The following is a 56,644-nucleotide window of genomic DNA, read 5'->3' as shown; positions in this document are numbered from 1 at the left end:
ACGCCGACGACATCGTCCTCGCCGTCCCGGTCCTCGCCGTGATCGCCATCGCGCTGGCCGCCTGGGACCTGATCGGGCGCGACGCCCGGATCGGCGCGCTCGCCGCGGTCCCCGGCATGCTCGCCCTGCTGGTGTGCGGGATCTTCGTGCTGCGGCTCGGCCACGTCCGCGACGACCTGCCCCGGACCGGCCTGGACCTCGGCTACCAGATCACCGTCCGGTTCGGCTGGTACCTCGCGGTCGTCGCGGCCCTGCTCGTGGTCGGCTTCAGCCTCGCCCGCCCGGTCAGCGACAAGGTCGCCAAGTCGCAGCGGCGCCCGGACGGGGACTACCCGCGGCACCCCTACACGGACCCGCAGTACACCGACCCGCAGTACACCGGCCAGCAGTACCCGGAGCAGGCACCGACCGGCGAGTACGCCGCCTGGCCGTCGGAGGACCAGGCGTGGGGCCGCCAGGACCCCCCGCACGAGGACGCCCCGCCCCCGGAGGACGCCCCGAAGAAGGAGCCCGGTGGAAAGCCCCGGACCTCCGAGCAGGACCCGGAGGACGCCGGTCAGTCGTAGAAGCCGAGCCTGCGGAGCTGCTTGGGGTCGCGCTGCCAGTCCTTGAGGACGCTGACGCGCAGGTCGAGGAACACCTTCGTGCCGAGCAGCGCCTCGATCTGCCGGCGGGCCGCCGCGCCGACCTCCCGCAGCCGCGAGCCCTTGTGCCCGATGATGATCCCCTTCTGGCTGGACCGCTCGACGAACAGGTGCGCGTAGACGTCGACGAGGTCCTCGCGTCCCTCGCGGGGCGCCATCTCGTCCACGACGACGGCGATCGAGTGGGGCAGCTCGTCCCGGACGCCCTCCAGCGCCGCCTCGCGGATCAGCTCGCCGACGAGGACCTGCTCGGGCTCGTCGGTGAGATCGCCCTCGGGGTAGAGCGGCATCCCCTCCGGCAGATGGGAGATCAGCAGGTCGCCGACGAGGTCGACCTGGAAGCCGCTCTCGGCGGAGCACGGCACGATGTCGGCGAACTCCCCGAGCCGCCCGACCGCGAGGAGCTGCTCGGCCACCTGCTCGGGCGCGGCGAGGTCGGTCTTGGTGACGATCGCGACCACGGGCGTCTTCTTCACCCCCGCCAGCTCCCTGGCGATGTACTTGTCGCCGGGCCCGACCGGCTGGTCGGCGGGCACGCAGAACCCGATCACGTCCACCTCGGTCAGCGTGGACCGCACGAGGCTGTCGAGCCGCTCCCCGAGAAGCGTCCGGGGCTTGTGCAGACCGGGGGTGTCGACCACCACGAGCTGCGCGTCGGGACGGTGCACGATCCCCCGGATGGCCCGCCGCGTCGTCTGCGGACGGCTGCTGGTGATCGCCACCTTCGTCCCCACCAGCGCGTTCATCAACGTCGACTTGCCCACGTTGGGCCGCCCGATGAAGCAAGCGAAACCGCTGTTCATGGCCTTTCTCTCCTCCTTCGGGCCTTGCGGCCCTCCATCGTCGAGAAAAGCGAGCGATCGCCGGCATCGCTCCGTCTCGCTGTGCTCATTGCAGCGCCCTCCTCCTTCGGGCCTTGCGGCCCTCCATCGTCGAGCACCGCTGGCGATCGCTGGCATCGCTCCGACTCGCCTTGGCGGCTCGCTGCGCGATCAGATTCTCGCACCGCTCGAACCTGCCTTCGGACGCGATCGCAGCCATAAAGGTCGTTGGGGGTGGCGACAGTGGCCGGGGTCGGTGCGTCCATCAGAACGGGTGCGCTTATGGCCTTTTCTCCTTGTTCGGGCCTTGCGACCCTCCATCGCCGGCATCGGCGACCTTGCCTTCCGCGGCCGTAGATGCGCCCGCCAGTTTAGTCGGGTTGGAGGGGGCGCGGTCATGCCGCTGTGCCCAGGGCGGTGAGGGAGGCGGTGGCCTTCTCTGCCCAGAAGGGGGCTTCGAGGCGGTTCGCGACCTCGACCGCCGTGCGGTAGTGGGCGGCGGCGGTCTCGGCGGGGCGGTCCAGGAAACGGGCGAGGTCGCCGAGGACCTGCGCGACCGGGCCGACCGTCGCGACGGCGGTGGCGCCGCCGGAGAAGTGGTCCTCGTAGGGCAGCAGCGCCGCGTAGGCCTCCTCGGCCAGGGGCCGGTCGTCCAGGGCGACGGCGCGCAGGCCGCGGACCGCCATGGTCAGGTCGAAGAAGTAGTCGAGCCGCACGGGCCCGGCGCCCGCCACCACCCGGCGGGCCTCGGCGGTGCGGCCCGCGGAGGCCAGGGTGAGCGCGTAGATGTCGGCGGTCGCGGCGACGTGCCTCCACTGCTCGTGCAGCCAGGCGGCCTCCTCCATCGCCTCCTCGGCCCGCCCCTGGACGAGCCGCAGGCAGAAGGGGCCGAGGAGCGCCATGCCGCGCTCGCTGAACCAGATCCGGGTCCGGCCGATGGAGCCGCCGACCTCGGCGAACGCGCGTTCCGCCTCGTCCGGGCGGGCGGCGAAGGCGCGCACCAGGGCCGTGTACCAGTCCGCGATGCGGGCCAGCAGCGGCAGCCCGTACTGCTCGGCGAGCCGGCGCCCCTCCGCGCGGTGCCGGTGCGCGGCGGGCAGGTCGAGCGCGGCGACGCTCGTCTGCTGGAGTTGCAGGTGCGCGAGGACGCGGTAGGTGCCGAGGTCGTGCTCGACGGCGAGGTCGAGCAGCTCGGACGCGAACCGGCGCCGCTCGGTGAGCCCCTCCGCGCTCCGGTAGGCGTTGATGTAGGCGCCGTTGAGGGCGAGGGCGATCAGCTCGGGCGAGCCCAGCGCGCGGGCCAGGCGCAGCGCCGCGGCGGCGGCCGCGGCGCCCCGGTCGTGCTGCTCGCCCTCCGACTCGATCGCCAGCGTGGTCAGCAGCCTGACCCGCGACTCCGGCTCGGTCTCGGGGAGGCTCGCCAGCGCCTCGTCGGTGGCCTCCACGACGGTGAGGTCGAGGGTCCCGTACTCGCGGCTCGTCCACAGCGTGGGGACGTCGAAGGCGACGATGATCCGGGCGAGCAGGCGGACGTCGCCGAACGCGCGGGCGTCGGCGATGGCGGCGATGCGCCGGGCCCGGGCGTCGACGATCTGCCCGGCGAGGGCGCTCGCCCGGATCGCGGCGGCCTCCGCCTCCAGCCGGTCGCGGGTCGCCTCCGGGCCCTGCGCGCGGAGCGTCTCGACGGCGCGCCCCCACAGGTCGGCCGCGGCGCCGTGCGCGAACCGCGCCTCGGCGGCCGCGGCGGCGCGCCGCGCGTACCGGACGGCCTTGTCCGGGTCGGCGCCGGATTCGAGGTAGTGGTGCGCGAGCGCGGCGGCCTCCCCCGGGAGGTGGCGCTCCAGCGCGGCGGCGACGCGGCCGTGCACGCGGGTGAGGCGGGCCCTGGACACGCCCGCGTAGAGGGTGTCGCGGACGAGGGCGTGCGCGAACCGGATCCGGCCGGGCGCGGGCTCGGTGACCAGGCCCGCGGCCAGCCCGGCCTCCACGGCCTCGATCACCGTCTCCTCGTCCCCCGCCAGGTCGGTCAGGACGCGCAGGTCGGCGTCCCGGCCGATGACGGCGGCGTCGCGCAGCACGGTCTGGACCGGTCCCGGCAGCCGCGCGACACGGCGGCGCAGCACGTCGCCGACGCCGGCGGGGACCCGGCGGGTGGCGGCGGGCAGCCCCTCCGCGTCCAGGAGGCGGGCCGTCTCCCGGGTGAAGAACGGGTTACCGCCCGTGCGCTCGGCGATCGCGGACAGCTCCGCGTCGTCCAGGCCGGTGGCGCAGGTGTCGCGGACGAGGGCCGCGACCTCCGCCGGCGACAGCCCGGCCAGCTCGATCCGCGCGGGCTCGTGCCGGGCGAGCGCGGCCAGCGCGGCGGCGAGGCCGTCCGGCACCTCGGTCTGGCGGAACGTGGCCAGCAGCAGGACGCGGCGGTCCCGCAGCCCCCCGGCGAGCCGGATCAGCAGGGCGAGGGTCTCCTCGTCGGCCCAGTGCAGGTCGTCCAGGATGAGCAGGAGCGGCGCCGTGTCCGCGAGCTCGGCGAGGTAGTCGCCGACGGCCAGGTGGAGCCGGAACCGCCCCGTGACGACGTCGGCGTCGCCGCGCCCGATGACGGAGTCGTCCAGGAGGGCCCCGAGCCGTCCGGCGAGGCCCTCGGCGGGCGGGGCGGCGGACGCCAGGTCGCGCAGCAGTTCGGCCCAGGGCCAGGCGGCGGGCGCACCGGCGGTCTCCGGCGCCGTCCCCCATGCGCACGTCCAGCCCCGGCCGGCCAGGTCGCGCGCGAGCCTCTCGGCGAGCGCGGTCTTGCCCATCCCAGCGTCGCCGCAGACGATGACGACGCCGCCGCGGCCCGCGGCGGCGTTCCCGGCGGCCTCCTCCAGCCGCGCCAGTTCCTGGACGCGGCCGACGAAGGCCGGGCCCTCGCCGGGACGGGGCGCGGGCGCGAGCCGCAGGGCGGGACGCGCCGGCGCCGGCCGCTCCGGCTCGCCCAGCGCGGGCTCCTGCGCCAGGATGTCGCTCTCCAGGCGGCGCAGCGCCGGGCCGGGATCGACGCCGAGCTGCTCGGTGAGGGCCGCGCGGGCGCGGCGCAGCGCGGCGAGGGCGTCGCCCTGGCGCCCGGCGCGGTAGAGGGCGAGGGACAGCAGCCGCCACGCCTCCTCGCGCAGCGGGTTGGCGGCGGCGTGGGTCTCCAGGTCGGGGACGGCCTCGGCGGCCGATCCGAGCCTCAGCATGGCCGCGGCGCGGTGCTCGACCGCCAGCCGGCGCCGCTCGTCCAGGCGGGCGGTCTCGGCCGCGGCCCACGGAAGGCCGCCGAACTCGGCGTAGGCGGGCCCGCGCCACTCGGCGAGCGCCGCCTCCGCGCGGCGGCGCGCCTCCCGCGGGTCGGCCGCCGCCAGCTCGGCGGCCTCGTCGATCAGCGCGTCGAACCGCCACGCGTCGACGGCGCCGTCCGGCAGCCGGAGCGCGTACCCCGGCGGCTCGGTGACCAGGATCCGCGCGGGCGTGCGGGGCGGGCGGTCCGGTTCGAGCGCGCGGCGCAGGTGGGACACGAAGGACTGGAGGCCGGCGGCGGCGCGCGGCGGGGGCGTGCCCGCCCACAGCTCGTCGACGAGCCGGTCGGCGGGCACCATGCGGCCCCGCGCGGCGACGAGGCGGGCGAGCACGGAGCGCTGCCGGTGACCGCCGAGGTCGGCGGCGGTTCCGGCCACCTCGGCCCCGAAGGCCCCGAGAACGCGTACGACTGGCGACATGTCCCGATCAGCCTAACCGGGACATGCCGCCCTTCTGTGGTGACTCCCCCGGCTACGCGCGGCTGGGCTCGGGGCGCCGCTCGGCGGGCCGCGCGGGCGCCGCGCCGCCGTGCAGGTCGATCGCCGGCAGCACGCGGGCGAGCGGCTTCGGCAGCCACCAGTTCGCCCGTCCGAGCAGCGACATCGTGGCCGGCACCAGCACGAGGCGCACGACCGTCGCGTCCAGCGCCACCGCGACCGCGAGCCCGACCCCCATCTGCTTGATCACCAGGCCGGGGTCGGCGGCGAAGCCGAGGAACACCGCCACCATGATCAGTGCCGCGCTGCTGATCACCCGGCCGGTCGCGGCGAGCCCGGTGGACACCGAGCCGCGCGCGTCGCCGTGCAGCAGCCATTCCTCCCGGACCCGCGAGAGCAGGAAGACCTCGTAGTCCATGGAGACGCCGAACAGGACGGCGAACATCAGCAGCAGGATGAACGACGACACCGGGACGCTGTGCGGCAGGCCGAGCAGTTCCGCGCCCCACCCCCACTGGAACACGGCCGTGAGCACCCCGTACGCGGCGCCGATCGACAGCAGGTTCATCGCCGCGGCCTTCAGCGGCGCCAGCAGCGACCGGAACACGATCATCAGCATCACGAACGACGTCGCGACCACCACGCCGATCACCGGCCACAGCCGGTCCGACAGCACCCGGGACAGGTCCACGTAGATGGCGGTCAGCCCGGTGACCTCGGTGTCGGGCGGCAGCACGTCGGCCCGGATCCGGTCGACGAGACCGGTCACCCGCGCGTCCTGCGGCCCGTAGTCCGGCGTCACCATGATCACCGCGGCGTCGCCGCGCGGGGAGGCCTGCGGCGGCGCCACGGACGCGACGCCCTCGGTGGCCTCCAGCCGGTCCCGCAGCCCCGGCAGGGACGCCTCGTCGGTCCGGGTGAGGTCGACGGCGACGACGAGCGGCCCGTTGGCGCCCGCGCCGAAGCCCTCGGCGACCAGGTCGTAGGCCTGGCGGACGGTGTTGGACGTGGGCTCGCTGCTGGCGTCGCTCGGCCACGTCCGCATGCCGAGCGCCGGGGCGGCGAGCGTGAGCATCAGCACGCCGGCGGCGAGCAGCCACGGCCAGGGGTGCCGGCCGACGTGCACGGCCCACCGCCGCACCCGCGGCGACTCCACGGCGATCGCCGCGCCGGCGGCGCGGTCGCGGCGGCGCAGCACCCGGCGGCCGGCGAGGCCCAGTACGGCCGGCAGCAGCGTGACCGCGCTCAGCACGGTCGCCGCGACGACGATCCCGGTGGTGAACCCCATCGTCATGAACACCGGGATCCGCGACAGCACCAGCCCGCACAGCGCCAGGAGCACCGTGAACCCCGCGAAGATCACCGACAGGCCCGCGGTCGCGATGGCGCGTCCCACCGCCTCCGGGACGTCGAGGCCCTCCGCGAGCCCCTCCCGGTGGCGGGTCAGGACGAACAGCGCGTAGTCGATGCCGACCCCGAGACCGACCATGGTGGCGAGCGTCGGCGCGGTGGTCGCGACGTCGGTGAACGCGGCGACCAGCGTGATTCCGGACACGCCGACGCCGAGACCGGCCAGCGCGACGGCGAGCGGCAGCCCGGCCGCCACCACGGACCCGAACGCCAGCAGCAGGATGACCAGGGCCGCCACGATCCCGATCGCCTCGGCGACGCCGCCGGGCGCGGTCACGTTCTCGGGGACCTGGCCGCCGAACTCCACCTGGTAGCCGGCGGCGTCCAGGCTCCGCGTCGCCGACCGCAGCAGGTCGAGGGTCTCCTTGGGCCCGAGGTCGGTGACCGGCACCGAGTACCGGACCGTCATCAGCGCGGTCGCGCCTCCCTTGCCGATCTGCGCCGGGTCGACGCCGCTGACGTGCGGCAGCCCGCGCAGCTCCGTCGCCGCCGCCGCCAGCTTCGCCTGGTCGACCCGGCCCGTCTCCGCGTGCACCACGACCCGCGCGTCGGCCCCCGCCAGCGCGGGGAACCGCTCCTTCAGCAGGTCGGTGGCCTGCTGCGAGCCCGTCCCGGTCAGCGTGTAGTTGTCGTGCAGGGCGCCCCCGGCGACACCGGACAGTCCGGCCATCGCGGCGACGAGCACCAGCCAGACGACGATGAACCGCCAGGGCCGCAGAGCGGCGGCCCTTCCCAGGCGGTAGAGCAGACGGGACATCACTTCTCCCCCAGAACGGCGTTGTTCGACGCTCCCCAGGCTCGCGTGCGCCCCTTGCCGTCCACTTGGCGCCGACTTGCGGTCCGCCGATCCGGCCGGGCGGACCGCCGAGCCGCCCGTCCCGCCCGCCCGCGTTGCCCGTACGCTGGGGGGCGTGAGCGAGCTGAACGCCGAGGACGCGAAGATCATCACCCTGGCCCGGTCGGCGCGGGCCCGCACGGGCGCCGCCGAGGGCGCCGCCGTGCGCGACGAGACGGGCCGCACCTACTCCGCCACGAGCGTGGACCTGCCGTCCCTGAAGCTCTCGGCGCTCAAGGTCGCCGTCGCGATGGCCGTATCCAGCGGCGCCGAGGACCTGGAGGCCGCCGCCGTCGTCACCGCCGCCGAGGCCGCCGACCCCGCCGACGTCGCCGCCGTCAGGGACCTCGGCCCCAAGGCCCCGGTCCTGCTCGCCGCCCCCGACGGCAGCGTCCGCGACATCGTCCGCGGCTGAACCGGCCCGCGGCCGGGACCGTCAGCGGGAGTGGTCCGAGGCCTCCCGGCTCCTGGCGTCCGCCGGCGGGGCGCCGAGCCGCCGCACCAGGACGGTCCCGACCCGGTTGCGGCGCCCGGCGATCGTCTCGGCCTTGAGGGACAGCACGGGGCCGGGCTCGCCGGTGGAGGCCTCGTTCGTGGCGACCTCGGCGGTGGACCCCTCGATCGGGACGCGGCCGAGCGCGTGCGCGAGCAGGCCGCCGACCGTCTCGACGTCCTCGGCGTCGATCTCCACGTCGAACAGCTCGGCGAGGTCCTCCACGGGCAGGCGGGCGGTGACGCGGGCCGCGTCGTCGGAGAGCCAGGTCACCGGCGGGGTCTCCACGTCGTACTCGTCGGTGATCTCACCGACGATCTCCTCCAGGATGTCCTCGATGGTGACCAGGCCCGCGGTGCCGCCGTACTCGTCGATGACGATCGCCACGTGGATCTGCCGGGCCTGCATCTCGCGCAGCAGCTCGTCGATCGGCTTGCTGTCGGGGACGTAGGTGGCGGGCCGCATGACCGAGTCGACCGTCTCGACCGACTCGCCCTCCCGGTGCTCCTGGCTGCGCCGGACAATGTCCTTGAGGTAGGCGATGCCGACGACGTCGTCCTCGTTCTCGCCGACTACGGGGATGCGGGAGAAGCCGCTGCGCAGCGCCAGCGACATCGCCTGCCGCAGGGTCTTCGTGCGCTCGACGAACACGATGTCGGTGCGCGGCACCATCACCTCGCGGACGAGGGTGTCGCCCAGCTCGAACACCGAGTGGATCATCTCCCGCTCGACCGGCTCGATCAGGCTGCGCTGCTCGGCGAGGTCGACCAGGTCGCGCAGCTCCGCCTCGGAGGCGAACGGGCCCTCCCGGAACCCCTTGCCGGGCGTGAGGGCGTTGCCGAGCAGGATCAGCAGCCGGGGCAGCGGCCCGAACACCCGGGTCACCGGGTGGATCACGGCGGCGCCCGCCAGCGCGATCCGGTCGGCGTGCTGGATGCCGAGGGTGCGCGGCCCCACCCCGATCACCACGTAGCTGACGACGATCATCACGGCGGCGGCCGTGACGTAGGCGCGCCACGTCTCGTCCAGCCAGGAGATGCACAGATTCGCGACGATCACGGTGGCGACCAGCTCGCAGCCGATCCGCAGCAGCAGGACCATGTTGACGTAGCGGGCCGGGTCGGCGACGACCTCCGCCAGCCGCCTGGCGCCGCGCCGCCCCTCCCGGAGCGCCTCCTCGACCGTGACGCGCGAGACCCGGGCGAGCGCCGTCTCGGTGCCGGCCAGCAGGCCCGCCAAGAACACCAGGCCCACCGCCAGGGCGGACAGCCACGCCTGCGCGGTGCTCATCAACCGCCGCGTTTCTCCCGCCAGGAGGTGAGGAGCTCGGCCTGAAGGCCGAACATCTCCCGGTGCTCCTCCGGCTCGGCGTGGTCGTAGCCCAGAAGGTGCAGGATGCCGTGCGTGCACAGCAGCTCCAGCTCCTCCGCGGTGCTGTGCCCGGCCTCCCTCGCCTGCTTCTCGGCGACGGCGGGGCACAGCACGACGTCGCCGAGCAGCCCCGGGTCGGCCTCGCCGTCCTCGTCGGCGCCGCCGGACATGTGCCCGGGTCGCAGCTCGTCCATGGGGAACGACAGGACGTCGGTCGGGCCCGGCTCGTCCATCCACTTCACGTGCAGCTCGGTCATCGCGTCCTCGTCGACCAGCAGCACCGACAGCTCGGCCAGCGGGTGGACGCGCATCCCGTCCAGGACGTGCCGGCACAGGTCGGCGATGGCCTTCTCGTCGACCTCGGCGTCCGACTCGTTCAGCACCTCGATGCTCACTGCCGCCCCCGCTTGCGGGGGCCGCCGCGCGCCGCGCCCTGCTTGATCTGCGGGACCTGCTTCTCGTCAAACCGGTTGTAGGCGTCGACGATCTCGGTGACGAGCTTGTGGCGCACGACGTCGCGGCTGTCCAGCCGGGAGAAGTGGATGTCCTGGACGCCGTCCAGGATCTCCTGGACGACGCGCAGCCCGCTCAGCTGCCCGTTCGGCAGGTCGACCTGGGTGACGTCGCCGGTCACCACGACCTTCGACCCGAACCCGAGCCGGGTGAGGAACATCTTCATCTGCTCGGGCGAGGTGTTCTGCGCCTCGTCCAGGATGATGAACGAGTCGTTGAGGGTGCGGCCGCGCATGTACGCCAGGGGGGCGACCTCGATGGTGCCCGCGGCCATCAGGCGCGGGATCGAGTCGGGGTCGACCATGTCGTGGAGCGCGTCGTACAGGGGGCGCAGGTACGGGTCGATCTTCTCGTAGAGCGTTCCCGGCAGGAAGCCGAGCCGCTCGCCCGCCTCGACGGCGGGCCGCGTCAGGATGATCCGGTTGACCTGCTTGTCCTGCAGGGCGCGGACGGCCTTGGCCATGGCGAGGTACGTCTTGCCGGTGCCGGCCGGGCCGATGCCGAAGACGATCGTGTGCTTGTCGATCGCGTCGACGTACCGCCGCTGGTTCAGCGTCTTCGGGCGGATGGTCCGGCCCCGGCTGGACAGCACGTCCAGGGTGAGGACCTCCGCGGGACGCGCGCCGCTCTCGCCGCGCAGCATCGCCAGGCTGCGCTCGACGGCGTCCGGGGTGAGCTGGGTGCCGCCCTTCAGCAGTTCGAGCATCTCGGTGAACAGCCGCGAGACGAGGTCGGTCTCGTCCTCCGGGCCGGTCACGGTGATCTCGTTGCCGCGGACGTGGATGTCGATGCCGGCGCCGAACGCGTGCTCGATCGCGTGGAGCAACTCATCCCGGGAGCCCAGCAGGCTCACCATCGAGTGGTCGTCCGGCACCACGATCTTGATCTGCGAGCGCGAGCCTGTCCGGTCGTCGCGCCCCGTGCGGGTTGCCCTCGCGTGAGTTGATTCGACCATCAGCCGGGCCTTGCGGCCTATCGGACCTGCCTTCTGTCTGCTCCGGGTGTCCTGGTGTACCGGTTCCATCGTACTGGCGACCCCCGACACACCGCCGCAGCATTTTTCCGCGCGCGGCGGGCGGCTCAGCCGGGCGGCCAGTTCAGGCCACGTCCGCCCAGCACGTGGGCATGCACGTGGAACACCGTCTGGCCCGCCTGGGAGCCGGTGTTGAACACGATCCGGTAGCCGGTCTCGGCGACGCCCTCGTCGGCGGCGACCTCGTGGGCCTCGCGCACCATCTCGGCGAGCAGCTCGGCGTCCGAGGCGGCCAGCTCACCGACCGTCGGGTGGTGGTCACGCGGGATGACCAGCACGTGCGTCGGCGCCTGGGGGTTGATGTCGCGGAACGCCACCGTCCCCGCCGACTCGCGGACGATCGTGGCGGGCACGTCCCCAGAAACGATCTTGCAGAACAGGCAGTCGGTCATCTGTCTCCCCTCGCGGCGGTCCGCGACCGCGCGGAAATCCTATCGGGACCGGCGCGGGCACGGATCGCGGCCGTCCCGGCCGGACAGGATTCCCGTCGATCGAATCGCCGTAGCGGTCGGCATTTCGACCGGCCACTGGCTAAGGTTGTCAGCTCAGGCGTAACCCCCCGGTTCGCAAGGCGTTGCGGCACATCTCGCCCCCGGCGGGAACGCCCGGATCACGTCGGTTCGGACGCGCCCGTCCGAATGGACGGCGGGGGGCCGGCAAAGGCGGCGGATAGGTGACCGAGGCAAACCAGGACATGCCCTTTCGTAAACCGAGCGACGAGGGTGCGCGTCCCACTGACGTGACCGAGACCCTCGTGGCCAGGGGCACGGCGGGCGCGGTGGCCGTCGCCTGGGACGCCGATCAGGCGGTGACCGCCCTCTACAGCGCCAACTACCGTTCGCTGGTGCGCCTGGCGGCCATGCTCGTCCGGGACGCGGGGACGGCCGAGGAGGTCGTGCAGGACGCGTTCGTCGCGATGCACGGCGGCTGGCGCCGGCTGCGCGACCCGGACAAGGCCCTGTCGTACCTGCGCCAGTCGGTGGTCAACCGGTCGCGATCGGTGCTCCGGCACCGCGCCGTCGTCGAGAAGTACGCCCCCAAGGGCCTGCCCGACGCGCCGAGCGCGGAAGCCGGCGCCATCGGAGAGCTGGAGCGCTCGGCGGTGATCGACGCGCTCTCCCGGCTCCCCGCCCGCCAGCGGGAGGCGCTCGTCCTTCGCTACTACGCCGATCTGTCCGAAGCGGAGATCGCCAACGCGATGGGCATCTCCCGCGGCGCCGTGAAGAGTCATACGGCGCGCGGCATGACCGCGCTACGCAACGTCCTGGAGCAGTTCTCATGACCACCGACCCCCACGACGAGCACGGCGAGATCCTCCGCCGCGCCCTGCACGCGGAGGCGGACTCGGTCAACCCCGCGGGCGACGGCCTGGAGCGCATCCAGGCCCGTATCGCCGACGGCCGGCGCCGCCGGACCGGCCTCGGACGGTTCGGCCCGGCGCGCTTCGGGTTCGACCGGTTCACCGTGAACTGGGCGCGCCCCCTCCTCGCCGTGGCCGCGGCCGTGCTGATCGCCGCGCTGGGCGTGACGGCGCCGCAGACGATCGACATGATCCAGCAGTCGGTCGGCAGCAACAGCCCGTCCGGCGACGGGGGCGACGACACCGCCGGGGACCGCACCGGCCCGGGGATCGACCCCGAGTTCCCCGTCCCGTCCTCGCCGGGCGCCAGCACGTCGGGAGAGCCGAGCACCCCGCAGACGCCGAGCACCAGTTCCTCGCCGGGGCTGTCGTCGTGCCGCATCCCCTCGCCGGGCGCCTCGGCCGGCTCGACCGCCACGCCGACGCCGGCGACCACGCCGTGCCCGAGCGAGACCCCGACGCAGGCGCCCCCCACTACGCCGGCCCCGCCCACGTCCACGACGCCCCCGCCGCCGAGCAAGCCCACCGAGCAGCCGACGCCGTCCGAGACGAGCGAGCCCGCGGTGACGACCGAGCAGAACCCCGCCACCACCCCGTGACGGCGCCCGCCGGCGCTACCAGCGGCCGGTGGCGGCCAGCAGCACGCTGGCCGCCGCGACTCCCGCGGTCGAGGTGCGCAGGACGGTCGGGCCGAGCCGAGCCGGACGCCCGCCCGCCGCGGCGAAGCGCTCCAGCTCGTCCTCGCTGATCCCGCCCTCGGGGCCGACCACGAGGACGATGTCGCCCCGCTCGGGCGGCTCCACGGCGCTCAGCGGCGCCTCGGCCTCCTCGTGCAGGACCAGGGCGAGGGACGCGCCGGCGATCCGCTCGGCGACGTCCTCGGTGGACTCCAGCTCCGCCACCTCGGGCAGGCGGCCGCGCCGCGCCTGCTTGCCGGCCTCGCGGGCGGTCGCGCGCCAGCGTCCGAGGGCCTTGTCGCGCCGCTCCGGGCGCCAGCGGGTGACGCACCGGGACGCCGACCACGGGACGATCTCGTCGACGCCGACCTCGGTCATGGTCTCGACCGCGAGCTCGCCCCGGTCGCCCTTCGGGAGGGCCTGGACGACCACGAGGCGGGGCGCGGGCGGGGGCTCCCGGTGCCGGGCCAGCACGTCCAGCGTGAGGGACGCCCGGTCGGCCGCGGTGACGACGCATTCGGCCAGCAGGCCCTCGCCGTCGGTCAGGTCGACCCGCTCCCCCGGCCGCAGCCGCCGCACGGCCGCCGCGTGCCGGCCCTCGGGCCCGTCGAGCAGGACGCGGTCGCGTTCCAGCTCGGCGGTTCCGGCGAGAAAGACCGGCGGGCTCATCCGAGCCGTCCGGGAGAACCGGGGCTCCGGCGGGCGTCGCTCATCGCTGCCACCCTGCTCCTCAATCGCCGCGGCGGCCTTCCTCGTAGGCCGCCGCCACCGCGCTTCAGTGCTGGTTGAAGACGTCCTTGAGACGGGAGAACACGCCGCGCTGCCCGGGGGCGAACCTGCCGGGCGGGCGCTCCTCGCCGCGCAGCACCGCGAGCCGCCGCAGCAGCTCCTCCTGCTCCTCGTCGAGCCTGTTCGGCGTCTCCACGTTGACGTGGATCATCAGATCGCCGCGGCCGCTCTCGTTGAGGTGCCGGACGCCACGGTTGTAGAGCGTGATGACCTGGCCCGACTGCGTTCCGGGCTTGATGTCGACGCTCTCGGCGGCGTCCAGCGTCTCGATCGTGACGCTGGTCCCGAGCGCCGCCGCCGTCATCGGGATCTCGACCGTGCAGTGCAGGTCGTCGCCCTCCCGCTCGTAGATCGGGTGCGGCTTCTCCACGATCTCCAGGAACAGGTCGCCGGGCGGGCCGCCGCCCGGGCCGATCTCGCCCTCGCCGGCGAGCTGGATGTGGATGCCGTTCTCCACGCCGGCCGGGATCTTGACCTTGACGGTGCGCCGGGTGCGGACCCGGCCGTCGCCGGAGCACTCGGTGCACGGGTTGCGGATCACCGAGCCGAAGCCGCCGCACGCCGGGCACGGCCGGGCCGTCATGACCTGGCCGAGGAACGAGCGCTGGACCTGCTGCACCTCGCCGCGGCCGTGGCACGTCTCGCACGTCTCCGGGTGGGTGCCGGGCGCGCAGCCCGACCCCTCGCAGGTCGTGCAGGCGACCGCCGTGTCGATGGACAGCTCGCGGGTGGTGCCGAACGCGGTCTCGGCGAGGTCGAGCTCGACCCGCAGCGTCGCGTTGCGGCCGCGCCGCGCGCGCGACCGCGGGCCCCGCGAGGTCGCGGTGCCGAAGAAGGCGTCCATGATGTCGCTGAACGGGAACCCGGCGCCGCCGAACCCGCCGGCCCCGGCCCCGCCCGCGGACGCGAACGGGTCCGCGCCGAGGTCGTACATCTCGCGCTTCTTGGGGTCGGAGAGCACCTCGTAGGCCTGGGTGATCTCCTTGAACCGCTCCTGGGTCTCCGGATCCGGGTTGACGTCCGGGTGGAGTTCCCGCGCGAGCCGGCGGTAGGCCTTCTTGACCTCGTCGGCGCTGGCGTCCCGCCGGACGCCCAGGGTCGCGTAGTAGTCGTTCGCCACTTACGACCCCGCCAGGATCTGTCCCACGTAGCGTGCCACTGCCCGTACCGCTCCCATCGTGCTGGGGTAATCCATGCGTGTCGGCCCGAGCACTCCCAGCCGGGCCAGAGTGAGGTCGCCCACCCCGTAGTCGGCGGCGACGACCGAGGTCGACTTGAGCCCCAGGTCGGGGTTCTCGGTGCCGATCCGCACCGTAACTGTAGAGGAGTCGCCGGTCTCGCCGAGCAGCCGCATGAGGACCACCTGCTCCTCCAGCGCCACCAGCACCTCCCGCAGGCTCTGCGAGAAGTCCACGGCGGCGAGGTTGGCCGCCCCGGCGAAAACGATCTTCTCCTCGTGCTTCTCGACGAGCGTCTCCAGCAGGACCGACAGGACCGCCGCCGCCACCGGCCGCTCGTCCGGGCCCACCTTGTCGGGCAGGTCCGCCACGGCCGCCGGGACCTCGCCGAAACCGAGCCCGTCCAGGCACGTGTTGAGCAACGCCCGCAGGTGGCCGATCGATTCCTCGGAGATCTGCCCGGTCTCGATGACCCGCTGCTCGACCCGGCCGGTGTTGGTGATCAGGACGAGCAGCAGCCGCCCCTCCGCCACCGGGACCAGCTCCACGTGCCGGACCGCCGAGCGGGTCAGCGACGGGTACTGCACCACCGCGACCTGCCGGGTCAGCTGCGCGAGCAGCCGCACCGTCCGGCCGACGACGTCGTCGAGGTCGTAGGCCCCCGACAGGAACGTCTCGATCGCGCGGCGCTCGGCGACCGACAGCGGCTTGATCGTGGACAGCCGGTCGACGAACAGCCGGTAGCCCTTGTCGGTGGGGACGCGCCCGGCGCTGGTGTGGGGCTGGGCGATGTAGCCCTGCTCCTCCAGCACCGCCATGTCGTTGCGGATGGTCGCGGGCGACACCCCGAGGTTGTGCCGGTCGGCCAGCGCCTTGGATCCCACCGGCTCGTTGGTGGAGACGTAGTCCTCGACGATGGCGCGCAGGACCGCTAGTTTCCGGTCGTCCAGCACGATGTCACCTCCTTCGTCCGGCCGGTCCGTGCCACTGGCACTCCTTGCTTTCGAGTGCCAAGTCTACGGCCCGGACGGCTCGACTGGAGCGCCCCCGCACTCTCCGCATGGCTGCGTGATCCTATCCGGCCCGGAAACCGCCGCCACGCCGAAGAACGCGGGGCGGCGCCGCACGGGCGTCCCGCCCGGTTAATGTGCGGATCTGTGCGGAGTAAGAACTACGGAAACGACGTGCTGGGCGGCGACTGGCGGCGGCCCCGCAAAGGCCAGATCCCGGAGGTCCCCGCCGAGCCCGGCCTGGTCGCCGAGGATCCCGACAGCGGATTCTGCGGCGCCGTGGTCGGCTGCGACAAGTTCGGCGTCACCCTGGAGGACCGGTTCGGCAAGCGCCGGGTCTTCCCGCTGACCAGGTCCGGGTTCCTCATCGACGGGAAACCGGTCACCCTCGTCCGGCCCTCCGCCGCGCCCGCGGGCCCGGCGCGGTCGGCCTCCGGGTCGATCGCCGTCCAGGGCCTGCGGGCGCAGGTCGCCAAGGAGAGCCGCATCTACGTGGAGGGCCTCCACGACGCCGAGCTGGTCGAGAAGATCTGGGGCCACGACCTGCGCGTCGAGGGCGTCGTCGTCGAGTACCTCGAAGGCGTGGACGACCTGCCCGCCATCGTCGAGGAGTTCGCACCCGAGGAGGGACGGCGCCTCGGCGTCCTGGTCGACCACCTCGTGGACGGGTCCAAGGAGTCGCGGATCGCCGCCCGGGTCACCTCGCCGCACGTCCTCGTGACCGGCCACCCCTTCATCGACATCTGGGAGGCCGTCAAGCCCGCGTCCGTCGGCATCCGCGCCTGGCCCCGCATCCCCCGCGGCGTCCCCTGGAAGGAGGGCGTGATCGCCGAACTCGGCTGGGGCGACGACACGGGCGCCGCCTGGAAACGCATCCTCGGCTCCGTGAACGCCTACACCGACCTGGAGCCCGCCCTCCTCGGCCGCGTGGAGGAACTCATCGACTTCGTGACCGCCTAGCCCAGGGCCCCTGGAGGAGGTCAGGTGAGGGCCCGGACCACGGCGTCGGCCAGAAGGCGGCCCTTGAGGGTGAGGACGGCTCGGCCCTGCTCGTAGGGGGCGGGCTCGACCAGGCCGTCGGCTATCGCTCTGCGGGCGGCGCCGTCGTCCAGGAGGTGGGCGGGGCAGCCCTGGGCGAGGCGCAGTTCGAGCATGACGCGTTCGATGTGCCGGTCCTCGTCGGTGAGGATCTCCCTGGCGTGGGCGGGCGTGGTGCCCTCGGCGAGGCGGGCGGCGTAGGCGGCGGGGTGCTTGACGTTCCACCAGCGGGTGCCGCCGACGTGGCTGTGGGCGCCCGGGCCGACGCCCCACCAGTCGGCGCCCGTCCAGTAGAGCATGTTGTGCCGGCATGCGGCGCGCGGGTCGGCGGCCCAGTTGGAGATCTCGTACCAGTGCAGGCCGTTGCCGCTGAGCAGCTCGTCGGCGATCAGGTAGCGGTCGGCCATGGCGTCGTCGTCGGGGGCGGTCAGTTCGCCGCGCCGCACCTGCGCCGCCAGGCGGGTGCCCTCCTCGACGATGAGCGCGTAGGCGGACACGTGGTCGGGCTCCGCCGCCAGGGCCGCCTCCAGGGAGCCCCTCCAGTCGTCGTCGGTCTCCCCTGGCGTCCCGTAGATGAGGTCGAGGTTGATGTGCTCGAAACCCGCCTTGCGCGTCCACTCGACGACCTGCGGGACGCGTCCGGGCGTGTGCGCGCGTTCCAGGACGGCCAGGACGTGCTCGCGCGCGCTCTGCATGCCGTAGGAGACGCGCGTGAAGCCGGCTTCGCGGAGTCCGGCGACGTACGCCTCGTCCACCGACTCCGGATTGGCCTCGGTGGTGACCTCCGCGCCCGGGGCGAGCCCGAACTCGGCGTCGATGGCGGAAAGGACGCGGCCCAGGTCGTCCGGCGGGAGAAGGGTCGGCGTGCCGCCGCCCACGAAGACGGTCTCCACGGGAAGGTCCACGTCGCCGAGCACTCGCCGGGCCATGCGGACCTCGCGGATCGCGGTGTCGGCGTAGGAGTCGCGGCTCGCCCCTGGGCCGAGCTCCGTCGCCGTGTAGGTGTTGAAGTCGCAGTACCCGCACCGGGTCACGCAGAAGGGCACGTGCACGTAGAAGGCGAACGGGCGCTTTCCGAGGCCGTCCAGGGCAGCGCCGGGCAGCGCACCGTCGGCCGGCACGGGATCTCCGTCAGGGAGCGTCGAGGGCACCTGTCCAGTCTGCCCCGCTCCGCCGCCTGCTTCGACCGGGCGGTCAGGCGTCCCCGAGCTTGTCGCGGAGCCAGTCGGGGACGTGCTCGGCCGCGCGGGGGAAGCGGTCGAGGTCCTGGACGTACGCGGACGGGGCCAGCGGCGGGGTGAAGTCGGGCTCGCCGTCGTAGTCGAACTCGGCGCTGAAGTGGCCGGAGCGCTCGACCTGGAGGCGCGCGGTGAACCAGGCGCCCTTGTCGGCCCGGTACATGACGCGGCGCAGCTCGTCCATCTTCCCGACGGCCTGGCCCGGGGGCAGGGCCGTGCGGCGCCCGCCGCCCGGGCCCTCGACCTCGAAGGAGGCGCTGTCGATGCCGACCGTCGCGCGGAACTCGAAGTCGAGCCGCTGCCAGCCCGCGGGGGCGGCCGAACGCAGCGCGCGCACGGCGCCGTTCACCGTCTCCCGCTCCTTCTCGGAACGCAGAACCTGGTCGGGGTGGGTCACGCTGCCTCCGCGAGGTCGGCCGGGTTCGGTTGATCAAGGCGCCGTACCCGTCCGACCGTACCGCCATCGGCGCCCATGCCAAGCAGCCGCCGCCGTGTCGCGGCCGACCGGCGCGACTTGCGTCGCCGACCGCCTGAGGAGCCGCAACGAATACGGATAAGGTCGTCGGGATGCGAAATGAGGGTGCGACCGGCCGGGGACGCGTTCCCGCCCGGGTGCTGCTGCGCGGCGAGCCGGACGGCTGGCACTGGGTGCTGGTGGACGACGCGGGCGCCGAGCGGCGCTCGGACTTCGCCGGCGCGGGGACGCGCTGGTCCCCGCGCGGCCGCTCCGACCCGGAACCGGCGTGGTGGCGCCGCCGGCTCGCCGAGACGGCCGACGGCCTGCGGGAGGCGGTCGCCGAGCGGCTGACCGACGCGACGTTCCGCGAGTTCGGCGCCGAGGCCGCGGTGACCTGGTTCGCGGTGGCCGAGCCCGTCGAGTGGGAGGGCATCGTCACCCTCCGGGAGGCCGATCCGGCGCGGTTCCCCGGCCGCGTGCCGCCGTTCGTGGTCACGCTGGAGCCGGGGCGCGGGGCGCTGCTGCCGGACGCGAGCCTGCTGTTCTCCACCCGCGCCGCGGACGCCTGGACGACCCTCGCCGCGATCGCCGAGCGGTGCGGCACCCTCCCGCCGAAGTCGTCGTTCTTGTGCGGGTGGGCCGGGCACCGCAGCGTCCGGGTGGGGCGCGGGACGCTGGCGCTGTCCACCGGGCGGGGCGACGACGGCGTCGAGCGGCTCGCGCAGATCTGCGGGACGCGGACGTCCGGCTGGAGCGGCAACCCCGAGATGCGGTTCCGGCTCGACGGCGTCGACCTGCTCGACGAGCCCGCCGGCGACGTCGTCGCGCTGCTGCGGGAGCTCGGCCACGAGATCGCCCGGCGCGGCCGCTCGGTCCACCTGGCGGCCTGCGGGCTCACCCTCCACGCGCCCGACGGGGCGGACGAGGCGGAGCGGTTCACCGGCGTGTCCCTGGGGGTGCCCGCGGGGCTGTCGCCGCTGTGGGCCGGTTCCTGACCCGCGCGACTCGCCGGCGCACACGGAGCCGTCACCCACGGGGGACCTCGCCGTCACCCGAACGCAACCGCGGCCGCCTAGGTTCCCCGATCATGAGAAGCCGCGCGCGCCATGCAGTGCTCGCCGTGACCGGCGCAGCCCTCGCCGGCGCTCCCCTCGCCCTCACCGCCCCCGCCCACGCCGCCGGACCGCCCGGCACGATCAACGTCCACCGCGGCGGCCCCGCCCGGTCGCTGCCGTTCACCGCCCGCCGGGACGGGGAGGCGGTGATCTCCTTCACCGCGTCCGCCCCCGGCGTCTCCTGGGCTCACCGGGGCGCCGAGTCGGCCGTCGTGTCGATCGCCGTCGACGGGCGCCATGTGACCGACCTCGTCGTCCCCTCGTCCGACCCGGTCCCCCGCAGCCTCGGGCTCGGGCACGTCGGGAAGGGGCGCCACAAGGTGACACTGCGGTTCGCCAAGGGCAGCGCGCCCGCCGCACGGCGCGTCACCCTCCGGCGGCCCGCGGTCGGCATGCCGGAGGCGGAGGCGCTCGCCCTGCGCCACGCGCCCGTCGTCGTCGGGCGGACCGGCTGGCCGTTCGGCGACCCCTACCAGAACGCGACCACCGACACCCCCCTTCTCGCGTGGCACGAGACCCGTCCCGCCGCCGTCCCCGGCCACAAGATCATCGAGTACTCGGTGGTGTGGAGCAACGAGGACGGCGGCACCGACACGCCCGCGCTGATGGCCCGCTGGGGCCGGACGACCGACATCGAGTGGATCTACCGGGTCGAGGTCGACGCGTCCGGCCGGCGCGTGGACGGCACCGCCGTCTACCAGGCGCCGATGCACCTGACCCTGAAGTTCACGGGCCGCTACGAAGGCGACCATCCCGTCCTGCAGACCTGCACCCAGAACAACAACATGTGCGACGTGATCTCGCCGGACCCGCCGCTGCGCTTCCTGCTCGACGCCGGCGGCACGCGCCCGGACGGCCGGGCCCGCGAGGCCGTCATGGACCGCGAGCCGTGGACCTACCGGATCGCCGCGCAGGAGATGGTCCGCGAAAAGAAGATCGAGAACCCGTCCGATCCGGCGACGCGCGAGGTCGGCGACCAGCGGACGTACCTGTTCGTGGAGTTCGCCAAGACGACGGGCGCCGCGACCGGGCCGGGGGCGGTCCCGGGCGTCGCGCTCGGGGTGCGCCTGAAGGCCGACCCGTCCCGGCTCTACCGCTCCGACCACGACGAGCCGACCTGGTCGATCGACCGTGACGGCGCCGTCGCCACCACCGTCGAGCTGCCGGAGGGGACCGCGGTCTCCGACCTCGCGAGCATCGAGGCCCTCCGCCGTCCCACCGGAACCGGGGACAACGGCGCGCCGGCCACCGTGACGTCCATCAACCGCGGGTTCTTCCTGGACGGCTCGTTCCTGCCGCAGCCCTCGTCGGTCGCGTGGAAGGGCTCGGTCACGCTCACGCAGGCGGCCCCGTCCGCCGTCCTCTGGCGTCCCTGACACCGCACCGGGCGTCCCCGGACGTCCCCCGGGCGGGCCCGTGGCACGAATCGGCCACGGCCCGCCCGTTCGCGGGAACCTGGGCGAACTTCACGCACGTCCAAGGAGTCATACACTTCGCCAATAGCTCTCATAGCGAACCGGAGAGGACGTCCGCCATGGCCTACGGGCACCCCCCGTCGCCCGGCCAGGGACAGCAGCCCCAGTGGCAGCAGCAGCAGGCCCCCTGGCAGCAGCCCGGAAACGCCTGGCAGCAGCCGCAGCAACCCCAGGGCGGCATGGGCTGGCAGCAGCAGCCGCCTCAGGGCGGGAACGATTTCCAGGGCGGGAGCAACACCGCCCAGATGCCCGGCGACTTCGGACCCGTCACCGACGACGAGAGGACGTGGTCGCTGATGGCGTACGTGGGCCAGTTCCTCGTCGGCGTGATCGCCCCGGCCGTCGTCTACCTCGGCAAGGCCCGCTCGCCGTTCGTGCGCAGGCACGCCGCGCAGGGCCTCAACATGGGCATCGCGGCCATCGCCGTGTGGTTCGTCTTCGGCCTGCTGTCGCTGGTCGCCGACTTCCTCATCTGGGTGCCGCTGCTCTTCACGGCCGTGGAGATGGTCTTCCTGGTGTACGCGGGCAGGGCCGCCAACCGCGGCGAGTTCCGGCGCGTCCCGGCCCCGGTGGCCTGGCCCCTGCTGAAGTAGCGGCTACTTCTTGCCCTTGTCGGCGTCGCCGCCCCCGGTCGAGAGGGCGGCGACGAAGGCCTCCTGCGGGACGTCCACCCGCCCGATGGTCTTCATCCGCTTCTTGCCCTCCTTCTGCTTCTCCAGCAGCTTGCGCTTGCGGGAGATGTCGCCGCCGTAGCACTTGGCGAGGACGTCCTTGCGGATGGCGCGGATGTTCTCGCGGGCGATGATACGTGCCCCGACCGCGGCCTGGATCGGCACCTCGTACTGCTGCCGCGGGATCAGCTCCTTGAGCTTGGCCGTCATCATCAGGCCGTACTCGCGGGACTTGTCCTTGTGCACGATCTGGCTGAAGGCGTCCACCGACTCGCCCTGCAGCAGGATGTCGACCTTCACCAGGTCGGACTCCTGCTCGCCGCTGGGCTCGTAGTCGAGCGAGGCGTACCCGCGCGTCTTCGACTTCAGCTGGTCGAAGAAGTCGAAGATGATCTCGGCGAGCGGGAGCGTGTAGCGGATCTCGACGCGGTCCTCCGACAGGTAGTCCATGCCGAGCAGCACGCCGCGGCGTCCCTGGCACAGCTCCATGATCGCGCCGATGTGGTCGGACGGGGACAGCACCGTCGCCTTCACCACCGGCTCGTACACCGTGCCGATCTTGCCCTCGGGGAACTCGCTGGGGTTGGTGACGACGTGCTCCGTCCCGTCCTCCATCACGACCCGGTACACCACGTTCGGCGCGGTCGAGATCAGCGACAGGTCGAACTCGCGCTCCAGCCGCTCCCGGACGATCTCCATGTGCAGCAGCCCGAGGAAGCCGCAGCGGAACCCGAACCCGAGCGCCGCGGACGTCTCGGGCTCGTAGACCAGCGCGGCGTCGTTCAGCCGCAGCTTGTCGAGCGCGTCGCGCAGCTCGGGGTACTGGTCGCCGTCCACCGGGTACAGGCCGGAGAACACCATCGGCTTCGGGTCGCGGTAGCCGCCGAGCGCCTGGGCGGCCTGCCGGGACGCGCCGGTCACGGTGTCGCCGACGCGCGCCTGCCGGACGTCCTTCACCCCGGTGATCAGGTAGCCGACCTCGCCGACGCCGAGGCCCTGCACGGGCTTGGGCTCCGGGGAGATCACGCCGACCTCCAGGGTCTCGTGCGCGGCCCCGGTCGACATCATCAGGCTCTTCTCGCGCCGCGACAGGTGCCCGTCCATGATCCGGACATAGGTGACGACGCCCCGGTAGGTGTCGTAGACCGAGTCGAAGATCAGCGCCCGGGCGGGGCCGTCGGAGTCCCCGACGGGCGCCGGCACCTCCTCGACGATCTTGTCGAGCAGCTCGCGGACGCCCTCGCCCGTCTTGCCGGACACGCGCAGCACGTCCGCGGGGTCGCAGCCGATGATCCCGGCCAGCTCCTCGGCGTACTTCTCCGGCTGCGCCGCCGGGAGGTCGATCTTGTTGAGGACGGGGATCAGGTGCAGGTCGGCCTCGAGCGCCAGGTACAGGTTGGCGAGCGTCTGCGCCTCGATGCCCTGCGCCGCGTCCACCAGCAGGACCGCGCCCTCGCACGCCGCGAGCGACCGCGACACCTCGTAGGAGAAGTCGACGTGGCCCGGGGTGTCGATCAGGTTGAGGACGTGGTCGACGCCGCCGGCCGTCCAGGGCAGCCGGACCGCCTGGCTCTTGATCGTGATGCCGCGCTCGCGCTCGATGTCCATGCGGTCGAGGTACTGGGCGCGCATCTGGCGCTCCTCGACCACTCCGGTCAGCTGCAGCATCCGGTCCGCGAGGGTCGACTTGCCATGGTCGATGTGCGCGATGATGCAGAAGTTGCGGATGATCGCGGGATCGGTCTTGTCAGGCTGGGGCGCTGGCACCGGGGTCCGTTCGCAATGCTCACAGGTGGACAGGGATCTGTGCCTCCCATAGTCCCATGTCCCGCCCGATGCTCCGTGCACGGTCCGGTTTGGGACCGGCCCCGGTGATTGGTAAGCTGTGCGACTGCGTGTGGCGTAGCGTCGTGCCCCGGGGGCACCGTCCCGCCCCCGTTCAGACATTTTCGTCAGCGCCTGCCGATACGCGCAGGCCCAGGATCGCGACCAAGCTGAGGCTCTACGACGTGGCTAACATCAAGTCCCAGATCAAGCGCAACAAGCAGAACGAGAAGGCCCGCCTGCGCAACAAGGCCGTCAAGTCCGAGCTGAAGACGGCGATCCGCAAGTTCCGCGAGGCCGCCGAGGCCGGCAACGTGGACGACGCCGTCGCCGCGCAGCGGTTCGCCGCGCGCAAGCTGGACAAGGCCGTCAGCAAGGGCGTCATCCACAAGAACCAGGCTGCCAACCGCAAGTCGGCGATCGCCCGGCAGGCCGCCGCCCTGCAGGCCAAGTAAGAGCCGCACGCCCGGGGCCGGCCGCGCGCCGGCCCCGACGCATGTCCATGGACGAGCGCCGCGCGGTCAAGATCTCCAAGTATCTCGCCAAGCACCTGCGGCACCGCCCCGAGCGGATCGGCCTCACGCTCGATCCCGAGGGATGGGCGGACGTCGCCGACCTGCTCTCGGCCGCCGCCGCCCACGGGTTCGCGCTCACCCGCGCGGAACTCGACCACGTGGTGGCGGTCAACGACAAGCAGCGCTACGAGCTCGCCGGCGACCGGATCCGGGCCGTCCAGGGCCACTCGGTCCCCGTCTCGCTGAACCTGCCGGTGACGCCCCCGCCGGAACTGCTGTACCACGGCACCGTGCGTCGTTCCGTCGACCCCATCCTGCGGGAGGGCCTGCTGCCCATGGGGCGGCACGCCGTCCACCTGTCGCCCGACCTCGAAACGGCCCGGCGCGTCGGCGCCCGGCGCGGCGCCCCCGTCGTGCTGACCGTCCAGGCCGGCCGCATGGCGGCCGACGGTCACGAGTTCCGCGTCAGCGCGAACGGGGTGTGGCTGGTCGACGCGGTCCCGCCGGAATATCTGAGCGAATGACCTCGGCGGCGGCCCAGTCGGGGACGTGCCGCACCCAGTCGGGCCCTTCCTTCGGCCCGAACAGGTACCGGTACGGGACGATCTCGCGGATGGCGCGGTGCACGTCCAGCCGGTCGTCGATCATGTGGGTGATCCCGAGTTCCGCGCAGTGCCGCGCCTTGTCCTGCCGCTTCCGGCAGAACCGCACGTTGCTCCGCGGCAGGCCCGTCCGCCCGTAGAAGTCGTGGTGGTCGAGCCAGGCCAGCGTCCTCTCCCGGATCCGGTCGCCGCACTTGGAGATGATCCACGCCCGTCCCCCGAACGCCTCGACCAGGCCGGGCAGCACCTCGTAGACGCCGTCGGTGGCAGGGGACGCGAGGGCCTCCTCGAAACTCCCGTCGAGAAAGACGGTGTCGTCCTCACCGGGGGCCCGAAGGCCGCCATGGATGACCCGGCCGAAATCGACGCCGAGCCGCGGTTCGCTGTTCATGCCCCAACCTTCGGCCCGCGCACCCTAGAACAGAACTATCGATCATCTCCGCGGCTATAGTCCCTGCCTATGGACTTGAGCCGCCTCTCCACGGACGCGCTCGCCTCGTTCGCGGTCTTCGCCGACCACCTCAACTTCACCCGCGCCGCCGAAGAGCTCCACATCTCCCAGCCCGCCCTGCACGTCAAGGTGCGAAGGCTCGGCGACACGCTGGGCCGTCCCCTCTACACCCGGCACGGGCGCCGCCTGGCCCTCACCCCCACCGGGGAGCAGGTCGCCCGCTTCGCCCGCGACCTCGACGCCCGCATGACGGCGTTCCTCGCGGACGTCCACGGCACGTCCCCCACCCGTGTCCCGGCGCTGGCCGCCGGGGAGGGCGCCTACCTCTACCTCCTCGGCGGCGCCGTCCGCCCCGGCATCCGTCTGATCAACGGCGGCCGCGCCCGCACCCTCGCCGCCGTCCGCACCGGCCGCGCCGACCTCGGCGTCGCCGTGCTCGACGTGCTGCCCGCCGACGTCGCCGCCGTCCCGCTGGCGTCCTACCCCCAGACCCTCGTCATGCCGGACGGCCACCCCCTCGCCGCGAGGCCACACCTCACCCTCGCCGACCTCGCCGGCGCGTCCCTCGTCGTCCCGCCTCCCGAGGGCCCGCACCGCATCACCCTCGAACGCGCCCTGCGCGCCGCCGAGGTGCCCTGGTCCCTGGCCGTCGAGGCCGCGGGCTGGCCCCTGATGCTGCACTTCGCGTCCCTCGGCGTCGGACTCGCCGTCGTCAACGGCTGCGTCCCCCCTCCCCCGGGCCTGACGGCGCGCGAGATCATCGACCTGCCCGCCGTCCCCTACTACGCTCTCCACCTGCCGGACAGGGCCGACGACCCCCTCGTCACCGGACTCCTGGCCGCCGTCCGCACATCGCTGAGGAGCGCTCCGTGCACTTCGAGACCTCCGTCGACATCGACGCCCCGCCCGAGACCGTCTGGAACCTCCTGAAGGACGTCGAACGCTGGCCCGGCATGACCGCCTCGATGGACCGCGTGGAACTCCTCGACGAACCCTTCACCCTCGGCAGCCGCGCCCGCGTCCACCAGCCGAGACTCCCCGCGACCGTCTGGACCGTCACCGCCTTCGACGAGAACAGGACCTTCACCTGGGAGTCCCGCTCCGCGGGCATCACCACGACCGGCGGCCACGAGGTCGCCCCCGCCCCCGGCGGCAGGTCGACCGTCCGCCTCACCCTCGACCAGAAGGGCCCGCTGGCCCCCCTCTTCGCCCTCCTGGCCGGCCGCCTCTTCCGCCGCTACGTGGCGATGGAGGCCGAGGGCCTGAAGACCAAGGCCGAACAAGGCCCCACCCCCTAGAAGGACGGCCCTGGCGCCGTCAGGCGGACGGGCGGAGGCCGGTGAACATGATGCTCAGCGTCCGCCGGCGCAGGTCGGCGTCCCAGCCTCCGTGCAGTGCGCCCTGACAGGCGCTGACCAGCAACGCCATCACCTCGTCGAGCCGGATCTCCGCAGCGATCGCGCCCGACTCCTGCCCGCGCGCCAGCAGCTCTCCTACCGCGTCACTCAGCGATCCAAGCGGCCCGGTGATCGGCACTTCCGTCCCCTCCGCCGCCAGCAGGCTGACGACGGCCCGGTTCGCGGCGGTCCGCTCCACGAGCCGCGCGAAGAACTCGAACAGCGCGCCTTCGGGATCCCCGTCGGCGACGAGTTCCGCCGCGTCGTCCGTGACCTGCTGCAACAGCCGTTTCATCAGGGCCCGCAGCAGGTCGCCCTTCGTCGGGAAGTGCCGGAAGACGGTACCGATCGCCACGCCCGCCCGCCGCGCCACCTCCTCCGTCGACGCGTCCGGGCCGGCGGCGGCGAACACCTCCTCCGCCGCCTCCAGGATCCGCTCCCGGTTGCGCCGCGCGTCCGCGCGCATCAGCCGCCCCTCCCTGGACAACATGAGTCCCGACTCATTATCTTCATTTTATGAGTCATCACTCATCTTAGGAGGGCTCCATGCCGACCGCACCACGCGAACTCTTCGGCCAGATGCAGCAGCGTTGGCTCGACCACCCGGCCTCCCACATCGGCGACCTCCTCACCGACGACGCCGTCATCGAGACCCCCTTCGCTCCGCCCGGCCACCCGACCAGATTCGAGGGCAGGCAGCGGTTCCTGGACTTCGCCGAGCCGCAGCGGGCCGCGTTCCCCGTCCGGTTCGACGCCTGCCGCACCCTCGCCGTCCACGACACCCACGACCCGAACACGATCGTGGTGGAGTACGAGCTGACCGGCACGAACACCAAGACGGCCAAGCAGTCCACGGCCGCCTTCATCGCCGTCCTCACAGCCCGCGACGGCAAAGTGGCCCGCTGGCGCGAGTACCAGAACACCCTCGCCATCATCCAGGCCCTCACCTAACCGCCCCACAACACAAACCCGCCCCCACACCCCACATGAACGCCCGACCACAACCGCTGTCCTACGATTCGCCGGTCCGTGTTTCGGTCGCTACCTCGGATGTCGCGCGCCTCGCGCTGGAGCTTTCGTTCGAGCTGGCGGGGGCCGGTTCGCGCTGTCGGCGCGGTCGGCTTTCCGTCGGCGGGTCAGCCGCGGGCGGCGACTATTCGGGCGACGGTCTTCTCCAGGGCGTAGGCGGGGTCGGCGGCGCCGCCCTTGACCTCCGCGTCGGCCTCGGCGACGGCGGTCAGCGCCCGCGCGACCCCGTCTCCCGACCAGCCGCGCAGCTGCTTCTGCACCCGATCGATCTTCCACGGCGGCATGCCCAGGTCCTTGGCCAGGGCCGCTCCCCGCGCGCCGCGCGGAGCGCCGCCGACCTTGGCCAGTCCGCGCACGCCCTGGGCGAGCGCGCTGACGATCAGGACGGGCGCCACACCGGTCGCCAGCGCCCAGCGGAGCTGCTCGAGGGCCTCGGCGAGCTGTCCCTCGATCGCCTTGTCCGCCACGGTGAAGCCGCTGACCTCGGCGCGCCCGCGGTAGTAGCGGGCGATGGCCGCATCGTCGATCTTTCCGCCGGTGTCGGCGACGAGCTGGCTGCAGGCCGCGGCCAGCTCGCGCAGGTCGTTGCCGACGGCCTCGATCAGCCCCCGCGCGCCGTCCGCCGAGATCTTCCCGCCCGCCTTGCGGATCTCGCCCCGGACGAAGTCGACCCGCTCCCCGGCCTTGGTGACCTTCGGGCACGAGATCTTGCGCGCCTTGAGCTTGGTCAGCCCGTCCACCAGGGCCTTGCCCTTGGCGCCGCCGGGGTGGACGGCGACGAGCACGACGTCCTCCGCCGGTGTCTTGGCGTATCTCAGCACCTCGGCCGTCAGGTCCTTGCCCAGATCCTGCGCCGAACGCAGCACGAGGACCTTCCCGCTGCCGAACAGCGACGGCGACGTCAGCTCGGCGATGCGTCCGGGCTCCAGCCCTCCCGGAGCCAGGTCGATGACCTCGGTCTCCGGATCCCCCGCCCGCACCGACGCGACGACGTCTCCGACCGCCCGATCCACGAGCAGCTCTTCATCACCGACGACCAGAATGATGGACTCAACCGACACCCTTGCAGCATGCCACGCCCCACCCACCCCCGCGGCCGACCACGAGGATCCCTCCCCCGACGCCTGGGTCAGTGGCGGGGGACGGTGACGAGACCGGACCGGGCGCGGGCTATGGCTATGTCTCCTTCCCTGTCGGTGCGGTGGATCTGGGTGTGGAGGCGGCCCAGGAGGGCGAGGGTGGCGCCGGACGGGTGGCCGTAGTCGTTGCGGGCTCCGACCGAGATCAAGGCGATGGAGGCTTGGGCGGCGGCCAGGAAGGCCGGGTCCTGGCTGCGCGAGCCGTGGTGCGGGACCTTCAGCACCTGGACGCGGGGGACACTCGCTTCCAGGGCGCGCTGGGCTTCCAGTTCCACATCGCCGGCCAGGAGAGCGCTGAAGCCCGGTTTACGGGCGACGAGGACCACGCTCGCGTTGTTGATCGTGGTGCCGTCGTCCCCGGGTGACAGGGCGGGGCCGGTGGTCAGCGGGGCCAGGACGGAGAGGGTGAGGTCTCCGACGCGCCACTGCCGGCCGGTCTCGGCGGGGTCGACGCGGAGGCCGGACGTGCGGCGCGCCTCGCGGCCCGAGGTGCGGGGCGTGATCAGCACCTCGCGGACGGCGCGGCCGTGGCGGACGCCGGAGACGCCGTTGATGTGGTCGGCGTGCGGGTGGGTCAGGACCATGAGCGGTACGTCGGTCACGCCGAGGCGGCGAAGGCAGCGGTCCACCGGGGCGGGGTCGGGGCCCGCGTCCACGACGACGGCCTGACCCGGCCCGGCCGACAGCGCCAGGGCATCGCCCTGGCCGACGTCGCAGGCGACCATCTGCCAGCCGGGCGGCGGCCATGACGGGGCGATGACGCGCAGGGCGACGACTCCGATGAGGACCCCGGTCATGGCCGCGGCCGCGAGGAGGCGGAGACGGCGGCTGCGCAGGGCCAGGGCCGCCGCCCCCGCGCCCAGGAGGAGCGTGGTGGCGCCCAGGGCGCCGCTCGTCCACGGCATGGTCGCGTAGGGCAGCGACGCGGCGGTTCGCGCGACCCAGATGATCCAGCCCACGGCCAGGCCGGCGGGCCACACGATCACGCGGGCGAGCGGCGGGGAGAAGGGGGCGGTGACCGCGGCGAGGGCGCCCAGGAGGGTGGCGGGGGCGACGGCCGGGGCCGCGAGCAGGTTGGCGAACACGGAGACGACGCCGATCTCCCCGGACAGCATCACCAGGACGGGCGCGACGGCCGCCTGGGCGGCGGCCGCGACGGCGAGGGCGGCCGCGAGCGGGCCCGGCATCCGGCGGGCGAGCCGCTCGTGCCAGGGCGGGGCCAGGACGAGCAGGCCGGCCGTCGCGAGGGCCGACAGCGCGAACCCGTAGGAGCGCGCCAGTTCCGGGTCGATGAGGACGAGGAGCAGCACCGCCGCCGCCAGGGCGGGCAGGCCCTGGCGCTGCCGTCCGGTGAGCAGCGCCAGAAGGCTGATCAGGCCCATGACGGTCGCCCGGAGGACGCTCGGCTCGGGACGGGCGACGACCACGAACGCGCACACGGCGAGGACGGCGACGGGTGGGGCCCGGCGCCGGCCGAGCCCGGCGAGGCGGCACAGCCCGAGGACCGCCCCGATGACGATCGCCAGGTTCGCGCCGGAGACCACGAGGAGGTGGGTGAGCCCGGCGATGCGGAACTCCTCCGCGAGTTCCGGGTCGAGGCGCGAGGTGTCGCCGACGACCATCGCCGGAAGGACCGCGCGCCTGTCGGGCGGGAGCCGGGCCACGGCCGCTCGCAGCCTCGCCCGCACGTGCTCGGCGGCGCGCTGGATCGCCGACGGCGGCCCGAGGACGGCCGGCGGCCCGCGCACGATCACGACCGCGGCGAGCAGGCCGGGGCCCCTCGGCGGCACGAAGCGGCCGCGGAGCCGGACGCGCTGGCTGGGGATCAGGCGCTGCCAGCGCGGATCCGAGGCGATCAGCAGCACCGGGACGCGGACCCCGGTTCGCTCCACGGCCTCCGCCCGCGCGCGGATGATGATCACTGGTCGCCCGTTCCCGGGCCTGGCCCGCGGGTCCCCGGTCACCACGGCCTCGGCCGTCGCGAACCGTCCCGCACGGGCCAGCTCTCGCGCGGGGCCCGTCCCGACGGCCGTCGTCCGCAGCGCCACCCCGCAGGCCGACGCCGCGGCGCAGGCCAGGGCCGCCCCGGCGAGCAGCCGCCACCCGTTCCCCGACCCCGCACCGCCGCCTTCCGCCCGCCGCGCGATCGGAACGAGTCGTCTGAGGGAGCGCTCGAACCGGCCGCCGCCCACACCCCGCGCGACATCGCCGCCAAGGCGGGACGCAGCGAAGGAGCGGTCGCGCTGGTTGCCGTTCTTGGGTCGGGCGGGGCTCTGCTGCGGGTGGCGGGAGTTGTCGGCACTCGTCTGCAATGTGGGGTCGCCGTTCGGGGGATGCGTGGGGGTGAGTTCGTGAGAGTCAACTGGGTGTTCCGGGGTGTCTGCGTTTCGGGGAAGAGGTGCTTGCTCCTTGGGCGGTGAGGTGCTTGCGGGTGGGCGGTGGGTGGTCAGGAGATAGAGGGACGCGGCGGCGGCGGTCGCCGCCAGGCCGTAGATGAGGGGCCCGGGCAGCCCTATGGTCGCGGCGGCGGCGAGCCAGGTGGCGAGCGCCGGGGCCAGGAGGCGGAGGTCGTGGGTCAAACCCGGACCATCGCCTTCAGGTCGGCGAACCGGTGGGCGCCGATGCCGCTGACGTCCTGGAGTTGCTCGACGGAGCGGAAGCCGCCGTGCTGGGTGCGGTAGGCGACGATGCGCTGGGCGAGGACGGGCCCGACGCCGGGAAGGTCGTCCAGTTGGCCGGGGGTGGCCGCGTTGAGATCGAGAGGGGCTCCGGGCGCGCCCGGAGCGGGCGGGGCCGCGCCGCCGGGCGGCGGTGGGGGCGGGGACGGCGCGCGGACGCCGACGGGGATCTGCTCGCCGTCCACCAGGGGGCGGGCCAGGTTGAGGGCGCCCGTCTTCGCGCCCGGACGGACCCCGCCCGCGGCCTTGATGGCTTCGGCGACCCGGGAACCGGACGGCAGGGTGATCACGCCCGGGTGCTCGACCTTGCCGAGGACGTGGACGACCACCGGGGAGGACGCCGAGGATGCCGGGGCGGCCGACAGGGTGGGACGCGGTTCGACGAGGGAGGCGGTCGCCGCGGGGGCCGCCGGCTGGGGGCGCGGCCGGGCGAGCCAGAGATATCCGACGGCCACCAGGGCGGCGAGCACGCCGACGAGGACGAGCGTGCGGACGTGGGAGCGGTCGGGCGTCGCGCGTAACCGGGCGGCCGGCGGCGCGTCGGCCGAGGCGGCGAGCGGCTTCCACCGGCCCGTGAGTGCGTGCAGGCGGTCTTCGATGTCAGGTCTCATGGAGCCTGACGTTAAGGAGGCCGGCCGGGCGGGTGCGCGGGGTTCGGAAAGTGTGGATAACCCTGGGTCAGCGGCGCCGGGACGCCGCGGCCGCGAGGACGAGTAGCGCCGCCAGGAGGGCCGCGACGCGGGTCAGCGTGCCAGGCGTCGCGAGGTAGACGCCACCGAAGACGGCGATCGCGAGGACGTTCGACAGCAGCGCGCCCGTGTTCGTCAGGGCGGAGACGGACGAGGCCTGCGCCGGTCCCGCGGCCCCGGTGATCCGGTCGACCAGAGGGCTGAAGGCGGCGGCGTGACCGGCCCCGGCGGCGTACAGGAGGGGCACCGCCAGGAGCACCGGCCAGCCGTCCCGGGTCAGGAGGGCCAGTGCCGAAGCGGCCGCGGCGAACGTGAGCAGACCCCATGTCGGCAGGTCCCCTCGCAGAGAGAGGGGCAGGCGCGTCCACCCCAGGCCCGCCGTCGCGAAGCCCGCCGTGTACGGGAGGAAGGTGAGCCCGGCGTGGAGCGGCGAGAAGCCGAGCACGTTCTGCAGGTAGAGCGCGAGCGTGAAGAGGAAGCCGGTGTAGGCGCCCATCACCGCGCAGGAGGCGAACAGGCCGGGCTTGATGAACGGTCTGCGCAACACTGAGAGGTCCAGAAGCGGCGACGCCGTTCTCATCTCATGGACGCAGAAGATGGCGAGCACAACGCATCCCGTCGCTATGGACGGCCACGTCCACAGCGGCCAGTGCTGTTCCCTTCCGAGAACCAGGGGCACGACGAGCGCGCCCATGCCGCAGGAGAGGAGGACCACGCCGGGCAGGTCCAGGCGGACGGGCTTCCTGTGTTCCGGCGGCATCAGACGTGGTCCGATGGCGAGGAGCGCGGCCCCCACAGGGACATTGACCAGGAAGATGGGCCGCCAACTGCCGCCGAGGGTCACGATGACGCCTCCCGCCACCTGGCCCAAGGCGACCCCCAACGCCAGGACCATCGAGTACAGGCCGAGTGCACGTGCCCTGGCCGCCCCCTTGAAGGACAGCTGGATCAAAGAGAGAACCTGCGGAAGCAGGAGCGCGGCCGCTGCACCCTGGCAGATCCTCGCGGCGACAAGGACGGCACCGGTCGGCGCCAGCCCGCACGCCAACGATGCGACCGTGAAGCCGAACAGCCCGAGGAAGAACATCGAGCGGTGGCCGTAGCTGTCGCCCAGCCGCGCGCCCGTGACCACGAGGACGGCCAAGGCGAAGATGTAGCCGCCCGTGACGAGTTGCAGCAGAGAGCCGGACGCGTGCAGACCTTCCGCGATGTCCGGCATCGCCACCGCCACGATGGAGCCGTCCATCGACACCATCGCCTGCCCCGTGAGCAGCACCGCTAGAAGCCATCGTCCGACCATTCCGCGAGTGTGCTGGGCGGCCTTCCGGCGGCGCTTGAAGATGTTTGCCCCTGCGTACGATGACGGGCATGCGCGAATCGACCACCGTGGCGGAGACGGAAGACTTCTCTGTCCACGCGGTGCGCTGCACGGGGCACCAGCCCGGATGGTCGGAGCCCGAGCCGTTCACCGGGGATCAGATCGTCCTGGTGCGGTCGGGGCGGTTCCGCATGCGGTCGCGCCACGGACGCGCCGTCGTCGACCGCACCATGGGCTATGCCCAGACCGTCGGTGAGGAGGGCCGGTTCGCGCATCCCGCGGGCGGCGACGTGTGCACGTCGATCATGCTCTCCCCCGCCCTGTGGCGGTGCCCGTCCGGGACGGTCAGGGTCAGCGCGCGGGCGGACGTCGCCCATCGCCTCCTCCTGCGCTCCGGCCCCGACGTGGCCTTCGAGACGGCCGAGCGGCTGATGGGCCTGCTCGCCCACCTCGCCGTGGACGAGCAGGGCGGGAAGCGCCGCGCCCTGGTCGACGAGGCACGCGAGGCCATGGCGAGCGGCCATCAGGAGGCGGCCGGGCTCGTCTCCCTGGCACGGCTCCTGGAGGTCTCCCCCTCCCACCTGAGCCGGACGTTCCGCCGCGAGACCGGCATGTCCGTCACTCGTTACCGGAACAGGATCCGGGTGGGGCTCGCCCTGGACCGCCTGGAGCAGGGCGAACGGGACCTGTCCGGCCTCGCCGCCGATCTCGGCTTCGCCGACCACGCGCATCTCACCCGGACGGTCAGAGCGGAGACCGGTCACCCGCCGACCGTCCTGCGCCGCCTCCTGCGCCCCTGAGGCCCTCCTCCCGGGCGCCCGGGGGTCAGAGCTGGGGGGCGATGACGACGCCCAGCATGCCGGGGCCGACGTGGGCGCCGATGACGGGGCCGACCTCGCCGACGTAGACGTCCTGGACGTGCGGGACGCGTTCGCGCAGCCGGGCGGCGAGGGTCTCGGCGCGGGCGGCGGCAGAGAGGTGCTGGACGCCGAGGTCGACGCGCCGGGCTCCGGCCTCGGCCACGGCCAGCTCCTCCAGCCGGGCGAGCGCCCGCGAGGACGTGCGGACCTTCTCCAGCGGCGCGATGCGCCCGCCGGTGATCTCCAGGAGCGGCTTCACCATCAGCGCGGAGCCCCACAGGGAGGCGGCGGCGCCGATCCGGCCGCCCCGCCGCAGGTGCTCCAGGGTGTCGACGTAGATGAGGGAGCGGGTGAGCCCGGCCCGCCGGACGGCGGCGGACACGGCGTCGGCGGCGGACCCGCCCGCCATCGCGGCGGCCGCCGCGGAGAGCGCGGCGAATCCGAGGCCCATGCCGATGGTCCCGCTGTCGACGACCCGCACGGGCACGGGGGCGTCCTCGGCGGCGAGCCGCGCCGCCTCGACCGTCCCCGACAAGGCGGAGGCCAGGTGCACGGACACCACCACGTGCGCGCCCGAGGCGGCCGCCGCCTCGTAGGCGTCGGCGAACCGCCGGGGCGCGGGACGGGACGTGGTGACGGGGTGCCATTCCTTCAGCGCCAGGGCGGCCTCGGCGGTGCTGATGTCGCCTTCGTCCCGGGTGGCGCCGCCGACGGCGATCTGCAGGGGGACGACGGTCAGCCCGTGCCGTTCGGCGAGCCCGGGGGGAAGGTAGGCGGTGGAATCGGTGACGACCGCGACCGCGCTGCCCATGCCGGCGACACTACCCGCCGCCCCCGCCTCCTCCGTCAGGGCTGGACGGGGACGCCGCCGCGCCAGATGCGCAGGGCGCGGAGCCCGAACGCCCAGGCGAAGGCGCCCTCGTGGTCGGCGTCCCACAGGACGATGTCGGCGAGCATGCCCGGGGCGAGGGAGCCGCGGTCGCCGACGCGCAGCGCGGCGGCGCCGCCGAGGGTGGCGGCGCGCAGCGCCTCGGTCACGCTGAGCCCGAACATCGCGACCGACAGCCCGATGACGAGGGGCATGGAGGTGATGCCGCACTGGCCGGGGTTGTGGTCGGTGCCGAGGGCGACGGTGACGCCGCGGTCGAGCATCTGCCGGACGGGCGCGGGGGCGCGGCTGCTGTTGAGGGAGCTGCCGGGGCAGACGGTGGCGGTGACGCCGGCGTGGGCGAGGGCCTTGATGTCGTCGTCGTTGGCCTGGGTGAGCAGGTCGGCGGAGGCGCAGCCGACCTCGGCGGCGACCTGGGCGGCGCCGATGCGCTCGTTGGCGCAGGCGTGCATGCGGGCCTTGAGGCCGGCGCGCTTGCCGGTGAGCAGGAGGGCGCGGGCCTCCTCGGCGGTGAAGTGGCCCTCGTCGCAGTAGACGTCGATCGAGTCGGCGCCGGCGACGGCGGCGTCGCCGGCCCAGAGGCGGACGGCCTCGATGTAGTCGCGGCGGCGTCCGAAGAACTCGGGCGGCAGGATGTGCGCGGCGAGGAACGTGGCGTGGATGCGGGGCATGGAGGGCTCGCCCTCCAGCGACCGCAGCATCCGGATGTCGGCGAGCTCGCCGTCGCGGGTGAGGTGGTAGCCGGTCTTGGCCTCGACGGTGGTGGTGCCGGCGAGGATCCACTGGCGGAGCCGTTCGCGGACGCCGTTGCAGAGCGTCCAGGGGTCGGTTCCCCGGGTGACGGTCACGGTGGAGTTGACGCCGCCGCCCGCCGCGGTGATGGCCGAGTGGGACGAGCCGCTGGTGCGCATGGCGAGCTCGGCCCACCGGTTGCCCGCGTAGACGGGGTGGGAGTGGGCGTCGATGAGGCCGGGCGTGACGAGGCCGCCGCCGAGGTTCTCGACGTGGTCGACGTCGACGATGTCGTCGATGATGCCGGGGACGCTCTGCGGGAGGTCGGAGGCGGGCCCGGCCCAGACGATGCGGTCGTCGTGGATGAGCACCGCGGCGTTGCTGCAGACGTCGGTGCCCGTCCAGAGCCTGCCGATGTTCGTCAACAGCCGTACCGTCATAGGGTCACCGACCTGGATGGGGCCATGCGCACGTGAGCGCGGTGCAGGATGCCGTGGGGCGACGGTGCGGGCCGCGGTCCCTCGTTCGAGCGTTCGGACCTGCCATGGTTGGGCCACCTGCTCTCGATCCGAAACGCCGACTGGGTGCCGGCGGCTCCACCTGTGGAGGGTCGGGTGGCCGGGGGGCCACCGCTGGCAACGAGACCGGAGGTATCGGTTTCGTCACGGTAGTGCACGGAACGTCCGTCCGACAACCTCTGATCGCAGCACATCGACACCCATCACCCCGCCCCTTAGCTCTACGACGGTACGGATTTCAACCGCACCGTCAAGCGGATTGGACAAGCTGTCATCGTTCGGCGACCAAGGGGCGTCTTCGGACGTTCTCGAATCGGTCACTGGGCCCATCCCAAACCCACCGGGGCTCCTGCGGAGGCACCCGGTGGGTGAGGATGATCAGGCCGTCGGGGAGACGGTCTCGTACTGGGCCAGTTCACCCGCGAGGTCGACCGGAAGGCGGGCGTGCAGAACGGTGCCCTCGGCGACGTGCTCCTGCTTGAGGACCTCGCCGCGCTCGTGCACGCGCGCGACGAGGTCGCCGCGCTCGTACGGCACCAGGACGTGCAGTTCGCTCTCCAGACCCGGCAGGTCGGCCTCGATCGCGGCGCGCAGCTCCTCGATGCCGAACCCGGTGCGGGCGGACACGACGACGCTGTGCGGCTCACGGCGCTGCAGGCGCGCGATCGCGAGCTCGTCGGCGGCGTCCGCCTTGTTGATCACGATGATCTCCGGGATGCGGTCCGCGCCGATCTCGCGCAGCACCTCGCGGACGGCGTCGATCTGCGCCTCGGGGTCGGCGTCGGAGCCGTCGACGACGTGCAGGACCAGCCCGGCGTCGGTGACCTCCTCCAGCGTCGAGCGGAACGCCTCGACGAGCTGGTGCGGCAGGTGCCGGACGAACCCGACGGTGTCGGCCAGGGTGTAGGCGCGGCCGCCCGGCGTCTCGGCGCGCCGGACGGTGGGGTCGAGGGTGGCGAACAGCGCGTCCTCCACCAGGACCCCGGCGCCCGTGAGCCGGTTGAGCAGGGACGACTTGCCCGCGTTGGTGTAGCCGGCGATGGCCACGGCGGGCACCTGGTGGCGGCGCCGCTCGCCGCGCTTGGTGTCGCGCGACTTGGACATCTCGGCGATCTGGCGGCGCAGCTTGGCCATCCGGGTGCGGATCCGCCGCCGGTCCAGCTCGATCTTGGTCTCGCCGGGGCCGCGGCCGCCGATGCCGACGCCGCCCGCGGCGCGCCCGCCGACCTGCCGGGACAGGTTGCCGCCCCAGCCGCGCAGCCGCGGCATCAGGTAGTCGAGCTGCGCGAGCTCCACCTGCGCCTTGCCCTCGCGGCTCTTGGCGTGCTGGGCGAAGATGTCCAGGATCAGCGCCGTCCGGTCGATCACCTTGACCTGGACGGTCTCCTCCAGGTGGCGCAGCTGGCTCGGCGCCAGCTCGCCGTCGCAGATGACGGTGTCCGCGCCGGTGGAGATCACGATGTCGCGCAGCTCCGCCGCCTTGCCGGAGCCGATGTAGGTCGCCGAGTCGGGGCGGGTCCGGCGCTGGACGAGGCCCTCGAGCACCTGCGAGCCCGCGGTCTCGGCGAGCAGCGCCAGCTCGCGCAGGGAGTTCTCGGCCTCCGCGGCCGTCCCCTCCGTCCACACGCCGACGAGCACGACCCGCTCAAGCCGGAGGGCGCGGTACTCGACCTCGGTGACGTCGGTCAGTTCGGTGGAGAGGCCCGCGACGCGGCGCAGTGCCCGTCGCTCTTCCAGGTCGAGCTCGCCCGTCAGGGGCTCGTACTCGAACTCGTCAGGGGCCTGGGTCTCGTCTGCAGAGAAAGGTTCAGTCATATGTCCTCGTAGAACGCCGCTTCGCGGCCGTATCTTCCCCGCGATGGTCTCACGCACCATCCCCACCGGTCACCTGGTTATCACCCGGTTTCCCCCTGGGTTGACGCAAGCGCGCGCGGGGAGGTCTGCAGGGGACCCCGCTTTGACCGGCCTCCGTACCGGCGAGTACCGTTCTCCACATAACAGAAGTCGAATTTCGCTATACGAAAGGGCAGGCAGATGGCTGGACTGGAAGGCATCGAGGTCACCGGACCCCTCGGCGAGCGGTACGAGGAGATCCTGACCCCCGAGGCGCTCGGCCTGCTCGCCGCCCTGCAGCGCGAGCTGGGCGCCCGCCGCAAGGAGCTGCTGGAGGCGCGCGCGGAGCGCCAGCGCAAGCTGTCCGCGGGCGGGACCCTCGACTTCCTGCCCGAGACCGCCGGCATCCGCGGCGACGACTCCTGGCGCGTCGCCGCGCCCGCGCCCGGCCTGGAGGACCGCCGCGTCGAGATCACCGGCCCGACCGACCGGAAGATGACGATCAACGCGCTGAACTCGGGCGCCAAGGTGTGGCTGGCCGACTTCGAGGACGCCAACACCCCGCTGTGGAACAACATGGTCGAGGGGCAGCTCAACCTGCGGGACGCCCTCGACCGCACCATCGACTTCACCGACGCCAGGAGCGGCAAGTCCTACGCGCTGAAGGACGACGGGGAGCTCGCGACGATCGTCGTCCGGCCGCGCGGCTGGCACATGGAGGAGAAGCACCTGCTCGTCGACGGCGAGCCCATGTCCGGGTCGCTGTTCGACTTCGGCCTCTACTTCTTCCACAGCGCCCGCAGGCAGCTCGACAAGGGCAAGGGCCCCTACTTCTACCTGCCGAAGATGGAGAGCCACCTCGAGGCGCGGCTCTGGAACGACGCGTTCAACCTCGCCCAGGACGCCCTGGAGATCCCGCGCGGCACCATCCGCGCGACCGTGCTGATCGAGACGATCCCGGCCGCGTTCGAGATGGAGGAGATCCTCTACGAGCTGCGCGACCACTCGGCCGGCCTGAACGCGGGCCGCTGGGACTACCTCTTCTCGGTGATCAAGAAGTTCCGGGACCGGGGCACCGACTACGTGCTGCCCGAGCGCAACGCGATCACGATGACCGCGCCGTTCATGCGGGCCTACACCGAACTGCTCGTGCGGACGTGCCACAAGCGGGGCGCGCACGCGATCGGCGGCATGGCGGCGTTCATCCCGTCCCGCCGCGACGAGGAGGTCAACCGGGTCGCGCTGGAGAAGGTCCGCGCCGACAAGACCCGCGAGTCCGGCGACGGCTTCGACGGCTCCTGGGTCGCCCACCCCGACCTCGTCCCGGTCTGCCGCGAGGTGTTCGACGGCGTCCTCGGGGACAGGCCGAACCAGCGCGACCGGCTCCGCGAGGACGTGCACGTCTCCGCCGCCGACCTGCTCAACGTCAAGGCCACCCCCGGCGAGATCACCGAGGCGGGCCTGCGCAACAACATCGACGTGGCGCTGCGCTACCTGGCCACCTGGCTGGACGGAGCGGGCGCGGTCGCGATCCACAACCTGATGGAGGACGCGGCCACCGCGGAGATCTCCCGCTCCCAGGTGTGGCAGTGGATCTACAACGGCGTCTCCACCGCGGAGGGCCAGAAGATCACCAAGGAGTGGGTGGAGCAGCTCCTGGACGAGGAGCTGGGCAAGATCCGCGAGGAGCTGGGGCAGGCGTACAACGAGCCCCGCTACAACCAGGCCGTGGAGCTCTTCAAGGAGGTCACGCTGGCCGACGAGTACTCCGAGTTCCTCACCACGCCGGCCTACCAGCAGTTCCCGTAGGGGCCGGCTCCGGCGGCGTTCGCGGGCCGTCCGGGAGAGGCGTTCCGGACGGCCCGCAGGGCCTTGCGACCGCTCGGCGGGCGAGGGATCGTGGAGAGAGTGGAGACCATGCTCACGGCGCTCGGACTCAGGCTGGAGGCGCTGCTCGGGCCCGGCCGGGTGATCAGCGATCCGGTGCGGCTGCGCACCTACGAGTGCGACGGCCTCACCAACCACCGGTGCACGCCCGGCGTCGTCGTGCTGCCCGACACCGCCGAGCAGATCGCCGCGATCGTGCGGGAGTGCGCGGCGGCCGGGGTCCCCTACGTCGCGCGCGGGTCGGGCACGGGCCTGTCGGGCGGGGCGCTCCCCCGCGCCGACGGCGTGCTGATCGTCACGTCCCGGATGAACCGGATCCTGGAGATCGACATCCCCGGGCAGCGGGCCGTGGTGGAGCCGGGCGTGATCAACCTGGACGTGACGCGGGCCGTCCGCCCGCACGGGTACTACTTCGCGCCCGACCCGTCCAGCCAGCAGATCTGCTCGGTGGGCGGCAACGTCGCCGAGAACTCCGGCGGCGCGCACTGCCTGAAGTACGGGTTCACCGCCCACCACGTGCTGGCCTGCGAGGTCGTCACGCCCGACGGCGAGCTCGTCGAGCTCGCGGCGGACGGGCCCGGCTACGACCTGCTCGGCGTGTTCGTCGGGGCGGAGGGCACGCTCGGCATCGCCACCAAGATCACGGTGCGGCTGACGCGGGTCCCCGAGACCGTGCAGACGCTGCTGGCCGCGTTCGGCTCGATCGAGGCGGGCGGCGCCGCGGTGTCGGCGATCATCGGCGCGGGCGTCGTCCCGGCGGCGATCGAGATGATGGACGCGCTGGCGATCGAGGCGGCCGAGGCGGCGGTCCGCTGCGAGTACCCGCCGGGCGCCGGCGCGGTGCTGATCGTGGAGCTGGACGGCCCGGAGGCCGAGGTCGCCGCCCAGTTCACCGAGGTGGAGCGGATGTGCCGGGACGCGGGCGCCTTCGAGATCCGCATCGCCGCCGACGACGCGCAGCGGGCGCTGATCTGGAAGGGGCGCAAGTCGGCGTTCGCGGCCGTGGGCCGGATCAGCCCCGCCTACCTCGTCCAGGACGGCGTCATCCCCCGGACCGTGCTCCCGGACGTCCTGGCCAGGATCGACGCCCTGTCCGCCAAGTCGGGCGTGCGGGTCGCGAACGTGTTCCACGCGGGAGACGGCAACCTGCATCCGCTGGTGCTGTTCGACGACGCCGAGCCGGGCGCGGAGGAGCGCGCCGAGGAGGTCTCGGGCGCGATCCTCGACCTGTGCATCGAGCACGGCGGCTCCATCACCGGCGAGCACGGGGTCGGCGTGGACAAGGCCCGCTACATGCCGCGCATGTTCACCGACGCCGACCTGGACACGATGCAGATGGTCCGCTGCGGCTTCGATCCGGCGGGGCTGTGCAATCCGGGCAAGGTCTTCCCCACGCCGCGGCTGTGCGGGGAGGTGCCCGGCAAGCGCAAGGGCCCGCACCCGTTCGAGGGAAAGGCGGACATCTTCTGATGCGGCCCCTGGACGCCCTGGCGAAGGTCTGCGGCGACGTTCGGCCCGGTGAGGCCGCCGAAGGCGTGCTCGGCGTGGAGCCCGCGCTCGTCGCGGCGCCGAAGAACCTGACTGAGGCCGCCGACGTCATGCGCGTGGCCGCCGAGAAGGGCCTGGCCGTCGTCCCGCGTGGGGCCGAGACCCGGTTGGACTGGGGCGAGCCACCGGAACGCTGCGACCTGCTCATCGACACCCATCGGTTCAACAGGCTCGTCGAGCACACGGCAGGCGACCTCGTCGCCAAAGCGGAGGCCGGGCTCGCGATGGAGGACTTCGCCGAGAAACTGGCCGAACGGGGGCAGAGGCTCGCGCTCGACGTCCCGCTACCGGGTTCGACGGTCGGCGGGACGATCGCCACGAGCGCCGCCGGTCCCCTGCGCACGCTCTACGGGACGCCCAGGAACCTGGTCATCGGGCTCACGGTCGTCCGGGCGGACGGCCAGGTCGCGCGCTCCGGAGGCAAGGTCGTCAAGAACGTCGCCGGGTACGACCTGGGGCGGCTCTTCGCCGGTTCCTACGGAACGCTCGGCCTGATCGTGGACGCCACGTTCCGCCTGCATCCGATCCCCGAGGCGACCGCGTACGTGACGTGCGCCGTCGACGGGCCGGAGGACGCGCACGACGCGGTCCAGACCGTCCTGCACTCCCCCGTCGCCCCGAGCGCGGTCGAGTACATCAGCCCGGGAACGGTCGCGGTCTTCCTGGAGGGCGTTCCCGACGGCGTCGCCGCGCGCTCTCGGCAGACCGCGGAGCTCCTCGGTGAGAAAGCCGAGATCTCCGGCACCGCACCGGACGGCTGGGGCCTCTACCCGGAGGGCACCACCCTCATCGACATCGGCGCCCCGCCGCCCTCGCTCCGCGACGTCATCCGCACGCTCGGCCCGGACGCCGCCGCCACCTGGAGCGCCGGCGGGCACGGTCACGTCGGGCTTTCCGCCGGCCTCGGCCCGAACGAGGTGGCCGATGTCCTCGGCCGTCTGAGGGACGTGCTGAAGACGCACCGCGGTCACGCCGTCGTCCGCTACGCGCCGCAGGAGGTGCGCGGCGAGATCGACCTGTGGGGGCCGGTTCCGGCGCTGACGCTGATGCGGCGGGTGAAGGACCAGTTCGACCCGGATCACCGTCTGTCCCCGGGCCGTTTCGTAGGAGGGATGTGATGAGCGCCCAGGACGACCTCCCGGACCTGCTCAACGACTGCGTGCACTGCGGTTTCTGCCTTCCGACATGCCCCACCTATGTGCTGTGGGGCGAGGAGATGGACTCTCCCCGGGGCCGCATCCATCTGATGCAGCAGCACGCGGACGGCGAACCGCTCAGCGGGCCGATGGTCGAGCACTTCGACCGCTGCCTCGGATGCATGGCGTGCGTGACGTCCTGCCCGTCCGGCGTGCAGTACGACAGGCTCATCGAGATGACCCGCGCCGACGTCGAACGCGAACACCCCCGTTCGCTGAAGGAACGCGCCCTACGGGAGATGGTCTTCCAGCTGTTCCCGTACAGGCGGAGGCTCCGAGCCCTGCGCGGGCCCCTGCGCGCCTACCAGAAATCGGGGCTGGAACGACTCGTGCGGCGCAGTGGCCTCCTGGAACGCGTTTCACCGTCCCTGGCGGCGATGGAGCGGCTCGCGCCGCCCCTCGGCAAGGCGCCGAGGCTCCCCGAGCGGGTCGCCGCGCGCGGGGAGCGCCGCGCCACGGTCGGGATGCTCACCGGGTGCGTCCAGGGCGAGTTCTTCCCGGGCGTCAACGCCGCCACGGCCCGCGTGCTGGCGATGGAGGGCTGCGACGTCGTCATCCCCAGGAACCAGGGATGCTGCGGCGCGCTGTCCCTGCACTCGGGACGGGAGGACGAGGCCCGCGCCTTCGCCCGCCGGACGGTCGAGACCTTCGAGGCCGTCGACGTGATCGTGGTGAACTCCGCGGGCTGCGGGTCCGCGATGAAGGAGTACCGGGCGCTGCTGGCCGACGATCCGGAATGGTCCGGGCGGGCTGAGGCGCTCTCGGCCAGGACGCGGGACCTGGCCGAGTACCTGGTGGAGCTCGGGCCGCGGGCCGAGCGGCGGCCGCTTCCGGTCACGGTCGCCTACCACGACGCCTGCCACCTCGCCCACGCGCAGGGCGTCCGGAGCCAGCCCCGCGAGCTGCTGTCCGCCATCCCCCGGCTGACCGTCCGCGAGATCGCCGAACCGGACGTCTGCTGCGGATCGGCCGGGACCTATAACCTGTTCCAGCCGGAGGCCGCCGGAGAGCTCGGCGACCGCAAGGCGGTGAACGTGGACGCCACCGGAGCCGAACTACTGGTCGCCGCCAACCCCGGCTGCTCGATGCAGATCGCCACGGCGCTGCGCTGGCGCGGGGCCGCCATCGCGGTCGCGCACACCGCGCAGGTGCTGGACGCCTCCCTGCGAGGACTCGGCCGCGATGCCCTTATCGCGCGCGGTTCGTAGCCCTCAGACCGGGACCGCCGCCGATCCGGCCGTCAGGTATGGTGGCCTGCCCGCCGTGGGCAGGACACGCCGACCGAGCCGGAGAGGGCCGAGGGAGCAGCGACGACCATGTCCGACAGCCGCCAGCCGTACCGCTCGCACCGCCGCAGGAAGAAGAGCCACGCGGGAAGGCTCGGACTCGCCGGCGCACTGACCGGCGCCGTCGGGATCGCCGCGGTGGCCGGAGCGATCGTGCTCCTGCGGCCCGGCACGGGCGACGGCACGGCGTCCCCGCCGCCGAGCCTCGCCGGCCAGGGCGACGACGCGGCGGTCACGTCCGTGCCCGCCCCGAAGGCCGGCCCGCCGGTCGGTTTCACGACCCCGGAGGGCTACGGCTACAGCCTCGCCGCCGTCATGGCGGGGACGTCCCGGCAGCCGATCGGCGCCACGCAGGCCCCGCCGTCCGGCACGACCTACGCCTACGCCGACTACGTCCTCACCAACAGCGGGCGGCGCCCCGTCCTGCTGGACTTCCCCGCCGACCTGTTCATGCCGAAGTCGCAGGTCCCGTCGTCGGCGCAGGAGCGGTGCATGCCGCAGGCGGGCATCCCGGACGACATGTGCACCCTCCCCAACCACAGCACGGTCACCGCGCGGATCGGCGGATCGAAGGCGCCCGTCGAGGACGGCGGCGACACGATGATCCCGGCGGGCGCCTCCTACGTGGTCCGCGTCGCGTCCGACCTCCCGGTCAAGGAGGACCTCTCCGCCGACGACCTGCGCCTGTACGTGTGGAACGCCCGCTTCGCCAGCGACCGCAAGGGCGTCCGGCTCGCCTTCCCGTGAGCTTCACCGGCCGGTGAAGCCGATGTCCTGATAGACGGGCCTCCGGAAACCGCCGGCCCCCACGTTGGCGAGGTCCGCGCGCACCGCGACGAGCTGGGGGCGCTGGTACAGCGGCAACACCGACGCCTGGCGCCAGATGAGCCGGTCGGTCCTGTTCACCAGAGCGCGGGCCCTCTCGGGGGCGATCTCCGCGACGGCCTGGTCCATCGCCGCGTCGATGGCGGCGCTGCCGATCCGCGAGTAGTTCTGCTGGACGTTACGTCCGCGCGGTCGTGCGAACACGGCTTTCATCTGCGAGACGGGGAACGGGGTGCCGAGCCACGAGAACGGGACGATGTCCATGTTCCCGGGCGTGACGTAGCGCTCGAAGACGTCGTCTGCGGGGACGACCTGGATGTCCACTCGGACGCCTATGCGTTCGAGCAGCGCACGCGTCAGTTCTCCTTCCCGCCTGCTGATGGGGACCCCGGACGGAACCACGAACCGCAGCGCGAGCCTGCGTCCCGCCTTGGCGCGGTACTTGCCCCGGGGTCTCCAGCCTGCCTCGTCTAGGAGGCGTCTGGCCCGAGCGGGATCGTAGGCCCCCAGCCCGCTGGAGTTGTCCAGGTAGCCGGTTTGAGTGTTGACGTAGAAGTGGTTCCCGAGCGTCTGGACCGGTACGCCGAGGCCTGACAGGTCGGATCGTGCGATGACCTGCCGGTCGATGCCGAGCATGACCGCCCGGCGCACCCGGGCGTCGGACAGGATGGGGCCGGCCGCGTTGAAGGTGAAGTTCCGCCAGTCCGGCCCGCCCGCCCTGCGGACGGCGGCGCCGGGGACGCCCTGGACACGCTGCAACGCGTCCGCGTCGAGACCGATGTCCATCAGGTCGATCTCACCGTTGGCGAACGCGCCGGGCATCGCGCTGGTGTCCATGGCGCGAAAGACGATCCGGTCGAGCTTTGCCGGCGCACCCCACCATGCCGGGTTCCGCACCAGGGTCAGCGTCTTGGCAGTCCGGTCGATCTGCTGGAGTCTGAACGGTCCGGCCGTGACAGGTACGCGGCCCATCCACCCTGTGTTGAACGCGCTTGGGCTGGCGTAGGCGGTGGCCGGGTACAGGGGGCTGAACAGGCTGCGCCAGTCCGCGTAGGTGTGGGCGAACATCACCTTGACCACGTGCTCGTCGGCACCGCGTTCGACTCGCTCGATCTGCCGGTACCCGGTGACGGTCGAGACCTCGTAGCGCGGGTCACGACCAGACAGCGCATGGGTCTGCGCCAGGAAATCGGCGAAACCGATGGGCCGTCCGTCCGACCATCTGGCACGCGGGTTGAGCCGGTAGGTCACGGTCTGGCCGTGCCGGGTCCGCTTCAACGTGGCCGACTCCAGGTACTCCGGAACGGGGTGCGGGACGACCTTCTCGTCTGCACGCATCAGATACGGCAGAACGCCCTGAATGACGTGCTCCACCGCGCCCTTGGCGCCGTTGATGTGGTTGGTGTTCCACTGGGACGGGAACTCGGGGAGCGGCCAGCGAAGCGTTCCGCCCTTGGCGACGCGGTCGCGCGGAGTCGGGTTCACATCCGCCGCCGGGAGCGCCCCGGACGCGTTGGACGTCGCTGTCTCCGGGGCACGGCACCCGTTGCCGGTGATGAGCGCTATTCCAAGTAGGACGGCGGCGACGACCTGTCTCATCGTTCGGACTCCGCCGAGACGAGCGGATGGTGGCAGGCGACGGAGCGGTCCGCCGCCATGGCGAGCGGCATCGGATCGTGGTGTTCGCATAGGCGTCTGTCGTCGAGGGTGAGCGTGGCGTAGTGCGGGCAGCGAGCACGGAACCGGCACCCTGCGGGCCCGGCCGCAGGGTCGGACGGGTCACCGTCAAGAAGGAAGCGGCGAGCTCGATCTGGGCGGGAAGAAGGGACCGCGTCCAGCAGCGCCCGTGTATAGGGATGAGCGGGAGCCCCGTACATGTCGGCGACCGGCCCGATCTCAACGACGCGGCCCCTGTGCATCACGGCGACCCGGTCGGCGAAGCCCCGCACCAGGGGGAGGTCGTGGGTGACGAACAGGCACGCCATGCCGAGCCGCGCCCGAAGCCCTGCCAGCACGTTCATGACGCTCGCCTGCACGGCGGTGTCCAGTGCGGACACAGGCTCGTCCAAGAGGAGAAGACGGGGCTCCAAGGCGAGGGCTCTGGCCAGGGCTACACGCTGCCTTTGCCCGCCCGAGAGCGCATGCGGGAAACGCCGCGCATAGCCGGGTTCCAAGCCCACCGTCGCGAGAAGCTCCTCGACGCGACCACCGATCGGCGTGCGATGCGCGAGGAGCGGTTCGGCGATGATGTCGGCGACCCGCATACGCGGGTTCAGCGAGGCGTACGGGTCCTGGAACACGACCTGGACGTCCCTACGCAGAGCCTTGCGGTGGACGGCGCGCAAGGCGGCCGTGTCTTGGCCCAAGACCCTGACGCGCCCGTCCTGAGGACGGGACAACCGCAGAATCTCCATCAGCGTCGTGGTCTTACCGGACCCTGACTCCCCCACCAGCGCAAGCGTTTCCCGCTCACGGACGTCGAAGCTCGCGCCGTCCACGGCCCGCACCTCTCCGGCCCGCCGCCGCAGCAGCGCCCCTCTAGATAAGGGATACCGGCGGACCAGGCCGTCCACCTGAAGAACCACCGGACGCTCAGGCCGAGCACGCGGAACCGGCGCATCTCCCGCTCGCGTCCATGGGCGCACCAGGCGGCTCGCGAAGGGCGTCTGGGGCCTACAGAGAACATGCTCCGCCGTGCCCGTCTCCACCACCCGGCCCTCGTGCAGCACCATCACGCGGTCCGCGAATCCGGCGACGGCGCCCAGATCGTGGCTGATCAGCACGACCGCGGCCCCGCTCGCCTCCCGGGCGACCCGCAGGACGTCCAGCACCCGCGCCTGGACCGTCATGTCGAGGGCCGAGGCGGGCTCGTCGGCGAGGATCGCGACCGGGTCGTGGGCGACGGCCATGGCGATCATCACCCGCTGCCGCATCCCGCCGGACAGCTCATGCGGGTAGCAGCGGGCCCGCCGCGCCGCCTCCGGCATGCCGACCAGTTCGAGCAGGTCCAGAGCGCGGGCGCGGGCCGCCGAGCGGCTCACCGCCGAGTGGATACGAACGGCCTCGACGATCTGGTCTCCCACCCTGTGGACGGGCGAGAGCGCCGACGACGGATCCTGGAAGACCATCGCCAGGTCCTTGCCGCGCACCCGCGAGAGTTCCGCGTCGGTCCGTCCCAGCAGTTCCTGGCCGCGCAGACGCACAGAGCCCGTCACGCGCGCTCCCTCCGGGAGCAGCCCCATGAGAGCGAGCGCGAGCGAGGTCTTGCCGGCTCCCGATTCGCCGACGAGCCCGAGCGCCTCCCCGGCCTCGACCGAGAAGCTCACACCGCGCAGGACGTGCGCACCCGTCGCGTGACCGACCGCCAGGTCGGCGACCCGCAGGACCGTCAACGCCCGGCCTCCGGGTCGAGAGCGTCCCGCAGCCCGTCGCCGATCAGGTTCACCGCGACGACGATCGAGACGAGCAGCCCGGCGGCGAACCCGAACGCCCATGGATGCGCGGTCGCCCCGCCCCGGCCGTCGGCGATGACCGTGCCGAGCGAGACGTCCGGCGGGCGCGTCCCGAACCCGAGGTAGGACAGCCCGCTCTCGGCGACGACCGCGACGCTCACGTTCAGGCTCGCGTCCACGGCCAGCAGTGACGCCAGCCCGGGCGCCACATGCCGCGCGACCAGCCGCGGCGTGCCGACGCCGAGGAACCGCGCGGCCAGCACGTGGTCGCGGTTCCGCAGGGAGAGCGTCGCGGCCCGGACCGCGCGGGCGGTGACCATCCACATGAACGCGGCCAGCAGCGCCGCGAGCACCGGCCACCCTCCGGCGATCCGGGACGCCAGGACGGTCACGACCAGGAAGGACGGGAGCACCAGCAGCAGATCGACGCCCCACATCAGCACCCGGTCGGCCCCGCCGCCGAGGAAACCGGCCGCGGTCCCGACGACGGCGGCGAGCCCCGTCGACAGCAGGGCGGCGCTCAGGCCGACCAGCAGCGAGTTCTGCGCGCCGCGCAGGGTGAAGGCGAAGACGTCGCGTCCGCTCTGGGTCGTGCCGAGCCAGTGGCCGCCGGACGGCCCCTGCCGGAACGCGGTGAAGTCCGTCTCGTCCCATCCCCACGGCGAGACGAGCGGCCCGGCGAAGGCCAGGAGGAACAACAGCACGAGCAGGACCGCCCCCGCCACCGTGCGACGACCGGCGGTCATGGCGCGGCTCCCGCGCGGACGCGGGGGTCCAGCGCCGCGGCCAGGACGTCGGACGTGAGAGCGGCCAGGAGGACGGCGCAGGCGGCGAGGCACTCGATGGCGGCGACGGCGTTCACGTCGCCCCGGGAGATGGAGTCGACGAGCCACTCCCCCAGCCCGTGCCGCCCGAAGGCCGTCTCGGTGAACACCCCGCCGAGGAGAACCAGTCCGGACGTGTAGGCGAAGTAGGCGGTCATCGGGACGATCGCGGTCCGGAGCCCGTGCCGCAGCAGCGCGCCGCGCCGCCGGAGACCCCTGGCCCTCGCGGCGCGCACGTGGTCGGCGTGCAGCACGTCCAGCATCAGGCCGCGCTGGTAGCGGGCGTAGAGAGCGATCTGGCAGAGCGCGATCGTGGCCGTGGGCAGTATCAGCCGGCGCGCTCGGTCCGCGAGATCCCAGAGCCGACCCCCGGACGGCCCCGGCGCGGACTCCCCCAGCCAGACGAACACCCGCATCCCCAGGGCGTCGTTGGCCTCACCGGCCATGATCTGTAAAAGCGGCGCGAGGACGAACACGGGGACGGCCAGCAGCAGATAAGAGCCGCCGGAGACCAGCCTGTCGGCCGCCCGGCCGTGCCGGGCGGCGGCGTAGGCGCCAAGGGCGACGCCCAAGGCGCCTCCCAGGACGGCCCCCGGAGCGACCAGGCGAAAGCTCACTCCGAGCCTGCGCCACAACTCGCCTTCGACCGGCTCACCGTCCCACGTCCGGCCGAAATCGCCCTGCGCCACGCCCCTGGCCCAGGTGAGGTACCGCTCCGCCAAAGGCGTCCGGTCATCGAGGTTCAGCGCAACTAGCCGCGCCTCGATGACGGCCTGCGGCGGACGGGGCGCGCGGTCTTCGAGCCCTGCCCGCGGATCGAGCGCCGCGGCGGCGAGCAGGTAGCCGAGGCTGGCGGCGAGCACGGCCAGCGCCGCGTGGTTCGCCACCCGCCGCACCATGAACGTCGCCACCGTCCGCCCCTCCGCACACCACCCAGGAGTCACCGAATGCTATTGATTGACCACGGAACGCGTACAGGATTCGCCAAGAGTCACGGCCTTGAGGGTCACGCGAGCGCCGGTTCGCGGCCGCGCTCGGCCTCGCCGGCCGAACGCCTCCGCAGACCGCCGAAGACCACGAGCCCGAGACCGGCAGTGGCCCAGGCCGCCAGGACGGCGAGCGGGCGGGCGCCTCCGGCGCCGTCGAAGAACGCCGCCGACCGAAGGAGGGTGGCCGACGCACCCGGCGGCAGGTACTGGCCGATCGCGCCCCACGGCTGCGGCAGCAGCTCGGGCGCCGAGGTGGCCGCCGACAGAGGATTGCCGAGCAGCAGCAGCGTCAGCGCGCCGAGTCCGAAGCCGGCGCGGCCGATGGCGGCGGCCAAGCCGACCACGGTTCCGGTCACGGCGAGGACGGTCAGCGCCATGACTCCGGCGAGCGTGACGTAGGAGCCGGGAAGCAGCGACAGCCAGCCTTGCGCGATCCAGGCGACGTCCAACCCGCCCAGCACGGCGAAGATCGCCGTGCCGGCGGTGCGCCAGGCGAGGGACGGGATGGCGAACGTCAGCAGCACCGCGGCCGCGAGCCCGGACATGACCAGCGGTAGCGCGAGAGCGCCGAAACCCGCCCCGCGGGGGTCGTCGGAGTCCGCGGCGACCACGTCCTGGACGGGCGGGGACACCGGGGCGCCCCCGGGACTGAGCCGCGTCGCCATCGCGCCGAGCTGCTGGGCGACCAGCGGCGAGGCGGCGGAGGCGGTGAGCACCTTCGGGCCGGACGGCGCCGTGACGACCGCGCCGTAGGCCTCGCGATCCGCGATCGCCGCACGGGCGGCGGCCTCGTCCGGAGCGGTCCGGACGTCGAAGGCGCCCGGCCGCGCGCGGTCGAGCAGGTCGGCGGCCTCGGCGGCCCGCGGACCGGTCACGACGACCGGGACGTCACGCGGCGCCGTCCGCGCGGCGGGCCACGAGAAGGCCACGACCATGACGAGCTGCAGCAGCGCCGCGCCGGCGGCCACGCCGACGGCGCGCGCGGCGGGGGAAGTCCGCACGATCTCCTCCAAAAAACGAATGTCCGTTCTCTTTGGCGCGGAGCCTGGCACCCCCTCCGGAACTTGTCAAGAAACGAACGTTCGTTTTAGATTGGTGCCATGCCGAGAGTCAGCGAGGAGCACCTGGAGCGCCGCCGCCACCAGATCCTGGAAGCGGCGCGGACCTGCTTCATCCGCAAGGGCATCCACGCGACGTCCATGCAGGACGTCTTCGCCGAGGCCGGGCTCTCCGCCGGCGCCGTCTACCGGTACTTCAAGAGCAAGAACGAGATCATCGAGGCGAACATCGCCACCGTGATCGGCGACCTGCGCACGTTCTTCACCGTGCTCGCCGACAGCGACCCGCTGCTCCCCATCGACGAGATGGCCGAGCGGTTCGCCTCCCGGGTCGTCGCCCTGTCCGGCGAGGACGGCCCGCTCCGGCTCGCGCCCCAGGCCTGGGCGCTCGCCACGCACGATCCGGAGATCGCCGCGTACGTCGCCGACAACGTGGCCGGGCTGCGCGACACCTGGACCCGCTACATCCGCCGGCTGGTCGGCGCCGGCCTGCTCCCCGCCGACACCGACGCCGTGGCCGCCGGCAAGACGCTGTTCGCGCTCTTCCCCGGCTTCCTGATCCAGCGCCTGCTCCTCGACGACTTCACCGCCGAGGACATGAGGCGTGGCGTGAGGGCCCTGACGCGCGAGAGCATGCTGACTCCGGCGTCCTGACCCGTCCCTCCCCGCACGCGCGCCCGCCCCCTCCCCGCACGCCGACACGCCCGGAAGCCCGGTACGCGGCCACGACTGGCCGCTGACCTGCACCTTCCGTTCATATCGGGCGTTTCCCCAGCTACCATCACGGCACGCCCGCATGCATCGCGACCGGAACGCTCTCCGCCCGACCGGTCCGGCGGTGTCCTGAGGCGGACGCGCTCAAGCCTGCGGGACAGGGAGCTGCGCGTTTTAACATTCCATTACTTTCGGGCGGGGAGTGTGCATGGAGACGGAAGAGCACGACCGCGCGGCGGGGCGCGTGGGCGCCCTCCTCGCGCTGACCGCGGTCGCGTCCGTCGCCGCATCTTTGATCATCGGCGCCCGCGTTCCGTCCGAACTGCGGATGGTGTGGTGGCATCCCGAGATCCTGGTCGCCCTGGCCTGGACGCCCGTGGGCGCCGTCCTGCTGCGGCACAGGCCCGGCCTGACGGTCGCCTGGCTCATGGTCGGCGCGGGTTTCAGCGCCTCGCTGTACGTGCTCTCCCTCAACCTCGGTCCCTGGCTCGAACTCCACCGCGCGCCCGGGGCCGGGTTCGTCCAGTGGCTCGCCGTCTGGCTGTGGGCCGTTGACACCTACGCCCTGACCCTCGTGCTGCCGCTGATCTTCCCGGACGGGCGGCTGGTGTCGCGGTGGTTCCGGCCCGCCCTCGCCCTCGCCTGCCTCGTCCCGGTCGTCGTCTGCGCGCACCTGACGGTCGACCCGGGCGTGCGCCGCTGGCACAACGGCGTCTCGGTGTACCCGTTCGAGGAGATCCCGCTCCCGATCAGCGCGGTCATCGTCACCGCCCTGGCGGCGGGCCTGTTCTCGGTGGCCGTGCGGTTCGTGCAGGCGCCGCCGGACGTGCGGCGGCAGATCGCCTGGGTGGTCTACCCGGGCATCCTCGCCGAGGCGATCATCTTCGTCGGCGAGAACGGCCCGATCGGCGACCCGCTGCGCGACCTCACCATCGTCGCCGTCCCCATCTGCATCGCGATCGCGATCACCCGCTACCGGCTGTACGACATCGACCTCGTGGTCAGCCGGACGCTGGTGTACGCGGGCCTCGTCGTCGTCATCACCGGCGTGTACTTCGCGCTCGTCGGCACCGCGAGCCTGCTGGCCCACGGCCGCGGCACCCTCGCCGGGCTCGCCGGGGCGATCGTCGCCGGCGCGGTCTTCGAACCCGTCCGGCGGCGCCTGCAGCGCATGGTGGACGCGTTCATCCACGGCGAGCGCGACCCGTACCGGATCGCCGACCGGCTGAACCGGCGGCTGCAGACCGCCGCGAACCCGGGCGCCGCGCTGGCCGTCGCCGCCGAGGTGGCGCGTTCGGCCCTGCACGCGACCGGCGTCACGATCGAGGTGCTGGACCGCGACGGCCGGACGGTCTCGGCGGAGGACGGCGTGCTCGGCGACCGCCCGCAGCTCATCCCGCTGGTGTGGCACGGCGAGCCGGTGGGGCGCCTGCTGTTCGGCGTCACCCGCACCCCGGACGCGCGCCTGTCGAACGTCCTCGCCCGCAACCTCGCCGAGCTGGCGAACGCGGCGCGGCTCTCCGCGGACGTCCAGCGGTCCCGGGAGCACATCCTGCGCACGCGGGAGGAGGAGCGGCGGCGGCTGCGCCGCGACCTGCACGACGGGCTCGGGCCGACGCTGGCCAGCCTCGCCATGACGGTGGACGCCGCGCGCATCACGCTCAGGACCGACCCCGAGGCGGTCGACGGCTTGCTGGAGGAGCTGCGCGCCACCATGGGGCGCACGATCGGCGACATCAGGGAGCTCGTGTACGGCCTGCGGCCGCCCGCCCTGGACGATCTCGGGCTGGAGGGCGCGATCCAGGCGCTCGGCGGGGTCGTCGCCGCCGGAGACGGCCCGCGGGTGGACGTGCGCGTCGAGGGCGACCTGAAGGGCCTGCCGGCCGCCGCCGAGGTCGCCGCGTACCGGATCGTCCAGGAGGCGCTGACGAACGTCCATCGCCACGCCGGAGCGGGCTGCGCCGAGGTGCGCCTGCATCTGAACGGCGATCTGCACGTCACCGTCGACGACGACGGTGTGGGACTGCCCGACCAGGTGCGTTCCGGCATCGGCATGTCCTCCATGCGCGAGCGCGCGGCCGAGCTGGGCGGATCCTGCACGGTGGGGCCCGGCCCCAAGGGCGGAACCCTGGTCCGCGCCAGACTGCCGGTCAACGGCGTCTCCCCCTGAGGCGCCCCCTCCGGGTGGGAGGGCCGGTGACCGCCCCCCGCCAAGAAGGTCGCCACCGGCCCTCAGGCTCCGTACGGGCCCGGGGCTCCCATCCCGGTCCATACGGGCCATTCACCAGAGGGTGTGCAAGAGAGAAGTTATGCGGCGGAAGGTCCCGCCGGAGAGGGACAGTTGTCCCGTCTGTGCCGGGACCGCTCCGGGACCGGCGCACACCCAGGTGAGACGGTCGCCCGCTAGATCCAGCCGGGCCGCGTCTCGCCCTCGGCGACCAGGACGGCCGGGCCGCTCAGGTAGCTGGTCTCGCCGTCCAGGACGACGGTCACCCGCCCGCCGGGGACGTCCACGGTCCATTCGGCGCCGTCGGCGACGCCTCCGGCCGCCGCCGCGGCCACCGCGACGGTCCCGGTGCCGCACGAGCGGGTCTCGCCCGAGCCGCGCTCGTACACCCGCATCTCGACGTGCCGCTCCCCCACGCCGCGGAAGAACTCGACGTTCACCCCCGCGGGGAAGACCGCCGGGTCGAAGTCGGGGGCGCGCGACAGGTCGAGTGCGGCGACGGGCCCGGTGACGCGGCACGCCAGATGCGGGTTGCCGACGCTGACCCGCTCGCCCGCGAAGCTCGCGCCCGCCAGGCTCGCCTCGCCCGGGCCGAGGAGCTCCGGCCGGCCCATCTCCACGGTGACGTCCCCGGACGGGCCGAGCGTCACGCGGCGCAGGCCCGCGCGGGTGGCCAGGTCCCACTCCCCGGGCGGGGCCAGGCCCGCGTCGACCAGGTAGCGGGCGAAGACGCGCACCCCGTTGCCGCACATCTCGGCGATGCTGCCGTCGGCGTTGCGGTAGTCCATGAACCACTCGGCGTCGGCGTCGACGTCGGCGGCCTTCGTCCGGACCGCGCGCAGGACGCCGTCCGCGCCGATCCCCGCCCGCCGGTCGCACAGCCGCGCGACGGCCTCCGGGGTGAGGTCCAGGACGCCGTCCGGATCGGGGAGGATCACGAAGTCGTTCTCGGTGCCATGCCCCTTGACGAACCGCATGCCCCCGATCATATGGGCTCCGGCCGCCCCTGCCTCACCAGGGCCTCGGCACGATCGGCCAGGTCGGGGGCGTCGTAGGCCAGCCACAGCACGCGCGGGTCGCGGCGGAACCACGACTCCTGGCGGCGGGCGAAACGCCGCGTCGTCCGGACGGTGTCCTCCCTGGCCTGCTCCTCCGTCCACTCCCCCGCCAGGAACCGCAGCACCTGCGCGTATCCGAGGGCGCGCCCGGCGGTCAGACCGTCCCGCAGCCCCCGCTTCTCCAGCTCCCGGACCTCGTCGACCAGGCCCGCCTCCCACATCCGCTCCACCCGCAGGGCGATGCGCTCGTCCAGCTCGTCACGGGGCACGCTCAGCCCGATCTGCACGACGTCGTCGTAGCGGTACCGGTGCTCGGGCAGGGTCGCGGTGAACGGGCGGCCGGAGATCTCGACGACCTCCAGCGCCCGCACGATCCGGCGGCCGTTGCTCGGCAGGATCGCCTCCGCGGCCGCGGGGTCCAGGCCGCGCAGCCGCTCGTGCAGCGGACCGGGCCCGACCCGCGCCAGCTCCTCCTCCAGGCGGCCCCGCACGGCCGGGTCCGTCCCCGGGAACTCCATCCGGTCGAGGGCGGCGCGCACGTACAGCCCGGAACCGCCGACCAGCACGGGCAGCCGCCCCCGGCCCCGGATCCGCGCGATGGCGTCGGCGCTGAGCCGCTGGTACTCGGCGACGCTCGCGGTGGCCGTGACGTCCCAGACGTCCAGCAGGTGGTGCGGGACCCCGCGCATCTCGGCCGCGGACAGCTTCGCGGTGCCGATGTCCATGCCGCGGTACAGCTGCATCGAGTCGGCGTTGACCGCCTCCCCGTCCAGCCGGAGGGCCAGCTCGACGGCCAGGTCGGACTTGCCGGCCGCCGTGGCGCCGACGACCGCGATCACATGCGGGGCATTGGGTGAGGTCACGGGATTGATTGTGGCAACAGAACGGGTATGGCCGGAATGAACGGGTGCCGCGCCGCGCCCGCGGTGCCGAACGAGCCGAGGGATCCGGGGGGATTCGATGTCGATCGTCGACAAGGTCAAGCAGATGCTCGGGCAGCACGCCGACAAGGCCAAGCAGGGCGTCGAGAAGGCAGGGGACGCGTTCGACCAGCGGACGGGCGGCAAGCACGCCGACAAGGTCGACCGGGTCCAGGACCAGGCCGGCCGGTACATCGACCGCGAGGGCGGCCAGGCCGGCGGGACGGGCGGGCAGCCCGGCGAGACCGGCGGCCACCCCGGCGCCGCGGGCGAGCACCCCGGCGGGACGGGCGGGCAGCCCGG

General features: G+C 73.2%; 51 protein-coding genes (1 of these 51 cut by a window edge). 22 read left to right on the top strand and 29 right to left on the bottom strand.

Going from position 1 to position 56,644, the window contains the following annotated elements:
* Positions 1-566, top strand: the 3' portion of a protein-coding gene (locus tag ABWI04_RS13505; RefSeq protein WP_345174430.1) for a hypothetical protein. It extends 283 nt beyond the left edge of the window; only the last 566 of its 849 coding nucleotides appear in the window; its start codon lies off the left edge, out of view; the stop codon is at positions 564-566.
* On the opposite strand, the gene era is transcribed toward ABWI04_RS13505, so the two are convergent.
* The 3 genes from era to ABWI04_RS13490 all read right to left on the bottom strand — a co-directional run bounded on the left by era (position 557) and on the right by ABWI04_RS13490 (position 7,387).
* Entirely contained in the window at positions 557-1,447 is an 891-nt protein-coding gene (gene era, locus ABWI04_RS13500; RefSeq protein WP_345174428.1) for a GTPase Era, read from the bottom strand. The genes ABWI04_RS13505 and era overlap by 10 nt on opposite strands.
* 413 nt (positions 1,448-1,860) lie before the next feature.
* Positions 1,861-5,202, bottom strand: a complete 3,342-nt coding sequence (locus ABWI04_RS13495) for an ATP-binding protein (protein ID WP_353832592.1) — start codon at positions 5,200-5,202, stop codon at positions 1,861-1,863.
* A 52-nt stretch (positions 5,203-5,254) separates the two neighbouring features.
* On the bottom strand, positions 5,255-7,387 hold the full coding sequence (locus tag ABWI04_RS13490; protein WP_353832591.1) for an MMPL family transporter: 2,133 nt from the start codon (positions 7,385-7,387) through the stop codon (positions 5,255-5,257).
* 154 nt (positions 7,388-7,541) lie between these two features.
* On the opposite strand from ABWI04_RS13490, the gene ABWI04_RS13485 reads away from it, so the two are divergent.
* On the top strand, positions 7,542-7,880 hold the full coding sequence (locus ABWI04_RS13485) for a cytidine deaminase-like protein (RefSeq protein WP_345174421.1): 339 nt from the start codon (positions 7,542-7,544) through the stop codon (positions 7,878-7,880).
* Between the two features lie 21 nt (positions 7,881-7,901).
* Here ABWI04_RS13485 and ABWI04_RS13480 read toward each other — a convergent pair whose 3' ends face one another.
* The 4 genes from ABWI04_RS13480 to ABWI04_RS13465 form a co-directional block, all read right to left on the bottom strand.
* Positions 7,902-9,248 carry a hemolysin family protein gene (locus ABWI04_RS13480; RefSeq protein ID WP_345174420.1) on the bottom strand — a complete coding sequence of 449 codons (1,347 nt, stop codon included), beginning with the start codon at positions 9,246-9,248 and terminating at the stop codon, positions 7,902-7,904.
* Positions 9,248-9,724, bottom strand: coding sequence for an rRNA maturation RNase YbeY (ybeY, locus tag ABWI04_RS13475; RefSeq protein ID WP_345174417.1), 477 nt, complete (start codon positions 9,722-9,724; stop codon positions 9,248-9,250). The genes ABWI04_RS13480 and ybeY overlap by 1 nt, the downstream gene beginning before the upstream one ends.
* Positions 9,721-10,797, bottom strand: a complete 1,077-nt coding sequence (locus tag ABWI04_RS13470; RefSeq protein WP_345174415.1) for a PhoH family protein — start codon at positions 10,795-10,797, stop codon at positions 9,721-9,723. Before ABWI04_RS13470 ends, ybeY begins: the two co-directional genes overlap by 4 nt.
* 125 nt (positions 10,798-10,922) lie before the next feature.
* Positions 10,923-11,267: a histidine triad nucleotide-binding protein gene (locus tag ABWI04_RS13465; protein WP_345174413.1), complete on the bottom strand. Its 345-nt coding sequence runs from the start codon at positions 11,265-11,267 to the stop codon at positions 10,923-10,925.
* A 302-nt stretch (positions 11,268-11,569) separates the two neighbouring features.
* On the opposite strand from ABWI04_RS13465, the gene ABWI04_RS13460 reads away from it, so the two are divergent.
* Together ABWI04_RS13460 and ABWI04_RS13455 are read left to right on the top strand one after the other, a co-directional pair.
* On the top strand, positions 11,570-12,157 hold the full coding sequence (locus tag ABWI04_RS13460; protein WP_052357332.1) for a SigE family RNA polymerase sigma factor: 588 nt from the start codon (positions 11,570-11,572) through the stop codon (positions 12,155-12,157).
* Positions 12,154-12,834, top strand: coding sequence for a hypothetical protein (locus ABWI04_RS13455; protein WP_353832590.1), 681 nt, complete (start codon positions 12,154-12,156; stop codon positions 12,832-12,834). Before ABWI04_RS13460 ends, ABWI04_RS13455 begins: the two co-directional genes overlap by 4 nt.
* Positions 12,835-12,849: 15 nt before the next feature.
* Here ABWI04_RS13455 and ABWI04_RS13450 read toward each other — a convergent pair whose 3' ends face one another.
* From ABWI04_RS13450 to hrcA, 3 genes are all read right to left on the bottom strand, one after another.
* Positions 12,850-13,581, bottom strand: coding sequence for a 16S rRNA (uracil(1498)-N(3))-methyltransferase (locus tag ABWI04_RS13450; protein WP_353832589.1), 732 nt, complete (start codon positions 13,579-13,581; stop codon positions 12,850-12,852).
* A gap of 106 nt (positions 13,582-13,687) precedes the next feature.
* Positions 13,688-14,821: a molecular chaperone DnaJ gene (gene dnaJ / locus ABWI04_RS13445; protein WP_353832588.1), complete on the bottom strand. Its 1,134-nt coding sequence runs from the start codon at positions 14,819-14,821 to the stop codon at positions 13,688-13,690.
* Positions 14,822-15,832, bottom strand: a complete 1,011-nt coding sequence (gene hrcA, locus ABWI04_RS13440; protein ID WP_345174401.1) for a heat-inducible transcriptional repressor HrcA — start codon at positions 15,830-15,832, stop codon at positions 14,822-14,824.
* A gap of 204 nt (positions 15,833-16,036) precedes the next feature.
* Between hrcA and ABWI04_RS13435 the strand changes: the two genes are divergently transcribed.
* Complete coding sequence (locus ABWI04_RS13435; protein WP_353832587.1) at positions 16,037-16,849, top strand: DUF3097 domain-containing protein; 813 nt, start codon at positions 16,037-16,039, stop codon at positions 16,847-16,849.
* A 20-nt stretch (positions 16,850-16,869) separates the two neighbouring features.
* Here ABWI04_RS13435 and hemW read toward each other — a convergent pair whose 3' ends face one another.
* Together hemW and ABWI04_RS13425 are read right to left on the bottom strand one after the other, a co-directional pair.
* A complete protein-coding gene (gene hemW / locus ABWI04_RS13430; RefSeq protein WP_353832586.1) occupies positions 16,870-18,078 on the bottom strand; it encodes a radical SAM family heme chaperone HemW in 1,209 nt (402 codons plus the stop codon).
* 43 nt (positions 18,079-18,121) lie between these two features.
* The gene (locus ABWI04_RS13425; RefSeq protein WP_353832585.1) at positions 18,122-18,562 is read right to left on the bottom strand and encodes an antitoxin YezG family protein; all 441 of its coding nucleotides are present in this window, start codon (positions 18,560-18,562) and stop codon (positions 18,122-18,124) included.
* Between the two features lie 170 nt (positions 18,563-18,732).
* On the opposite strand from ABWI04_RS13425, the gene ABWI04_RS13420 reads away from it, so the two are divergent.
* From ABWI04_RS13420 to ABWI04_RS13410, 3 genes are all read left to right on the top strand, one after another.
* Positions 18,733-19,617 (top strand): hypothetical protein, encoded by an 885-nt coding sequence (locus ABWI04_RS13420; RefSeq protein WP_345174392.1) that lies wholly within the window; start codon positions 18,733-18,735, stop codon positions 19,615-19,617.
* A gap of 125 nt (positions 19,618-19,742) precedes the next feature.
* Complete coding sequence (locus ABWI04_RS13415; protein ID WP_353832584.1) at positions 19,743-21,113, top strand: hypothetical protein; 1,371 nt, start codon at positions 19,743-19,745, stop codon at positions 21,111-21,113.
* A gap of 158 nt (positions 21,114-21,271) precedes the next feature.
* The gene (locus ABWI04_RS13410) at positions 21,272-21,805 is read left to right on the top strand and encodes a DUF4870 domain-containing protein (protein WP_353832583.1); all 534 of its coding nucleotides are present in this window, start codon (positions 21,272-21,274) and stop codon (positions 21,803-21,805) included.
* Positions 21,806-21,808: 3 nt separating this feature from the next.
* Here the strand turns inward: ABWI04_RS13410 and lepA are convergent, their stop codons facing one another.
* Positions 21,809-23,650: a translation elongation factor 4 gene (gene lepA, locus ABWI04_RS13405; RefSeq protein WP_345174386.1), complete on the bottom strand. Its 1,842-nt coding sequence runs from the start codon at positions 23,648-23,650 to the stop codon at positions 21,809-21,811.
* A gap of 242 nt (positions 23,651-23,892) precedes the next feature.
* On the opposite strand from lepA, the gene rpsT reads away from it, so the two are divergent.
* Together rpsT and ABWI04_RS13395 are read left to right on the top strand one after the other, a co-directional pair.
* Positions 23,893-24,162 carry a 30S ribosomal protein S20 gene (gene rpsT / locus ABWI04_RS13400; protein ID WP_141577350.1) on the top strand — a complete coding sequence of 90 codons (270 nt, stop codon included), beginning with the start codon at positions 23,893-23,895 and terminating at the stop codon, positions 24,160-24,162.
* Positions 24,163-24,203: 41 nt separating this feature from the next.
* Complete coding sequence (locus tag ABWI04_RS13395) at positions 24,204-24,746, top strand: RNA 2'-phosphotransferase (protein WP_502913129.1); 543 nt, start codon at positions 24,204-24,206, stop codon at positions 24,744-24,746.
* Here ABWI04_RS13395 and ABWI04_RS13390 read toward each other — a convergent pair.
* On the bottom strand, positions 24,688-25,215 hold the full coding sequence (locus ABWI04_RS13390) for a hypothetical protein (RefSeq protein ID WP_345174381.1): 528 nt from the start codon (positions 25,213-25,215) through the stop codon (positions 24,688-24,690). The genes ABWI04_RS13395 and ABWI04_RS13390 overlap by 59 nt on opposite strands.
* Before the next feature lie 69 nt (positions 25,216-25,284).
* Here ABWI04_RS13390 and ABWI04_RS13385 point away from each other — a divergent pair, with 69 nt between their 5' ends.
* Positions 25,285-26,205 (top strand): LysR family transcriptional regulator, encoded by a 921-nt coding sequence (locus ABWI04_RS13385; protein ID WP_353832582.1) that lies wholly within the window; start codon positions 25,285-25,287, stop codon positions 26,203-26,205.
* A complete protein-coding gene (locus ABWI04_RS13380; protein ID WP_345174377.1) occupies positions 26,145-26,573 on the top strand; it encodes an SRPBCC family protein in 429 nt (142 codons plus the stop codon). Before ABWI04_RS13385 ends, ABWI04_RS13380 begins: the two co-directional genes overlap by 61 nt.
* A 19-nt stretch (positions 26,574-26,592) precedes the next feature.
* On the opposite strand, the gene ABWI04_RS13375 is transcribed toward ABWI04_RS13380, so the two are convergent.
* Positions 26,593-27,162 (bottom strand): TetR/AcrR family transcriptional regulator, encoded by a 570-nt coding sequence (locus ABWI04_RS13375; RefSeq protein WP_345174376.1) that lies wholly within the window; start codon positions 27,160-27,162, stop codon positions 26,593-26,595.
* A 56-nt stretch (positions 27,163-27,218) separates the two neighbouring features.
* Here ABWI04_RS13375 and ABWI04_RS13370 point away from each other — a divergent pair, with 56 nt between their 5' ends.
* Complete coding sequence (locus ABWI04_RS13370; protein WP_353832581.1) at positions 27,219-27,623, top strand: nuclear transport factor 2 family protein; 405 nt, start codon at positions 27,219-27,221, stop codon at positions 27,621-27,623.
* A gap of 185 nt (positions 27,624-27,808) precedes the next feature.
* Here the strand turns inward: ABWI04_RS13370 and holA are convergent, their stop codons facing one another.
* The 4 genes from holA to ABWI04_RS13350 form a co-directional block, all read right to left on the bottom strand.
* Entirely contained in the window at positions 27,809-28,762 is a 954-nt protein-coding gene (holA, locus tag ABWI04_RS13365; RefSeq protein WP_353832580.1) for a DNA polymerase III subunit delta, read from the bottom strand.
* A gap of 68 nt (positions 28,763-28,830) precedes the next feature.
* A complete protein-coding gene (locus ABWI04_RS13360) occupies positions 28,831-31,419 on the bottom strand; it encodes a ComEC/Rec2 family competence protein (RefSeq protein WP_353832579.1) in 2,589 nt (862 codons plus the stop codon).
* On the bottom strand, positions 31,416-32,129 hold the full coding sequence (locus ABWI04_RS13355; RefSeq protein WP_353832578.1) for a ComEA family DNA-binding protein: 714 nt from the start codon (positions 32,127-32,129) through the stop codon (positions 31,416-31,418). The genes ABWI04_RS13360 and ABWI04_RS13355 overlap by 4 nt, the downstream gene beginning before the upstream one ends.
* A 67-nt stretch (positions 32,130-32,196) precedes the next feature.
* On the bottom strand, positions 32,197-33,507 hold the full coding sequence (locus ABWI04_RS13350) for an MFS transporter (protein WP_353832577.1): 1,311 nt from the start codon (positions 33,505-33,507) through the stop codon (positions 32,197-32,199).
* 68 nt (positions 33,508-33,575) lie between these two features.
* On the opposite strand from ABWI04_RS13350, the gene ABWI04_RS13345 reads away from it, so the two are divergent.
* Positions 33,576-34,325 (top strand): helix-turn-helix domain-containing protein, encoded by a 750-nt coding sequence (locus tag ABWI04_RS13345; protein WP_353832576.1) that lies wholly within the window; start codon positions 33,576-33,578, stop codon positions 34,323-34,325.
* A gap of 25 nt (positions 34,326-34,350) precedes the next feature.
* On the opposite strand, the gene ABWI04_RS13340 is transcribed toward ABWI04_RS13345, so the two are convergent.
* From ABWI04_RS13340 to hflX, 3 genes are all read right to left on the bottom strand, one after another.
* Positions 34,351-35,196: a DegV family protein gene (locus tag ABWI04_RS13340; RefSeq protein WP_353832575.1), complete on the bottom strand. Its 846-nt coding sequence runs from the start codon at positions 35,194-35,196 to the stop codon at positions 34,351-34,353.
* 35 nt (positions 35,197-35,231) lie between these two features.
* Positions 35,232-36,446 (bottom strand): imidazolonepropionase, encoded by a 1,215-nt coding sequence (hutI, locus tag ABWI04_RS13335; RefSeq protein ID WP_067631854.1) that lies wholly within the window; start codon positions 36,444-36,446, stop codon positions 35,232-35,234.
* Between the two features lie 456 nt (positions 36,447-36,902).
* Positions 36,903-38,339, bottom strand: a complete 1,437-nt coding sequence (gene hflX, locus ABWI04_RS13330) for a GTPase HflX (protein WP_345174362.1) — start codon at positions 38,337-38,339, stop codon at positions 36,903-36,905.
* Between the two features lie 219 nt (positions 38,340-38,558).
* Between hflX and aceB the strand changes: the two genes are divergently transcribed.
* From aceB to ABWI04_RS13305, 5 genes are all read left to right on the top strand, one after another.
* On the top strand, positions 38,559-40,166 hold the full coding sequence (aceB, locus tag ABWI04_RS13325) for a malate synthase A (RefSeq protein ID WP_345174360.1): 1,608 nt from the start codon (positions 38,559-38,561) through the stop codon (positions 40,164-40,166).
* 108 nt (positions 40,167-40,274) lie between these two features.
* The gene (locus ABWI04_RS13320; RefSeq protein WP_345174748.1) at positions 40,275-41,714 is read left to right on the top strand and encodes an FAD-linked oxidase C-terminal domain-containing protein; all 1,440 of its coding nucleotides are present in this window, start codon (positions 40,275-40,277) and stop codon (positions 41,712-41,714) included.
* Positions 41,714-42,910, top strand: coding sequence for an FAD-binding oxidoreductase (locus ABWI04_RS13315; protein ID WP_353832574.1), 1,197 nt, complete (start codon positions 41,714-41,716; stop codon positions 42,908-42,910). The genes ABWI04_RS13320 and ABWI04_RS13315 overlap by 1 nt, the downstream gene beginning before the upstream one ends.
* Entirely contained in the window at positions 42,910-44,196 is a 1,287-nt protein-coding gene (locus ABWI04_RS13310; protein WP_353832573.1) for a (Fe-S)-binding protein, read from the top strand. Before ABWI04_RS13315 ends, ABWI04_RS13310 begins: the two co-directional genes overlap by 1 nt.
* Positions 44,197-44,304: 108 nt before the next feature.
* Complete coding sequence (locus ABWI04_RS13305) at positions 44,305-45,021, top strand: hypothetical protein (protein WP_353832572.1); 717 nt, start codon at positions 44,305-44,307, stop codon at positions 45,019-45,021.
* 3 nt (positions 45,022-45,024) lie between these two features.
* On the opposite strand, the gene ABWI04_RS13300 is transcribed toward ABWI04_RS13305, so the two are convergent.
* The 5 genes from ABWI04_RS13300 to ABWI04_RS13280 form a co-directional block, all read right to left on the bottom strand.
* Complete coding sequence (locus tag ABWI04_RS13300) at positions 45,025-46,698, bottom strand: ABC transporter family substrate-binding protein (RefSeq protein ID WP_353832571.1); 1,674 nt, start codon at positions 46,696-46,698, stop codon at positions 45,025-45,027.
* Positions 46,695-48,491, bottom strand: a complete 1,797-nt coding sequence (locus ABWI04_RS13295; RefSeq protein WP_353832570.1) for an ABC transporter ATP-binding protein — start codon at positions 48,489-48,491, stop codon at positions 46,695-46,697. Before ABWI04_RS13295 ends, ABWI04_RS13300 begins: the two co-directional genes overlap by 4 nt.
* Positions 48,488-49,297, bottom strand: coding sequence for an ABC transporter permease (locus tag ABWI04_RS13290; RefSeq protein WP_345174346.1), 810 nt, complete (start codon positions 49,295-49,297; stop codon positions 48,488-48,490). The genes ABWI04_RS13295 and ABWI04_RS13290 overlap by 4 nt, the downstream gene beginning before the upstream one ends.
* Positions 49,294-50,286: an ABC transporter permease gene (locus tag ABWI04_RS13285; protein WP_353832569.1), complete on the bottom strand. Its 993-nt coding sequence runs from the start codon at positions 50,284-50,286 to the stop codon at positions 49,294-49,296. The genes ABWI04_RS13290 and ABWI04_RS13285 overlap by 4 nt, the downstream gene beginning before the upstream one ends.
* A 95-nt stretch (positions 50,287-50,381) precedes the next feature.
* Complete coding sequence (locus tag ABWI04_RS13280; protein WP_353832568.1) at positions 50,382-51,365, bottom strand: hypothetical protein; 984 nt, start codon at positions 51,363-51,365, stop codon at positions 50,382-50,384.
* Between the two features lie 99 nt (positions 51,366-51,464).
* On the opposite strand from ABWI04_RS13280, the gene ABWI04_RS13275 reads away from it, so the two are divergent.
* A complete protein-coding gene (locus ABWI04_RS13275) occupies positions 51,465-52,076 on the top strand; it encodes a TetR/AcrR family transcriptional regulator (protein ID WP_353832567.1) in 612 nt (203 codons plus the stop codon).
* 268 nt (positions 52,077-52,344) lie between these two features.
* On the top strand, positions 52,345-54,306 hold the full coding sequence (locus ABWI04_RS13270; protein ID WP_345174337.1) for a sensor histidine kinase: 1,962 nt from the start codon (positions 52,345-52,347) through the stop codon (positions 54,304-54,306).
* A gap of 233 nt (positions 54,307-54,539) precedes the next feature.
* Here the strand turns inward: ABWI04_RS13270 and dapF are convergent, their stop codons facing one another.
* The gene (dapF, locus tag ABWI04_RS13265; RefSeq protein ID WP_345174335.1) at positions 54,540-55,340 is read right to left on the bottom strand and encodes a diaminopimelate epimerase; all 801 of its coding nucleotides are present in this window, start codon (positions 55,338-55,340) and stop codon (positions 54,540-54,542) included.
* Positions 55,341-55,348: 8 nt separating this feature from the next.
* Positions 55,349-56,260: a tRNA (adenosine(37)-N6)-dimethylallyltransferase MiaA gene (gene miaA, locus ABWI04_RS13260; RefSeq protein ID WP_353832599.1), complete on the bottom strand. Its 912-nt coding sequence runs from the start codon at positions 56,258-56,260 to the stop codon at positions 55,349-55,351.
* 121 nt (positions 56,261-56,381) lie between these two features.
* Here miaA and ABWI04_RS13255 point away from each other — a divergent pair.
* Positions 56,382-56,644: antitoxin (locus ABWI04_RS13255; protein ID WP_353832566.1), on the top strand; the 263-nt coding region annotated here is incomplete at its 3' end.

This window comes from Actinomadura sp. NPDC000929 (genome assembly GCF_040492065.1).
In the GTDB taxonomy this organism is placed as follows: Bacteria; Actinomycetota; Actinomycetes; order Streptosporangiales; family Streptosporangiaceae; genus Spirillospora; species Spirillospora verrucosospora.
The sequence above is the reverse complement of the archived record's forward strand: the minus strand, read 5'-3'. Positions and strand labels throughout refer to the sequence as shown.

Bases quoted from the DNA above. Each gene is read 5' to 3' on its own strand.
- ABWI04_RS13340 (WP_353832575.1), bottom strand. From the start codon at position 35,196: ATGGGCAGCGCGGTCGCGGTCGTCACCGATTCCACCGCCTACCTTCCC.
- ABWI04_RS13465 (WP_345174413.1), bottom strand. From the start codon at position 11,267: ATGACCGACTGCCTGTTCTGCAAGATCGTTTCTGGGGACGTGCCCGCC.
- ABWI04_RS13470 (WP_345174415.1), bottom strand. From the start codon at position 10,797: ATGGTCGAATCAACTCACGCGAGGGCAACCCGCACGGGGCGCGACGAC.
- ABWI04_RS13370 (WP_353832581.1), top strand. From the start codon at position 27,219: ATGCCGACCGCACCACGCGAACTCTTCGGCCAGATGCAGCAGCGTTGG.
- ABWI04_RS13375 (WP_345174376.1), bottom strand. From the start codon at position 27,162: ATGTTGTCCAGGGAGGGGCGGCTGATGCGCGCGGACGCGCGGCGCAAC.
- ABWI04_RS13420 (WP_345174392.1), top strand. From the start codon at position 18,733: ATGCGAAATGAGGGTGCGACCGGCCGGGGACGCGTTCCCGCCCGGGTG.
- ABWI04_RS13290 (WP_345174346.1), bottom strand. From the start codon at position 49,297: ATGACCGCCGGTCGTCGCACGGTGGCGGGGGCGGTCCTGCTCGTGCTG.
- era (WP_345174428.1), bottom strand. From the start codon at position 1,447: ATGAACAGCGGTTTCGCTTGCTTCATCGGGCGGCCCAACGTGGGCAAG.
- ABWI04_RS13270 (WP_345174337.1), top strand. From the start codon at position 52,345: ATGGAGACGGAAGAGCACGACCGCGCGGCGGGGCGCGTGGGCGCCCTC.
- ABWI04_RS13395 (WP_502913129.1), top strand. From the start codon at position 24,204: ATGTCCATGGACGAGCGCCGCGCGGTCAAGATCTCCAAGTATCTCGCC.
- ABWI04_RS13305 (WP_353832572.1), top strand. From the start codon at position 44,305: ATGTCCGACAGCCGCCAGCCGTACCGCTCGCACCGCCGCAGGAAGAAG.
- ABWI04_RS13345 (WP_353832576.1), top strand. From the start codon at position 33,576: ATGCGCGAATCGACCACCGTGGCGGAGACGGAAGACTTCTCTGTCCAC.
- hutI (WP_067631854.1), bottom strand. From the start codon at position 36,446: ATGACGGTACGGCTGTTGACGAACATCGGCAGGCTCTGGACGGGCACC.
- ABWI04_RS13315 (WP_353832574.1), top strand. From the start codon at position 41,714: ATGCGGCCCCTGGACGCCCTGGCGAAGGTCTGCGGCGACGTTCGGCCC.
- ABWI04_RS13355 (WP_353832578.1), bottom strand. From the start codon at position 32,129: ATGAGACCTGACATCGAAGACCGCCTGCACGCACTCACGGGCCGGTGG.
- ABWI04_RS13300 (WP_353832571.1), bottom strand. From the start codon at position 46,698: ATGAGACAGGTCGTCGCCGCCGTCCTACTTGGAATAGCGCTCATCACC.
- ABWI04_RS13275 (WP_353832567.1), top strand. From the start codon at position 51,465: ATGCCGAGAGTCAGCGAGGAGCACCTGGAGCGCCGCCGCCACCAGATC.
- ABWI04_RS13495 (WP_353832592.1), bottom strand. From the start codon at position 5,202: ATGTCGCCAGTCGTACGCGTTCTCGGGGCCTTCGGGGCCGAGGTGGCC.
- aceB (WP_345174360.1), top strand. From the start codon at position 38,559: ATGGCTGGACTGGAAGGCATCGAGGTCACCGGACCCCTCGGCGAGCGG.
- ABWI04_RS13390 (WP_345174381.1), bottom strand. From the start codon at position 25,215: ATGAACAGCGAACCGCGGCTCGGCGTCGATTTCGGCCGGGTCATCCAT.
- dapF (WP_345174335.1), bottom strand. From the start codon at position 55,340: ATGCGGTTCGTCAAGGGGCATGGCACCGAGAACGACTTCGTGATCCTC.
- ABWI04_RS13320 (WP_345174748.1), top strand. From the start codon at position 40,275: ATGCTCACGGCGCTCGGACTCAGGCTGGAGGCGCTGCTCGGGCCCGGC.
- ABWI04_RS13480 (WP_345174420.1), bottom strand. From the start codon at position 9,248: ATGAGCACCGCGCAGGCGTGGCTGTCCGCCCTGGCGGTGGGCCTGGTG.
- ABWI04_RS13385 (WP_353832582.1), top strand. From the start codon at position 25,285: ATGGACTTGAGCCGCCTCTCCACGGACGCGCTCGCCTCGTTCGCGGTC.
- ABWI04_RS13455 (WP_353832590.1), top strand. From the start codon at position 12,154: ATGACCACCGACCCCCACGACGAGCACGGCGAGATCCTCCGCCGCGCC.
- hflX (WP_345174362.1), bottom strand. From the start codon at position 38,339: ATGACTGAACCTTTCTCTGCAGACGAGACCCAGGCCCCTGACGAGTTC.
- ABWI04_RS13490 (WP_353832591.1), bottom strand. From the start codon at position 7,387: ATGTCCCGTCTGCTCTACCGCCTGGGAAGGGCCGCCGCTCTGCGGCCC.
- ABWI04_RS13410 (WP_353832583.1), top strand. From the start codon at position 21,272: ATGGCCTACGGGCACCCCCCGTCGCCCGGCCAGGGACAGCAGCCCCAG.
- ABWI04_RS13310 (WP_353832573.1), top strand. From the start codon at position 42,910: ATGAGCGCCCAGGACGACCTCCCGGACCTGCTCAACGACTGCGTGCAC.
- ABWI04_RS13350 (WP_353832577.1), bottom strand. From the start codon at position 33,507: ATGGTCGGACGATGGCTTCTAGCGGTGCTGCTCACGGGGCAGGCGATG.
- ABWI04_RS13460 (WP_052357332.1), top strand. From the start codon at position 11,570: ATGCCCTTTCGTAAACCGAGCGACGAGGGTGCGCGTCCCACTGACGTG.
- ABWI04_RS13450 (WP_353832589.1), bottom strand. From the start codon at position 13,581: ATGAGCCCGCCGGTCTTTCTCGCCGGAACCGCCGAGCTGGAACGCGAC.